The 57671-nt window shown below is 37.2% G+C and carries 30 protein-coding genes and 1 riboswitch (2 of these 31 cut by a window edge); of the genes, 10 read left to right on the forward strand and 20 right to left on the reverse strand.

What is annotated here, in order from left to right; genetic code table 11:
* On the forward strand, positions 1 to 3348 hold the 3' portion of the coding sequence (gene secA, locus J8281_RS00495) for a preprotein translocase subunit SecA (RefSeq protein WP_210195627.1). 9 nt of this gene lie to the left of the window's left edge; the window shows 3348 of its 3357 coding nt (coding positions 10-3357); its start codon lies off the left edge, out of view; it ends in the stop codon at positions 3346 to 3348.
* 78 nt (positions 3349 to 3426) lie between these two features.
* On the opposite strand, the gene J8281_RS00500 is transcribed toward secA, so the two are convergent.
* Positions 3427 to 4119, reverse strand: a complete 693-nt coding sequence (locus tag J8281_RS00500) for a peptidoglycan DD-metalloendopeptidase family protein (protein WP_210195628.1) — start codon at positions 4117 to 4119, stop codon at positions 3427 to 3429.
* Positions 4120 to 4649: 530 nt separating this feature from the next.
* Positions 4650 to 4900: riboswitch (cobalamin riboswitch) on the forward strand.
* 87 nt (positions 4901 to 4987) lie between these two features.
* Here J8281_RS00500 and J8281_RS00505 point away from each other — a divergent pair.
* Positions 4988 to 6865, forward strand: a complete 1878-nt coding sequence (locus tag J8281_RS00505; RefSeq protein ID WP_210195629.1) for a TonB-dependent siderophore receptor — start codon at positions 4988 to 4990, stop codon at positions 6863 to 6865.
* A 126-nt stretch (positions 6866 to 6991) separates the two neighbouring features.
* Here J8281_RS00505 and J8281_RS00510 read toward each other — a convergent pair whose 3' ends face one another.
* The 6 genes from J8281_RS00510 to J8281_RS00535 all read right to left on the reverse strand — a co-directional run bounded on the left by J8281_RS00510 (position 6992) and on the right by J8281_RS00535 (position 21053).
* Positions 6992 to 9769, reverse strand: a complete 2778-nt coding sequence (locus J8281_RS00510; RefSeq protein ID WP_210195630.1) for a family 78 glycoside hydrolase catalytic domain — start codon at positions 9767 to 9769, stop codon at positions 6992 to 6994.
* Between the two features lie 5 nt (positions 9770 to 9774).
* Complete coding sequence (locus tag J8281_RS00515) at positions 9775 to 13059, reverse strand: glycoside hydrolase family 2 TIM barrel-domain containing protein (protein ID WP_210195631.1); 3285 nt, start codon at positions 13057 to 13059, stop codon at positions 9775 to 9777.
* A 44-nt stretch (positions 13060 to 13103) separates the two neighbouring features.
* Positions 13104 to 14552 (reverse strand): sulfatase, encoded by a 1449-nt coding sequence (locus J8281_RS00520; protein WP_210195632.1) that lies wholly within the window; start codon positions 14550 to 14552, stop codon positions 13104 to 13106.
* A 227-nt stretch (positions 14553 to 14779) separates the two neighbouring features.
* The gene (locus J8281_RS00525) at positions 14780 to 16243 is read right to left on the reverse strand and encodes a RagB/SusD family nutrient uptake outer membrane protein (RefSeq protein ID WP_210195633.1); all 1464 of its coding nucleotides are present in this window, start codon (positions 16241 to 16243) and stop codon (positions 14780 to 14782) included.
* A gap of 21 nt (positions 16244 to 16264) precedes the next feature.
* Positions 16265 to 19513, reverse strand: coding sequence for a TonB-dependent receptor (locus tag J8281_RS00530; protein ID WP_210195634.1), 3249 nt, complete (start codon positions 19511 to 19513; stop codon positions 16265 to 16267).
* Between the two features lie 493 nt (positions 19514 to 20006).
* Entirely contained in the window at positions 20007 to 21053 is a 1047-nt protein-coding gene (locus tag J8281_RS00535) for a GntR family transcriptional regulator (protein ID WP_210195635.1), read from the reverse strand.
* Positions 21054 to 21271: 218 nt separating this feature from the next.
* On the opposite strand from J8281_RS00535, the gene J8281_RS00540 reads away from it, so the two are divergent.
* From J8281_RS00540 to J8281_RS00565, 6 genes are all read left to right on the forward strand, one after another.
* On the forward strand, positions 21272 to 23380 hold the full coding sequence (locus tag J8281_RS00540) for a bifunctional aldolase/short-chain dehydrogenase (protein ID WP_210195636.1): 2109 nt from the start codon (positions 21272 to 21274) through the stop codon (positions 23378 to 23380).
* Positions 23381 to 23394: 14 nt separating this feature from the next.
* The gene (locus J8281_RS00545) at positions 23395 to 24675 is read left to right on the forward strand and encodes a TIM barrel protein (protein WP_210195637.1); all 1281 of its coding nucleotides are present in this window, start codon (positions 23395 to 23397) and stop codon (positions 24673 to 24675) included.
* Positions 24676 to 24681: 6 nt separating this feature from the next.
* Positions 24682 to 26070, forward strand: a complete 1389-nt coding sequence (locus tag J8281_RS00550; RefSeq protein ID WP_210195638.1) for an FGGY-family carbohydrate kinase — start codon at positions 24682 to 24684, stop codon at positions 26068 to 26070.
* A gap of 12 nt (positions 26071 to 26082) precedes the next feature.
* Entirely contained in the window at positions 26083 to 27243 is a 1161-nt protein-coding gene (locus J8281_RS00555; protein ID WP_210195639.1) for an alpha-hydroxy acid oxidase, read from the forward strand.
* A 5-nt stretch (positions 27244 to 27248) separates the two neighbouring features.
* Positions 27249 to 28655 carry a cytosine permease gene (locus tag J8281_RS00560; RefSeq protein WP_210195640.1) on the forward strand — a complete coding sequence of 469 codons (1407 nt, stop codon included), beginning with the start codon at positions 27249 to 27251 and terminating at the stop codon, positions 28653 to 28655.
* A 76-nt stretch (positions 28656 to 28731) separates the two neighbouring features.
* Complete coding sequence (locus J8281_RS00565) at positions 28732 to 31941, forward strand: glycoside hydrolase family 2 TIM barrel-domain containing protein (RefSeq protein WP_210195641.1); 3210 nt, start codon at positions 28732 to 28734, stop codon at positions 31939 to 31941.
* 506 nt (positions 31942 to 32447) lie between these two features.
* Here the strand turns inward: J8281_RS00565 and J8281_RS00570 are convergent.
* The 3 genes from J8281_RS00570 to J8281_RS00580 all read right to left on the reverse strand — a co-directional run bounded on the left by J8281_RS00570 (position 32448) and on the right by J8281_RS00580 (position 35329).
* Complete coding sequence (locus J8281_RS00570; protein WP_210195642.1) at positions 32448 to 33464, reverse strand: hypothetical protein; 1017 nt, start codon at positions 33462 to 33464, stop codon at positions 32448 to 32450.
* 76 nt (positions 33465 to 33540) lie between these two features.
* Positions 33541 to 34875: a YHYH protein gene (locus J8281_RS00575; RefSeq protein ID WP_210195643.1), complete on the reverse strand. Its 1335-nt coding sequence runs from the start codon at positions 34873 to 34875 to the stop codon at positions 33541 to 33543.
* Between the two features lie 142 nt (positions 34876 to 35017).
* Positions 35018 to 35329 (reverse strand): EF-hand domain-containing protein, encoded by a 312-nt coding sequence (locus J8281_RS00580; protein ID WP_210195644.1) that lies wholly within the window; start codon positions 35327 to 35329, stop codon positions 35018 to 35020.
* A 188-nt stretch (positions 35330 to 35517) separates the two neighbouring features.
* Between J8281_RS00580 and J8281_RS00585 the strand changes: the two genes are divergently transcribed.
* Together J8281_RS00585 and J8281_RS00590 are read left to right on the forward strand one after the other, a co-directional pair.
* Positions 35518 to 36540 carry a sensor histidine kinase gene (locus J8281_RS00585; protein WP_210195645.1) on the forward strand — a complete coding sequence of 341 codons (1023 nt, stop codon included), beginning with the start codon at positions 35518 to 35520 and terminating at the stop codon, positions 36538 to 36540.
* A complete protein-coding gene (locus tag J8281_RS00590; RefSeq protein WP_210195646.1) occupies positions 36527 to 37204 on the forward strand; it encodes a LytTR family DNA-binding domain-containing protein in 678 nt (225 codons plus the stop codon). Before J8281_RS00585 ends, J8281_RS00590 begins: the two co-directional genes overlap by 14 nt.
* Positions 37205 to 37301: 97 nt before the next feature.
* Here J8281_RS00590 and J8281_RS00595 read toward each other — a convergent pair whose 3' ends face one another.
* The 10 genes from J8281_RS00595 to J8281_RS00640 form a co-directional block, all read right to left on the reverse strand.
* Entirely contained in the window at positions 37302 to 37811 is a 510-nt protein-coding gene (locus J8281_RS00595) for a hypothetical protein (protein ID WP_210195647.1), read from the reverse strand.
* Between the two features lie 203 nt (positions 37812 to 38014).
* Entirely contained in the window at positions 38015 to 40090 is a 2076-nt protein-coding gene (locus J8281_RS00600; RefSeq protein WP_210195648.1) for a glycoside hydrolase family 2 TIM barrel-domain containing protein, read from the reverse strand.
* 18 nt (positions 40091 to 40108) lie between these two features.
* Positions 40109 to 41467 (reverse strand): sugar MFS transporter, encoded by a 1359-nt coding sequence (locus tag J8281_RS00605; RefSeq protein ID WP_210195649.1) that lies wholly within the window; start codon positions 41465 to 41467, stop codon positions 40109 to 40111.
* The gene (locus J8281_RS00610; protein WP_210195650.1) at positions 41464 to 42951 is read right to left on the reverse strand and encodes a sulfatase; all 1488 of its coding nucleotides are present in this window, start codon (positions 42949 to 42951) and stop codon (positions 41464 to 41466) included. Before J8281_RS00610 ends, J8281_RS00605 begins: the two co-directional genes overlap by 4 nt.
* 2 nt (positions 42952 to 42953) lie before the next feature.
* Positions 42954 to 45200, reverse strand: coding sequence for a GH92 family glycosyl hydrolase (locus J8281_RS00615; RefSeq protein ID WP_210195651.1), 2247 nt, complete (start codon positions 45198 to 45200; stop codon positions 42954 to 42956).
* Positions 45200 to 48358 carry a glycoside hydrolase family 2 TIM barrel-domain containing protein gene (locus J8281_RS00620; RefSeq protein WP_210195652.1) on the reverse strand — a complete coding sequence of 1053 codons (3159 nt, stop codon included), beginning with the start codon at positions 48356 to 48358 and terminating at the stop codon, positions 45200 to 45202. The genes J8281_RS00615 and J8281_RS00620 overlap by 1 nt, the downstream gene beginning before the upstream one ends.
* The gene (locus J8281_RS00625) at positions 48355 to 49569 is read right to left on the reverse strand and encodes a glycoside hydrolase family 27 protein (RefSeq protein WP_210195653.1); all 1215 of its coding nucleotides are present in this window, start codon (positions 49567 to 49569) and stop codon (positions 48355 to 48357) included. The genes J8281_RS00620 and J8281_RS00625 overlap by 4 nt, the downstream gene beginning before the upstream one ends.
* A 160-nt stretch (positions 49570 to 49729) precedes the next feature.
* The gene (locus J8281_RS00630; protein WP_210195654.1) at positions 49730 to 53980 is read right to left on the reverse strand and encodes a DNRLRE domain-containing protein; all 4251 of its coding nucleotides are present in this window, start codon (positions 53978 to 53980) and stop codon (positions 49730 to 49732) included.
* A 120-nt stretch (positions 53981 to 54100) separates the two neighbouring features.
* Positions 54101 to 55768, reverse strand: coding sequence for a RagB/SusD family nutrient uptake outer membrane protein (locus J8281_RS00635; protein ID WP_210195655.1), 1668 nt, complete (start codon positions 55766 to 55768; stop codon positions 54101 to 54103).
* Between the two features lie 11 nt (positions 55769 to 55779).
* Positions 55780 to 57671 carry the 3' portion of a TonB-dependent receptor gene (locus J8281_RS00640; protein ID WP_210195656.1) on the reverse strand. The gene runs 1450 nt beyond the window's last position, so 1892 of the gene's 3342 nt are visible here — the last part of the coding sequence; the start codon falls outside the window, past its right edge; the stop codon is at positions 55780 to 55782.

Genomic DNA, 57671 nt, shown 5'->3' on the forward strand with positions numbered 1-57671 from the left:
TTAGATTCTGTATTAAAAGCATTTGTTGGAGATAAATCCAAAAAAGATATAAAAGAGATTCAACCCAAAGTTGAATTAATTAAAAAGGCAGGAAAAACAATCGAAAAGCTTTCTAATGATGAACTTCGTGCTAAAACTACAGAGTTTAAGAACGCTATAAAAGAAGCTCGCGCCGCTATTCAAAACGATATAGAAAAACTACAAGAAGAGGCAAATACTGTAGAGGATATCAATAAAAAAGAAGATATTTATGTAACGATAGACAAATTAAAAGAAGCGTCGTACGAAGCTACAGAAAAGGCATTACATGATATCCTTCCAGAAGCTTTTGCAGTAGTAAAAGAAACAGCGACCAGATTTGCTACTAATGAAACAGTAGAAGTAACCGCTTCTACATATGATCGTGAACTTTCTGGACAAAAAGAGTATATTACTCTGGATGGTGATAAAGCCGTTTGGGCTACGAGTTGGGATGCTGCAGGAAAAGAAGTAAAATGGGATATGATCCACTATGATGTTCAACTGATTGGTGGTGTAGCTATGCACGAGGGTAAAATAGCAGAAATGCAAACAGGTGAAGGTAAAACGCTGGTCGCAACGCTTCCTGTATATCTTAATGCCCTATCCGGAAACGGAGTGCACTTAGTAACTGTAAACGACTATTTGGCCAGACGTGATAGCGAATGGATGGCACCTCTATTTCAATTTCATGGTCTCACGGTAGATTGTATCGATAACCATCGCCCAAATTCTGCAGAACGCAGAGCTGCTTATAATGCAGATATTACGTATGGTACGAATAATGAATTTGGTTTTGATTATCTTCGGGATAACATGTCACACGCCCCAGAAGACCTGGTACAACGCCCACATAACTATGCTATTATTGATGAAGTAGATTCTGTGTTAATTGACGACGCTCGTACTCCTTTAATAATATCGGGGCCAATCCCTAAAGGAGATGTACACGAATTTGACGAATTAAAACCTAAAATTGCGGACATCGTTTCGGTACAACAAAAATACCTCACAACAGTTTTAGCAGAAGCTAAGAAGCTGATTAAAGAAGGAAACTCAAAAGAAGGTGGTTTCAAACTGTTACAGGTATATCGTGGGATTCCTAAAAACAAAGCATTGATCAAGTTTTTAAGTGAAGAAGGTGTCAAGCAATTACTTCAAAAAACCGAAAACTTCTACATGCAGGATAATAATCGCGAAATGCATAAAATTGATGCAGATTTATACTATGTAATAGAAGAAAAAAATAATCAAATAGACCTTACTGATAAAGGAGTTGAGTATCTTTCTGGAAAAGATGATCCTGATTTTTTCGTTTTGCCACAAATTGGTATGGAAATCGCCAAGATAGAAGAACAAGAATTATCAAAAGAGAAAGAAGCAGAGAAAAAAGAAGAGCTTTTTAGAGAGTATAGCGTAAAAAGCGAAAGAATTCATACGCTAAGGCAGTTGTTAAAAGCGTATTCTTTATTTGAAAAAGATGTAGAATACGTAGTGATGGACAATAAGGTGAAAATTGTCGACGAGCAGACAGGTCGTATTATGGATGGACGCCGATATAGCGATGGTCTACACCAAGCTATTGAAGCCAAAGAAAATGTAAAAATTGAAGATGCTACGCAAACTTTTGCTACGGTAACGCTTCAAAATTATTTCAGAATGTATGGTAAGCTATCCGGGATGACGGGTACTGCCGTTACAGAAGCCGGAGAATTATGGGAAATTTATAAACTAGATGTTGTAGAAATCCCTACAAATAGACCCATAGCAAGACACGATAGAGAAGATCTGGTATATAAAACCAAGCGCGAAAAATATAACGCCGTTATCGACGAAGTGACAGAGCTGTCAAAAGCCGGAAGACCCGTACTTATTGGTACCACATCGGTCGAGATTTCTGAACTATTGAGTCGAATGCTTACCATACGTAAAGTTCCTCATAATGTATTGAATGCAAAATTGCATAAAAAAGAAGCCGATATTGTTGCCGAGGCTGGTAAAACGGGCATGGTAACTATTGCAACCAATATGGCAGGTCGAGGTACCGATATTAAATTATCAGACGAAGTAAAGACTGCAGGTGGCTTAGCTATTGTAGGTACCGAACGTCATGATTCTCGACGTGTAGACAGACAGTTACGAGGTCGTGCCGGTCGTCAGGGTGATCCAGGGAGCTCTCAATTCTATGTATCTCTTGAAGATAATTTAATGCGTCTTTTCGGTTCTGAACGTATTGCCAAAATGATGGATCGTATGGGTCTGAAGGAAGGTGAGGTGATACAACACTCTATGATTTCAAAATCTATCGAGCGAGCCCAGAAAAAAGTAGAAGAGAACAATTTCGGAGTTCGTAAACGCCTTCTGGAATATGATGATGTAATGAATGCACAGCGAGAAGTAGTTTACAAACGCCGCTATCATGCATTGTTTGGTGAGCGTTTACGGGTAGACATCGCCAATATGATTTATGATACTGCTGAAGTAATCGTTGAAGGAAATAAAGGTGCTCAAGATTTTAAAAACTTCGAATTCGAATTAATACGCTATTTCTCTATGAGTAGCCCGGTTAATGCAGCAGAATTTGAAAAGATGGATGCACAAAAAGTTACTGCTGAAGTATACAAATCAGCTTATGAGCATTACCAGGATAAAATGAGACGTAATGCAGAAACGGCTTACCCGGTAATCAAACAGGTTTATGAAGACCCGTCTAGCAAATACGAACGCATCTTGGTTCCATTCACAGATGGTGTTAAAAGTATCAACGTGGCTACGAATCTGGAAAAAGCTTACGAGTCTGAAGGAAAACAACTCATTACAGACTTTGAAAAAAATATTACTCTTGCCATTATCGATGATGCCTGGAAAACTCATCTACGTAAAATGGATGAATTAAAACAAAGTGTACAGCTTGCCGTTCATGAACAAAAAGATCCTTTGTTAATTTACAAATTTGAAGCTTTTGAGCTATTCAAGGCAATGATAGAAGACGTTAATAAGGATGTTATTTCTTTCTTATTTAAAGGAGAATTACCAACAGGAAACACTCAGGACATTTCTGAAGCTCGACAAGTACGTAGAAGAGAGCAATTAGAAACCTCTAAAGAAGAAATCCCAAATATGGATGAACGAGCTGCTCAAAGTAGAGCTGCGGGACAAACACAGGGAAGACCTCAAGTAACTGAAACGATAGTGCGAGAACAACCTAAAATTGGTCGTAATGACAAGGTAACCATCAAACATGTAATGAGTGGAGAAAATAAAACTCTGAAATATAAACAAGCGCTCCCGCTAATAGAGAAAGGAGAATGGGTACTTGTGAATGAGTAGCTACTACCCAATGATTAGCTTTAGCAGGCTTAGACACTATCTAATCGTTCTCTTTTAACTACTAGAGGTAACGAATAATTATTTGATTTTTAATAATAAATTAGGATCAGGACAATTTTGCAGATAAAACTCTAAATCCCGTCGGCTTGAAACGCCGGGATAGTCTCCAATATGTCCTTGTAGATCCTTTATAATTTGAAAATGCAGATGGGGTGCATAATCTCCATTGATTGTAGCATCTCCCAATGTTCCTATACACTCACCTGCTGCTATTTTATGACCAACCTCAACAGAAACAAGAGAGGTTAAGCTGAGATGCCCGTATAATGAATAAAAAACGACATGGTTTATATTGTGTTTTATAATAATTGTAGGGCCATAATCTCCAAAATTGTTGTTGTTTTTAAAACTATGTATTGTACCCGCGAGTGGCGATAGTATTTCGGTGTTGGCATCGCACCAGATATCTAAGCCTAAATGTATATTTCTTTCGGTGTCTGGATTTGCTTGATTAAAATGAGTACTTCTTCTATATATATTTCTAGTCTCGTTGTATCCACCATAAGCAACTTTTGCATTATTTCTATGTACATATTCTGAAATGTACCGTTCAAAATCTTTAGACGATGAAACATCAATGGCATCAAGTGCTTTATTATGCTTTGATAAATCTATAGCAATGTAATCATTCTCGGAAAATTCTGTACTTATGACCGAAACAAAATCTTGTGACAAACTAGTAATAAACTCGGGGAAATTGGTAGTATCCATCAACAGTTGTAAAAATTTTTAGTTAGTTATTAGAAAAATACCAGTTCTAATGTTGAACTAGTATGCGCTCATTAAACAAAGTTACTATAATATCAAATTTTATAGCCATCTAAATTGTATCAAAACTTTAACTCGCTTTATGCATTAGAATTTCGTTATGAGGTTTGAAAATACCCCCGACAAAGCATTGCTTTGGGCGAGATGTAGCGTTAGAAGAGTGTTTACTAAGTTTCAGCATAGCAGTTTACCCTGAGCGTAGTCGAAGGCCTACGGTGAAACTTAAAAATACAACAAAATGTTTGGTTTTGCATCAGTTTAAAGTCGTAAAAGATTTTCTAATACATAAAGCGGCTTTAATCAATAGAATTCCCCAAGGCTCTCTATTCTTCTCTATGATTGTATACACTATTAAGTTGTAAAAATAGAGTTTTCTGATAATTTGTTGAATAATAAAATCTATGAAAATGGATCTCATTTCATTCTTTTGAAAGATAAATCATTTCTTCTGCTATTTATTGATTTAAAAATATATATTTGCGCCTGTATTTGGTGCTTCTATTTTACATCGTTAAAATAGAAGCTTAAAAGGGAATCTTGTGAAAATCAAGAACTGTCCCCGCAACTGTAAGCGTGTGCTGAATTTTTTCAGCATCTTGTTATACCAGTTCTACTTTGAAATGGTATTACCGCAAGTTGCTACTTCTTCAAACCACTGTCGTATGATGGGAAGGTTAAGTAGCAAATGCAAGTCAGGAGACCTGCCAAATTAAAACTAGTATTTGTAAGCTTCGGGTGAAGGCGTTGCAAAAATGTATTGACTTACTTCAATATAGAAGTAGTATGTATTAAAATTAAGATATTCAAAAGAATGAAAACGTATTTTTTTGCTGTTGCGGCACTATGCTTCGTTGTTGCAAAATCACAGGACTCACTTAAGGTAGTTCAAATGGGTGATGTAGTGATTACCGGAAACAAAATTGAAACCCCGGTAGAGAAATCGGGAAAGACAATTTTTAAACTCAAACAAGAAGAAATTGAAGCCAATCGAGGTAAAGACGTCACCGATTTACTTAATGAAATTCCTGGTATTCAAATAGACGGAAATTTTGCTACACCAGGTACAAATATTAGCTATAGAATACGAGGCGCTCAAAGCGAGCAAACGTTAATACTTATAGATGGTATTCCTTTTAACGATCCATCTGGTTTGACCCAGACATTCGACCTTCGTATGCTGGATTTGGATCAGGTAGCGTCTATTGAAGTGCTTAAAGGAGGGTTAAGTTCTTTGTACGGAACGGGAGCAGCAGCAGGTGTGATCAATATTACGCTCAAAGAAGCAGCCAAAGAGCCTTTTAAACTTATTACGAATATTGAAGTGGGTAGCTTCAACACGTTTACATCCAATATTAACATTTCTGGTGCAATTGATAAGTTTAAATATACCATTAGTAACTCCTATCGTACTTCAGATGGCTTTTCTGCGGCTTTGGATACTATTGGAAATCAAAATTTTGATGATGATGGTTTTAAGAGTTCAAATGTAATGGCTAGATTAGAGTATCAATTCAACGATCGGTTTTCGATAGGGCTATTAGCAGCACGTGACCATATTGATAGTGATTTTGATGCAGGCGCCTTTAGAGATGACGATTCTGAGTTAGAGCAAGAGTTACTTAAGTTTGCTTTATCACCTAAGTACGAATGGACTTCTGGTGGTATAAGAGGTAATTTTTCTTATCATACAAATGAACGAATTTTTAATTCCCCAAGTTTTAGCAACCCCGATGAACGGGATATAAGTGAGTTTAACGGGAATACACTGCAAGCAGACATTATTGTGGATCAAGCTATTACTAAAGATATAAAATTAGTAGGAGGGGTTAATTTTCAACGTCCAGAATGGGAGCCTGAAGATGCAGATGATGAAAGTTTTACAATGATCGATCCTTATGTATCTATCATTCATGACTATGAGAATTTTAATTTCCAACTGGGAGGCCGGTTAAATAACCACAGTTTGTACGGAACAAATTTTGTGTGGAATATAAACCCTAGTTACAACATAAAGTTTGGTAATCATGCTGTTAAGATTTTAGGTTCTTATGCAACGGCATTCTTATCACCATCTTTGAATCAATTGTATGCTGGGGATTTTGGATTTCTTGAGGCCAATGCGGGTAATCCAGATCTCGAGCCACAAGACTCAGAAACGGCTGAAGGTGGATTTGAATGGAGGTCTACTAAAAAATTCAAGTTGTCAGCGGTTTATTTTTATCGAAAAGATGAGAATCTTATAGATTTTATTTTTAATGATGACTTTACCATAGGGACATATACCAATGTTGAAGGGGAAACCAAAGTAGACGGAGTAGAGCTTACCTCTAGCTATAGTTTCTTACCACAACTTATATTGACAGGACATTATACGTATACCCGATCACTTGATGATGAAGTAATTTTGAGAAGAGTTCCCGAAAATAAATTTGGATTTACCCTATCAGCTATTCCCGTAAAAGATGTACTCATAAAAGTAACCCATTTGCATGTGGGAGAAGTTCCTGAAAATGAAGAGATCACTCTAGACGCCTACGACTTGTTTGATGGTGTTATATCCTACACATTTAAGAAAAAACTGTCGGTCTCTGGAAGTATTAATAACATTTTCGACACCGATTATGTAGATCGTTTTGGGTGGACAGCTGCTGAAAGAAATTACAACATCGGATTGAGATATGAATTTTAACTATATTTTAGTTTTAATACTTCTATGTGACAAATTATCATATGTAAAAAGGTTTGTTGCTGTTCACGATAACAAATCATCTAATTTTACCGTTTTTAATTATGTAAACCTTATACCCAATATGAGTTAATCATTCTTTTCTATTCTAATAGTATATACTCCCGGAGAAATTATCGCAGTTTGATCATTTTTGATTTCGAATTTGGTGTAAGTTCCTAACAGAGCATATCCCTTTGGAAGAATTAGTCTTGCTGAAGTATTAGGAGGGACTTCTAAATGATAAATTATGATGTCCCTTTCCTTTTTCCAGTTGCTCACTATCGTACCCTGAAGGCTTTCATAAGAACAACGAACCCATTCTAGCGCTGTATCCAAACCTGGTCTCAAAATGATGGTTTCATCTTTTGTTAGATCCACCTGAATTCCTCCCAAATATTGATATAACCAAAAACCGATATTGGTTGTAAAAGGGTGATGATTGGTTCCATAGCCTGCTGCGTTCAAATTTTCTCCCATAGTGCTTCTTTCATTTTTTACGAAATGCAACCATCCTGGGCTTTTTTCTTGGGTAACCATATCATATACGGTTCGTATATGTCCTTTTTCAGAAAGATATTTTAATAATGGATTTACACCTACAAATCCTACATTGGTATGATTCTCATTTGTACGTATAGCTTCTAATAAACGTTCGAGAACCAGTTCTCTTTTATTTTCAGGAACGATGCCCAATTGCAATGGAACCACTTGTGCCGTTTGACTCCCTTCACTGTACCATCCATTTTCTTTTAAAAAAGTACTATTGTATTTTTCTTTGATTTTTTCTGCTAGATTAGCATATCGCTTCTGATCTTTCTTATTTCCTAAAATTATAGCAAAATCAGCAACCAACCGGTGCAAATAATAATTTGCTGCAGTAGAAGTTTGCTCAATTGGTGTCAACCCAGGGCCCCAACCATTAGCCCACTGTTTTAGATCTAACCAATCGCCCAGCGACCAATATACTAAATGGTCTAAGGCTGTACTTTCTACAAAATCAGCATATGCTTTTACAGATGGGTAGGCTTTTTTAAGTATCGCGGTGTCACCTGTGGCTCTAAATAGCTCATCGGTCACAAATCCTATGGTACCCCCCCACCATGGATCATCATATTGAATGGTGGTATCTTTTTGTTTCTTCGTTTTTTCTAAAAATCCCCATCCATTAGTAGGAACAATAGGAGGAATATGTCCGTTTGGCTCCTGAGCATCTATCAAATCCTGAAGGTATTTTTTATAGGTATTGATCACATCAAAATTCATCAAGTAAGATTCCATAGTAATCATTCCTCCATCAAAAGCCCATCCCATTTTTTCTCTAGTGGCCTCTTCTCCCGGCATACTATGTATAGAATTAAGCAAAGTTCTTTGTACTGCTGCGTGAAGTTGATTTAATCTCTTATTAGAACATTCGAAAGTGCCTATACTTTGTACATCGGTATGTACAGATTTTGCTTCAATAGATTTGATAGATTCTTTTGAAACACCTTCAACCTGTACGTATCTGAAACCGTGATACGTAAAACGTGGCGAAAATTCATCAGGTTGTTTTCCACTTAATATCAGCTTTCCGTGTTGAAATCTTCCCCATGTATGACCAGCGCTATGCTTTTTGTTTAATGTACCATCATTATGTAAAGCTTCATTAAAATAGAGATGAACTAATGTACCTTCTTTTCCTTCAATAGTAACATCTGCATATCCTGTGATATTTTCACCAAAATCAAAAACAGTTACTTTTTCGTTTGGGCTCCAGACACTATCTGCTTTAAAACTCCGTGTTTCTCTAAGCGGGGGCATATATTGATACGATAATTTTCCTAAAGGCGCAGGCACTTGTTGAACAGGTTTCCATAAGGAATCATCGAAGCCATTTGACGTCCAACCCGCTATATCAATTCTGACATCAATAGTTTCTCCACCTCTAATACTATTATATACAATAGGTCCATACGACCACTTCCAACTTTCATCAGAGATAATAGTTTCAATATCTCCATTTTCGTATTCAACGATGAGCTGGCAAAGCAGTTTAGGAGGTGTTTTCCAATTGGCCTTTTCCATCTGGAACAAATCTCTTTCTGTATGATTGTAAAAACCGTTTCCTAGTATACTTGCAATGCTATTTATTTTTTCTGATTTTAAGTTTTTCGTGACATCATATGCAAGGTATTTTACTGTTTTTTGATAATCTGTAAATACAGGATCCAATACGTGATCACTTACTTTTTCCCCATTCAAGTATAACTCATAATATCCTAATCCCGAAATGTATACGGTGGCTTTTTTAATACTGCTTTTGATAGCAAATTCTTTACGCATGTACACTGCTAATGAATCTTCACTACTAAAAGTGCGCGAATTATCATATTGGCTAAAGGGCTCTCTATGATCACTTACTTTTGCATACTTATTAGAGACCCATTGCGCTTTCCAGTCTGCAGGAGTTAACATTCCCGTTTGCCAATACCCTACTTTACTCCACTGACTTTCAGCTCCTATTTCATCCCAAACTTTTACTTTCCAAAAATATGTAGTATTCGATTGTAGAGAATTTCCGGAATAGAGGATATTGAGATTTTGAGCACTTTCTATTTTTCCTGAATTCCAAAGATCAGCTTCGGCTACAGAAAGCAATTTTTGAGAAGAAGCCACCAGAATCTGATACGCAGATTGATACTTTCCAGATGTGCTTGAGGTTAATTTCCAACTCAATTTGGGGTTTTTACGATCAATACCGATAGGATCTTGAAGATATTCTACAGTCATGTCTTGTACAATACTACGGCTTTGTTCTTGCTCACAGCTTATGGTAAGCAATGATATGACTAGAACAAGCGCTAAATGATTGCTAATGATTTTCACGTGAATTAAGGATTAATGGGATGGATAATAAAGCTATAGGTTTGAGCTTCGGCATTAATTCTGAAGGGCTCATGGGGTCTGGCATCAATACTCCAGGTGTTATCGCCACCTACACCCATTTGTCGATGGTCTATATTAAGTGTAATTGTCTCGCCAAATTTTAAGTCTTCAATACGATTGGCCTGTTCGATCTGATCTTGTGCAAAAGGCCAGGCACTAAGGTTTAATGGTTGGTGAATTCCTTCAATACGAATTCCTTTTCCCTCAGCATTTGTTAGCGTAGCCCAAAATACGTCGGTTTTATTACTACTCTCCTGCGGCCGGACATAATAGGTGAAATCCTTTTTTACAGATTCAGTATACCTTCCAAAGAAAGCGCCGGTTTTCTTATCTGCATAATTTTCTAAAGGCCCCCGGCCAAACCATTGCAATTGATCAAATGCTTTAGGAATTTCAAGTTGCCAACCTATTCTGGGGATATCAGGAAGATTTGATGCAGGTTGAAACGAATAATCCAATCGCATCGTACCATCAGTAGAGAATGTGTATATTTGAGTAATTAAAGATGCCGTGTCTCCTAATCTATGTGTGGTGACTACCTGGACCTTATGCTTCTCTTTCTTAGGTAAAATACTAACTAATTGTTGATTTGCAGAAGCTTCTTTCCAGATTTTTTGACGTTTCATAATCCCATAAGCCAGATCATTATCTGTTGGTGCTCGCCAATAATTAGCTTTTGGAGCTTTTGCAATCATGTTTTCTCCATTAAGAGCATATTTAACCAGTGTTCCGGATTTTTTATCAAAAACGGCCTCAATAGTATTAATAGTGATGAGAATATGTGTATCTGTTTCTTCTAATGTTAGAGACATTTCTTTTCTTGGGGTATTTTTCTTCGGAATATATTTCCATAAAAATTGCTCTGCAGCTATTTCAAATCCCTTTTTTGCCCAAGGCTTATCCTCTTTTAATACAAAAGCGATCTTGATATGATACCTAAGCCCAGCTTCTGTCTTAACTTCAGGAAGTGACACTTGAAGAATTCCGTCTGCACCCGGAAGAATATCAGGAGATTCTGCTGTTCCGTTACGGATCGCTTTTCCATCTTTAGTAATTTCCCAGGTCACATCATACTCCTTTAGATTTGTACGAAAATGCCGGTTGTGTACTTTAAATTGCCCTTTCGTTATGCTATCTGCTTCTATGGTTACACGTTGCCAAACATATTTGGCTTGCCATGAGCCCGACTTTAGTTTTCCATCAGCAGTTATTAGTCCTTTTTGTATCGGGTTAAGGTCTGCTTGTTCTTGTCCAAAATCTACACCGTGTTTCCATAAAGGTTTTTCGTTTTGAGATTTCTTTTTTATCAATTGATCTCTCCAATCCCATACAAAACCTCCTACAAAGCGAGGATATTTTCTAATGGCTTTCCAGTATCCTTCCAGGTCTCCGGTAGAATTTCCTTGAGAATGTGCATACTCGCACCAGATCACGGGGCGTTTATCGTCAGCTTTTGTTACCAGGTCGATCATATCTTCAGTCAAACGATACATTCGACTAATAAAATCAGTATACATGCGGTCTTTCGGTTCAGGTTTTGGCCAATTGTATCCATAAATATTTTGCGCTCCTTCTGCATGAATCGGTCGTGTAGGATCAAACTCCTTTATCCAAGAAGACAAAGCTGCATGATTTGGACCAAATCCAGATTCGTTACCTAAAGACCAGCTCACAATACTCGAATAGTTTTTATTGCGTTCTACCATCCTTATACCCCGTTCTAAAAATGCTGTATGCCACTCTGGAAGATTACTGAATAAAGAGCCTTTACCATGACTTTCGATATTGGCCTCGTCCATCACATAAATTCCATATTCATCACAGAGTTCATACCAATAAGGGGGATTGGGATAATGAGAGGATCGCGATGCATTTATATTTAATTGTTTCATCAATTCAGCATCTCGACGCATTGCCTCTTTGGTTACCGCTTTTCCTGTGGTAGCATCCCAATCATGACGGTTAACACCATATAACAATATTGGCACACCATTTACTTTAAACTGCCCATTACTGATATCAATCTCGCGAAACCCTATTTTCGTACTTCGTGCCTCTACAAGTCTATTTTTACTATCTTTTAAAGAAAGTACCAGCGTATACAGATGAGGATATTCTGCGGACCACTTTTTTGGGTTTACAACCTTGGTTTGTAATAAATTTTCAAAAGGACGGTTACCTATCTCTGGATGATACTCGTTTAAAATCTGATCTACTGTAGTTTCCAGAGGTTTTTCTAAAACTTTTTTTCCTGCTGCGTCAAAAAGTTCAACTTCTACCTTCCAATCCTTAGTGTCTGTTTTTTCAAACAGTTTGATTTCAGGACGTATTTGTAATACAGCATCTTCATATTGATCATCTAGATCTGTGCGAACTGCGAAGTCATAAAGTTGTACTTTGGGTGCTGCTTCCAAGTATACCTCTCGCGTGATCCCGCTCATACGCCAGTGATCCTGGTCTTCAATATAACTACCATCACTCCATTGAGATACCTGAAACGCGATACTATTATCTTTGGGCTGTAAATAGGAAGTAATATCAAACTCGGCAGGAAGTCGATTATCTTCACTATAACCTACATACTTTCCATTTACCCATACAGATAAAGCAGAAGAAGCTGCCCCTATGTGTAACGTAATTTGCATATTTTTCCAGTTTCGAGGAATATCGATGCTTTTTCGATACAAACCTGTGGGGTTATAATCTTTGGGGATATGGGGTGGTTTCACACCTTTCTTTTCCCAGATCTGATGCGTGAGTCGATGCCATGGTTTTCCATAGCCTTCGAGTTCCCAATTAGCAGGAACTGAAATGGTATTCCATCGTGTATCAGAAAATGAATTTGCATAAAATTTATTGGGTACTTCAGAGGGATTTTCAACTAAATGAAATTTCCAAGAACCGTTTAACGATTTTTTCCTTTGAGATTGATCCCGGTCTCCTTCTAATGCCATTTGTTGATTAGGGTACGAGATCGAGGTAGCGCGGGCCGGAAGTTTATTCACCTGTGTGACCGTAGGATTTTGCCAATAGGGTATTTGTTGGGAATACACCGACTCAAAAGTTAGGATGAATCCAATAAACAATATCAGAATACTCCTCTTTCTATAATAATTTTTAAACAAATGGATGATCTTTAAGATTGTAGATTCCTGATTATTATGAAAGCTACATGCTACATCCCCCTGACCCCCTTCAAAGGGGGAATTTTTTAAACCATACCTATACATACGCTTACTTACTTAAAGTTTGTCAAAATGATTATTGTTTCACCCTAAAAGGCGGCTTTTTTAACCGCTGTATACTTTTCTTTTACCTTTTTTTCTAATGGTTTATACTCCGATTTATCTATTAAATTATTGGTTTCGTTCGGGTCCTTTGACAGGTCATATAACTCTTCAAAAATGATTTCATCGGTATTTTGATTCATAAAATACTTCATATACTTTTTATCCTTCCACACCAAACCCTCTGTACTCGGAATGTAGTAGTGTTCTGACGATTGCCACAAATGTTCATAGAAAAAAGCATCTCGCCATTCGATCTCTGGATTTTCTATCAGTTTAGTAAGATCTTTCCCCTGCATAGTGATAGGAGTGGTCACATGGGCCATAGATAAAATCGTAGGAGCAATATCAATATTCAATACTTTTTTATCAATTGTTTTACCAATAGTAGGATTTCTGGGATCATAAATAATCATGGGTACCCGTATAGAAGGATCACTACCATACCACTTACCGGCAAAACCATATTCACCTAAGTAAAAGCCATTATCGCTAGTATATATAATCACCGTATTTTGATCTTTTCCGGTTGCTTTTAGTTGTTCCACAAGCTTCCCCACGATCACATCTACTCCGTGGATGAGTTGGTAATATTTTTTAATGGATATTTGCTGCATTTCTGGGGTTGCAAAACGCGTTTGCCAACGTTTTCGGGCGACATTGTTAGTTGTGAAACTAGCAGGGAAATGATTAAGATACGCCTCTGCAGAGGTAGAAGGAATTAATAGAGTATCCCCCTTATACAAATTGTTATAGGCACTATCTGGTAAAAAATACCCGGGATCCCCTTCTACATGAGGAGCTTTAAAACTAATCGATAAACAGAAAGGTTTTTCAGTGTTTTTTTGTTGTTCTAAAAATTCAAAAGCTTGTTGCCCTATTTTTTGAGTCAGATGGATGGGGTCTCCGTTTTCATCTTTTTGATTAAAAGAACCCTGTCCGCCAAAACCTTTCCAGTAATCATACTCCGCGACTGGTAATTGATTGCCCACACCATATTTTCCTATAAATCCAGTAATATATCCCGCTTTTCGTAAAAGCAGCGGATAGGTGTTCTGTAATTGTGTTGAGGTAAAGTTTTTACTAAATCCCCATATCTGATGCCTGCGGGCATATTGCCCCGATAAAATACTCGCCCTGCTTACTGCACAGATAGACGTAGTGACGTATGCATTCTTAAAATACACGCCTTTTTTTGCTAAGGAGTCAATATGAGGAGTTTTGATATCAGGGTTTCCTGTATAACTTAAGGCATCCCAGCGTTGATCATCGGTAAGCAGAAAGATGATATTAGGGCGTTCTATCGAGTCGACATCCTTCGATCGTTCATTTTTCTCACCCTTACATTGGCAAAATGTAGTGATTAAGAGTAGCGCTATGGCAATTTTAGCACTTTTTTTTATGATAGTGTTATCTATTTTTACTTGAATATTCATGAAACTGCAACTATTATTTATGGTGAAAAAGATAAAATACCTTCTGGATGTTAAGGCGATAACATCCAAAGGCATTTTTTCTGTGTGATATTTTGTGCTTTACACAATCATAAATAAACTATTAAAATTGACTCACCCAAACGTCTTATCATTTGACTGACATTGACTACCTATCACATAAAATTGTGTAAAATATCAAAAAAAAATAATTAAAATTATCTTATAAGTTATTCCCATCCTGGAGTTTGCTGCATCCCAAACTCTATGACTTGGTTATCAGGAATTCCAATTATTGTTCTAATATTTTGATATGCATTTCCTGTTAGTGTTAAACCATCTGCAACCTGTTGTGCCCCGTGTGCTGTCATAACTTCGACTAACTTACCTGTTCGCAACAAATCAAAATAACGATGCCCTTCAAAAACCAGTTCTCTTCTTCGTTCATCTGCTATTGTCTGCTCGAGATTAGCTAGCTCTTGTGGACTTAATTGAGGACTTAATCCTGCTCGTTGTCGTATTGTCGCTAGGATAGTTAATGGGTCTCCCCCACCTACTTTCTCATAACATTCTGCAAGCATCAATAAGGCATCTGCGTAGCGATACATTTGCCAGTTTATGTCCTGTTGGTTCAAATTATCTTGCGTAACAAAAGGTTTTGCAAATTTACCAGCCCATGGGTACGCTACACCGGTATCATCTATATATATCCTGATATTATGAGCCCTGCGCTGATCATCATCACTGTATAGATCAATTAAATCTTGCGTAGGTTGGTATTGATTGCCATTAGGATTTGGGTTAATACCTTCTCCTAAAATTTCCTGCTCACTTACAGAGGGCACATAGGCACTAAAAAAGTCGGCACCTTGCAATAAAGAAGGACTGTACTGAATTTCAAAAATCCCTTCATTATGATTTCTGGTAAAAAATACATCTTCATAATTGGGGAGTAAAGAATACCCTAATCTGGTAATTTCTTCTAGTAATGGTCTGGCAGCTTCATATTGTGGTGGTGATTGTGCCATATGCATTTTTGCTTTTAGCATTAAAGCTGCACCTCTAGTAGCTCGACCAGGATCGTCTGTAGTGTTGGGTAGCAAATCAATTGCTTCTTGTATATGATCAAAAATAGCAGTATATATTTCTTCTTGTGTATCTCTTTCTAAAAATTCATCCGATAATATCTGATCAGGGGTTTCACCAGGACGTATAATAAATGGCACATCTCCAAAAATTCGAGTTAAGTGAAAATAAAATAACGTTCGTAAAAATAGTGTTTCGCCTTTTCTGGCATCTTTAGTATTCTCATCATTAAAAACCGCGTTATCCACACTAGCCAGTATAAAATTAGCTCTTGCAATTCCTTGATACAACCTGTTCCAATATTCTGAAATATTGGCATTAGTAGAATTCATTGAGAACTCATCGATTTCCCTATTCGCCAGTGCGCTATTATTTACGATTTCGATATTTGTATTATCAGATCGGCTTTCTCCAAACCGAAGCTGAAATCCTCCACCATTATATAACGCCCTATTTGAATTATACACGGCAGCCAATCCTTGATCAATTTCGTTTTCGTTTTGAAAAAAATCAACAGGTGTTCTAAATTGTACGGGTTCCTCGTCTAGAAAGTCGTTACAACCTACCAGGAACGTGCTTATTACTATGATTTTCAAAAATTTTCTCATAATATCTTATCTTTTCTAATTTTAAAAAGTAATATCAAGGCCTAAACTTACTGTTCTAGCTATAGGGAAAGCTCCATTATCTACATTTCTTACAGCAGCATTATCTGCGTTTCGGTTTACCGTAGGGTTACCATATTCATATTCAGTAAACAGAAAAGGGTTTTGAGCACTAATATAGACACGTGCATTTCTAAAACTATCGTTAAAAAAATTTCCCTCTAATCGATATCCTAAAGTAATATTTCTAATCCATAAATAATCTGCCGCCTGAACTGCTAGAGAATTAGGAGCCCTAAAAAATTGACGACTTCTTCCACTCGCAGTACCTGGTATTGTACTTGTAGTAGGATCATCTCCCGGTCGCCATCGGTTGAGAAGTAATGGATCAATGTTGAACTGCCCATCAGTTTGGTCCCATAAGTACTGGTTTTGTCCTAACAAGATATCTTGTCCTACAGCCCCATCACCCGTAATACTCAGGTCGATATTTTTATAATTAATTCTAGTTGAAAACCCGAATACGAAATCTGGATTAGGATCTCCTATGATCGTAAGATCGTTGGCTCTAAGTTCTCCATCGGCTTGATCAGGGATCCCATCACCATCTGTATCGATAGTAGGAATATCTTCAAATTTTAGAGAACCTTCAACAGCCCCTGGATATTTAGGTATATCAGGATTATCGATTTCTTCTTGAGTAAATAAACCGGTCACATTAAAACCTCTATATAGGCCAATGGGTTGCCCTTCTCTTATCTCGGTCATATTAATAACCTGACCATCTACTCTGGTTAAATCACTACCCCCTGGGAAAAAGAATCCTGATTCTTGTGGGATGTCAATCACCTCATTTCGATTAGATGTATAATTTAGATTTATAGACCAGCTAAAATCTGATTTTTCTATAATACGCGCAGAGAGTTCCAATTCATAACCTTTATTTTGAATTTCTCCTAAGTTTGCACCTACTCCCCCTAATCCACTTGTTCTAGGAAGATTTTGAGTAAACAAAAAATCAACAGATCTTGTATCATAATAGTCTGCACTTAATGTTATTCTATTTCGAAAAAGTCCCAAATCAATACCAAAGTTCGTTTCACGGGTTTCTTCCCATCCCAGATTTTGATTAGGTAGCCCTGTAACAGCTGCCCCTGGGGCCAAAGTATTACCATAAAGATAATTTACATCAAGATTGGGACTTTGAACACCTACTCTACCCCTAAATGTGTAATTTCCTGTATTGCTATTATTACCACTAATACCATAGCCACCTTCAATTTTTAAATCAGAAATTACATTTCGAATAGGTTTAAAAAACGCTTCATTAGATATTCGCCAGGCAGCTCCAAAAGCAGGGAAATTACCATATCGATTGCCTTCTCCAAATCTAGAAGTCCCGTCTCTACGCACAGTAGCTGTCAAATAATACCGCTCATCGAAACTATAATCTAAACGACCAATAAGAGAAGTTAAGGTAAAAACCTGATTATCTGTTCTAGCGTTAAATTGTGAAGGGTCTACGGTATTCCCAACGCTAGGTATACGAATTTCGGGGTCTGCTAAATTATTTGATTGTAAAAAAGTCTCTGTAGCTTCGCGTTTCTCTGCCGTAAAGCCCGCTAAAAGTTGTAAACTATGCCTTTGGTTATTCCCGAATCGCTTAGCATAATTTAAGGTGTTTTCTAACACCCAGTTAAAAGCTGTACTTTCAAGAACTGATGCCGAGGCTCTAGTAGTACCTAAAGGACTCGCCCGTACATTAGGCCCAGGTAATTTGGCAGGAACAAAAGAGGTGTTTCTTCTATCTATAGATTGTAAAGAACCAAAAATTTTGGCTTTTAAACCTGGTAGAAATTCCCACTCCAGAAATGTTCCTAGACGAACCAAATCGGCTCTGCGTTCTGCTTCTCTTTCGGTCATAAAGCTTACAGGGTTTGCGTTTCTGGATCTAAAAAGAGAAACTCCTGTTATAGACCCTGTTAATTCTCCATCGTCATCCCGTAAAGGAGCAGAAGGATCCATCCATTGTGCAAGGGGAATAGCGCTATAAAATCTACCATTTCCTGATATTGCGTTAACTCCGTTTCCTGTAGCAGTTGTTCGACTTGGCGCAAAATTGAGTCCTAATCTTAGCTTATCGGTAATATCGGTATCAAAATTAAAATTTAAAGAATATCGCTTAAAGCCAGTATTTATGACGGTACCTTCACGATCTTGATGCGCTATAGAAGTAGCATATCGACTACGTTGACTACCTCCTTTTACGCCAATGCTGTAGTTTCTTACCAGTGCATCTCTGGTTATCAAGTCAAACCAATTGTTACCTTCTCCCAAGCCTGCTGCTAATGCAGCATTGATCTCATCGCGTGCATCGAGCTGTAATCCTCCTAAAGGGGATCCTGCAGCCTCTTGATCTTCGAATACTTCTAGCGTATAGTTTGCAAGTTCTGTGGCATTTAACACATCTGGTTTTTCATAATCTGGTATAGACTGAATTCCCACATTGGTACTAAATGAAATTACCGGAGTCGTATTTTTCTTTCCTGTTTTTGTAGTGATCACTATTACCCCATTAGAGGCACGAGACCCATATAATGCTTTGGATGCCGCATCTTTGAGCACACTAATCGATTCTATATCATTTGGGTTGATAGAATTGAGAATATAATTATCCTGTTGATCTCCTGCATTGGTTCCTAATGGAAAACCATCTACAACAAAAAGAGGATTGTTATTTCCAAAAGTCGAAACTCCTCTAATATTAAGCTGAGGGCCTCCATCGGGTGCTCCATTTTCTCTAAATTGCAAACCTGACACCTGACCAAAAAGAGCTTGCTCAAATGTGGCTATTTGTTGATTTTCTATAGTTTCGGCTTCAACTGTAGAAACGGCACCTATGATCTCTGATTGCTTACGCGTACCATAGGCTACCACTACAATTTTCTCTAATCCCAGTACTTCTTCTGTTAAAGAAACATCGATAATTTTTCGCCCATTGACTACAATTTCTCTATTTTCATATCCTATATACGAAAAAACCAGGATGCTTTCTGAAGAAACCGTTATGGTATAGTTTCCGTCAAAATCTGTTAATGTTCCTTGGCTTGCTCCTTTTACGGTAATATTAACTCCGGGAATGGGGTCACCTTCTTGAGAAGTTACATTACCCGTAACCTTTATATCTTTTTGTGCCTGTAACGCCATGGTGCCTAAACATATACAGAGCAAAAACCAAAAAAATTTACTTGTGGATAGTTTTATTTTTTTCATATGTTATTAGTTAATTTAGAGGCTATTTTTTGATGCATATATCCTCTCGTGATTCCAATAAAAGAGATCCAAAAAAAGATCGCGTTTTGTTTTCAGTTTTTAATATTAACATTCCTTTAATTGATAACTATCCTGTACTATGCTGTATGCGTTTGCTTATTTTTAACATCTTCCTCAATCGATGTAGTACTTACTTTATGAAATTTAACACGGGGAAATCTTAGGTTTCTCAAATGACTTCTTATATTTTTTTAACATGTAGATTTATGGGTTATTATACATGCTTCGGATTTTAAGTAATGTGAATTATTGCAAAGGAAAGTACCACTTCAACAGTCTATTTTCTAAATTGATAATCTATAGTAAATAAACTTAGTGTAGAATAATGGGTTGTATAAATTATCCAGGTAAAGTCACTTATTTTCAATTGACTTTAGAACTATATTTAAAATACATAAATGAGTATACTTATTATTTGTAGGCAAGTAAATAGTCAAACCGATCCCCGATCAATAAATTTAAAATCATTCTTAATCTGTTTTATTTGGTTTTCAAGGATAAGTTGTGCCGTAGTTTCTCCCATCTTTTTAAAATCTGTTCCGATTACAGTAATCCCTAATAACTCTTTTAATGGGGTATCATTATAAGAGATAATACCAATTTCTTTACCTAATACCAAAGAACTGTCTCTTACTTGTTTTACTAAATCTACTAGATCGGTTTCTTTAATCGTAATATAAGTATCCCCCGCTCTTAGTTCCATACCTTCATAGATATCATCTAAAATTTCAAAATCAAATGAATGGGCAACACAAAACTTTCTGAAACCATGTTTGATTTCTCTAGGATATGGATAAACAGAGGTATCGGGATAAATCAATATGAGTTTTCCGTAATTTTTCAATTTCTCAAGTCCTTCTTCTAACGCTGCAATGATATCATTCTCAAAATCTTGATAAACTTGTATAACCTCATCCTTTGAAAAATCAATTTTGTTGTCTAAAAGAACAAGTTTATGATAAGGTAATTCTTTAATCGCTTCTAAAACTTTATCGGTATAACCTATATGTTTAAGTTGTTCGTTTTTAAAATGTGACATGATTACATAATAATCATAATGCCCCTTATACCGTTCCATTAATTTCAAAAATAAGGTTTCGTCGCAATGATAAATATGAAGATCGAGATGAGCATTAGTTCCTATAGCATTCAGAAATGAGTTATATATTGTCATTTTATATGAACTCAATTTATTAATTAAAAAAAGGATATTTAACTTATTAATAAGATCAGTTTTGGCTATATAATATCCTTTACCTTTTACTGATTCTATAATTTTACGCTCTTTTAAAAGTTTGTATGCCTTCTCTACGGTATCACGAGAAAGATAAAATTCTTCACTTATTTCATTGATTGATGGTATTTTTTGTCCTATTTCGAGATTGTCTCTTGAAATTTCATCTATAATCGAGTCAACAATCTGTTTGTACTTGGGTTTTCTCGAATTATGATCTATCTGAATATTAACTATAAGATCCATATATTATGTAGGGGTAAAGTTTTATAAGTTGTGTTGAAAAATAAATAAAAATCAAAGAATATTATTGATTATTTAACCATTTTTTACATAAATTATAAAAGAATTCGTAGTACACCTACAGCTATACAGCATACTACAGGATGGAGAATGCTACTACTAATTCTATTTTCATGCCATAATAGTTTAAAACTTAAAACCAACTAAATTCAATATACATTATGGGAATAACCAAAAACATGTACAAGCATGTAGACTATCTTTGGGATGATCAAAAAGCGGCTTCATTTCATAATGACGAAATAGCACTTTTTTTATATAGATCTAATATTCTTGGTGCCGATCTACGTATTACTAACTATGGTGGAGGAAATACCAGCTGTAAAACTATAGAAAAAGATCCTCTAACTCATGAAGATGTCGAGGTTATGTGGGTAAAAGGATCTGGTGGAGATATTGGTACATTAAAAAGATCGGGTATTGCTGGACTATATACACAACGACTTAGAGCTCTTAAAAAAGTGTACCGTGGTATCGAATATGAAGATGAAATGGTTTCTCTTTTTAATCATTGCCTGTATGACCTTGACAGTAAAACGCCATCTATTGATACCCCCTTGCATGGATTATTACCCTTTACACACATTGACCATCTTCATCCCGATGCTGTTATTGCTATTGCGGCCGCAAAAGATGGAGAAAAAATTACGAAAGAGATTTGGGGAGATACCATGGGTTGGATCCCATGGCAACGGCCCGGTTTTGATCTAGGATTGCAACTCGAAAAATGTATTGAAACTCAACCCGGAATTAGAGGTATTGTTTTAGAAAGTCATGGGTTATTTACCTGGGGAGCGACTTCTAAAGAATGCTATATCAATAGCCTCGAGGTTATTGAAATGGCTACATCGTATATAGAACAAAAAATAAAAGGAAATAACGGTTATGCTTTTGGAGGACAAAAAGTACGTAGTCTTACCCCTAGCAAGCGCAAAACACAGGCCTCGACTATAGCTCCGATACTAAGAGGTCTGTGTTCTACCAAACAGAGAATGATTGGTCATTTTACCGACGAAGATAGGGTACTAACCTATATTAACAGTAATGATTTGGATAAGTTAGCACCTATGGGCACTTCTTGTCCCGATCATTTTTTAAGAACCAAAATCAAACCTTTGGTTCTCGGTTTACTACCCAATGAAGATGTGTCGCAAACTGAAAATATTATAAAGAGGCTACAACCAGAATTTGAAAAATACAGACAAGACTATACCGAATATTATGAAAACTGCAAACATGAAGATAGTCCAGCCATGCGGGATCCAAACCCAGTAGTAATCATATATCCAGGGATAGGAATGTTTACTTTTGCTAAAAATAAACAAACCGCCAGAGTTGCCAGCGAATTTTATGTTAATGCTATCAATGTTATGAGGGGGGCTGAAGCTATTTCAGAATATATCGCGTTACCCAGACAAGAAGCATTTAATATCGAATATTGGCTATTAGAAGAGGCTAAATTACAACGAATGCCAGCCGAAAAACCTTTATCCAGAAAAATTGCTATGATTACGGGAGCCGCCGGAGGCATTGGCAAAGCTATTGCCGATAAGTTAGTAGCTGAAGGAGCCAATGCTATAATTACCGATTTACAACAGGAAATACTGGATAGTGCAGAAAAAACTTTTAATAAAGATGAGGTTGTAACATCAATTTGCGATGTTACGGATCAGGATTCTATTGCAGACGCATACCAAAAAGCTTGTATATCATTTGGTGGAGTTGATATTATTATTCATTCTGCAGGACTAGCTATTTCAAAGCCTTTAGAAGAAACCTCTATCTCAGACTGGGATGTATTGCAAAATGTACTGGTAAAAGGACAATTTCTAATGGTTCAAAAAGGCACAGAGGTTATGAAACAGCAGGGATTGGGAGGAAATATTATTAATATCGCTAGTAAAAACGGTTTGGTATCAGGTCCTAATAATGTTGGCTATGGTACCGCAAAAGCTGCACAACAACATATGACGAGATTATTGGCTGCAGAGCTTGGCCCACAAAAGATCAGAGTAAACACTATAAATCCTGATGGGGTAATTGTAGGCAGTAAAATCTGGGAAGGAAAATGGGCAGAAGGCAGAGCAAAAGCTTACGGAATTAAAGTAGAAGAACTCCCTGCTCATTATGCTAAACGAAATCTACTCAACGAAATTATTCTTCCTGAAGACATAGCAAATGCAGTTTTTGCACTATTAGCTATCTTAGACAAAAGTACTGGTAATACAATCAATGTAGATGGTGGTATGCCTAATGCATTTGTTCGATAATACTAATATCTATAATGAAAATTGACAGACAACAAATAATCGATCTTAATAAAGGCTTAGCATTCAACCATACCGTGCAATTTGACTTCTTAGCAAATCAACTTCACCACAAAAGTATTGATTATCAAAACATTATTAAAAAGCTAAAAGCCTTTCAGGTTGCCATACCTAGTTGGGCACTTGGGGCAGGAGGCACACGATTTGGAAGATTCTCTTTTGGAGGTGAACCCACTACGCTAGAACAGAAGTTAGACGACATAGGTATACTGCATATGTTGACGAATACCGCTGGGGCTGTTTCACTGCATATCCCATGGGATATTCCTAGGGATTATGCTGCTATACAGGAAAAAGCCGCATCGCATAATATTGTTTTTGATGCTGTAAATTCTAATACGTTTCAGGACCAACCCAATGCCAATGAAAATTATAAATTTGGTTCTTTATCTACTGTAAATAAAGATATTAGAGAACGGGCGATACAACACAATATCGAGGTCATTGATATAGGTAAAAAATTAGGTTCAAAAAGTATTACGATTTGGTTGGCAGATGGGGCTAATTTTCCTGGACAAAACAATTTTCAAAGAGTGCTAAAACATACGCAAGACAGCCTTCAAAAGATATATCAAGCACTGCCAAATGATTGGAAATTATTTATAGAATACAAACCCTATGAACCCAATTTTTATAGTACGGTGATTCAGGATTGGGGTACTTCGTTAATGCTTGCAGAAAGTTGCGGAAATAGAGCCTTCACTCTTGTCGATCTCGGGCATCATTTACCAAATACCAATATTGAACAGATTGTAGCGACGTTATTGTACAAAGGCAAACTAGGCGGTTTTCATTTCAATGACAGTAAATACGGGGATGATGACTTAACGGTAGGTTCTATAAAACCCTATGCCCTATTCTTAATTTTTAATGAATTGGTCTACGGAATGAAAAATAATCCTCAAAACCCGGATCTTGCCTGGATGATTGATGCCAGCCATAACACCAAAGATCCTTTGGAAGATTTGATACAATCGTTAGAAGCTATTCTAATTGCTTATGCACAAGCACTATTGGTAGATCAGGATAGACTTAAAGAAGCACAAGAGGCGCAAGACGTAGTTGCTTGTCAAGAGATGTTGCAAGATGCCTATCGAACTGATGTTCGATCCTTAATACGAGAGTCCAGATCACAAGCGAATGCCGCCATTGACCCTTTGGCCGCATATCGAGCATTGAACGTAAGGAAAACCCTTGTTAAAGAGCGTGGAGAAAAATCAACTGCAACAGGATTATAAAAGCTCATGAAAAAGGTGACCGCAATTTTTGATATCGGAAAAACAAATAAAAAATTCTTCCTCTTTGATTCAGAGTATAAGGTGGTACACAAAGAATATGTCCAATTTGAAGAAATTAAAGATGAAGATGGTTTTCCTACTGAAAATTTGCCTGAACTTCAGCAATGGTTAAAAATGGTTTTTAACCGAATCCTTTCTGCAAAAAAGTATAATGTCAAAGCGATCAATTTCTCTACTTACGGAGCTAGTCTCGTACATCTAGACAAAAAAGGTAATATTTTAACGCATTTGTATAACTATTTAAAACCGCTTCCGGAAGAAATCAAAACATCATTCTATCAAGATCACGGGAATGCACAAACTATTGCCATCGAAACTGCATCTCCCCAAGCAGGTATGCTCAATTCGGGAATACAATTGTATTGGCTTAAACATACACGCCCCGGTCTGTTTTCGAATATCAAATACACGTTGCATTTTCCTCAATATATATCCTTTTTATTTACAGGTATTCCAGTAAGCGAATTTACAAGTATTGGATGTCATACAAGTCTTTGGAATTATAAGAAGCAAATGTACCATGATTGGGTTATTGATCAAGAAATAGATACAAAATTTCCTTTTATAGTGCCTACGCAAACCAGTTTCAATATAACGTACGCTAATAAAAAAATTAAAATTGGGATCGGTATTCATGATAGTTCTTCAGCATTAACACCTTATTTGTTGGGTGAAAAAAAAACCTTCGTACTAATATCTACCGGTACCTGGAGTATTACACTCAACCCTTTTAGCGACGAACCGCTCACAAAAGAAGATATTAATAATAATTGTCTCAATTATCTTCGAATAGATGGAAAAGCTGTACGAGCTACACGATTTTTTATGGGAAATGAATACAAAACCCAGATAGAAAAACTTTGCACGTATTTTAAAAAAGACTCGCTGCATCACAAGCGTATAAAATTTGATATCGGTCTATATTTGAAGTTAAAAGAATTGGATCTACAATGTTTTAGGTTCGAAGAAATGAATATTGATACGAGTACGGCTATTTCAACAATAGATTTATCAGTATTCTCATCTTTTGAGGAGGCATTTCATCAATTAATGATAGAGCTGGTACAAATTCAAGTAAAGACAACTCGCCTGGCTATTGGTAAAAGTAATATTAAGAAAATATATATTGATGGTGGTTTTATTGAAAATGAAGTTTTTGTAAAATTAATTGCGCTAAACTTCAAAGAATACAAAGTACGAACTACAAAATCTCCTCTGGGTTCTGCTCTTGGTGCTGCAATAATAATTTCTGATAAAAAATTGGATTCCAGGTTCTTGAAAGATCATTATCAAATAAAAAAATTAAAACCCCCTGTATTACAAACACTAGAATAGATTTTTAATACCATGAAGTGGCCATACAACACAAAATACCCGTCTGTTGACAATTTAAGAACGAAAGCAAAAAAGCGAATACCAAAATTTGCTTTTGAATACCTTGATGGTGGTTGTAATGAGGATGTAAATCTACATAGAAATCGGTCTGATATTCAGAAGGTAGAGCTAAGACCGCATTATCTTAGCACACATACAGGTTCAGATATGAAAACTGACCTTTTCGGCATTATATATGATGCTCCTTTTGGTATTGCTCCTGTTGGTTTACAAGGGTTAATGTGGCCAAATTCACCCGAAATCCTTGCACAAGCTGCTTTTGAACACAATATTCCGTTTATCCTGAGCACTGTTTCTACCAGTAGTATCGAACGTATTAGTGAAATTACAGAAGGTAAAGCCTGGTTTCAGCTGTATCATCCTACCGAAGATAAACTTAGAGATGATATCATTAATCGCGCAGCGGCGGCGAGTTGCCCTGTATTGGTATTATTATGTGACGTTCCGACCTTTGGATTTCGCCCCAGAGACATACGTAATGGTCTGGCAATGCCTCCAAAAATGTCCTTACGAAATATGTTGCAAATTCTTAGTAAACCAAATTGGGCATTGCAAACAGTATTGCACGGACAACCAAATTTTGAAACTTTAAAGCCTTATATGCCAAAGAATTTGGACTTGAGTGCCCTGGGACAGTTTATGAATCAAACCTTTAGTGGTCGTCTCAATAAAGAAAAAATTGCTCCGATACGAGATATGTGGAAAGGTAAAATAGTGCTAAAAGGAGTTGCTAGTGAAGCCGATACCGAAAAAGCTATCAAGCTTGGATTAGACGGTATTATTGTTTCAAATCATGGTGGCAGACAGCTGGATGCTGGCCAATCTACTATCAAGCCTTTATGCAGTATTGCTGAAAAGTATGGAGATAAAATTACCGTGATGATGGATAGTGGTCTTCGTTCAGGACCGGATATTGCTCGAGCCACGGCGTGTGGGGCAAAGTTTACGTTTATGGGTCGATCATTTATGTATGGTGCCGCAGCCTTAGGAAAAGCGGGAGGAGATCATACCATATCACTTATCAAAACTCAGTTACAACAAGTTATGGAACAACTATGTTGTGAAAAAACTTCAGATTTTCCTAATCATTTGATTAACGCCAACATAATGTAAGTTGTATGAGTCAATTCAATATAGAAGAAGAAATCGAAGAAATCGCCAGAGGAGAATTTGAAAGAGAACCTGTACCGCAGCGTAGCTGGAAAGGTTGGAAAAGTTTTCTTGGAATGTATGCCGGTGAACATGCCGCAGGGACCGAGTTTATGATAGGCCCTCTATTTCTTACGGCAGGAGTAAGTGCTTTTGACTTAATTGTAGGACTACTCATTGGTAATTTACTAGCAGTGCTAAGTTGGAGGTTTCTTACCGCAGAAATAGCCGTAAAAAATAGGCTTACCCTATATTATCATCTTGAAAAAATATGCGGAAAAAAACTTGTAACTACATATAATCTTGCCAACGGAGTATTGTTTTGCTTTTTGGCTGGTGCCATGATTACGGTTTCTGCAACTGCTGTTGGAGTCCCATTTGATATGGAAATGCCAAAACTTACGGATACGATGCCTAATGGTGCAACCTGGGTGATAATAGTAATTAGTATTGGTACAATCATATCATTAATAGCGGCCAAAGGTTATGATACAGTGTCCCAAGCTGCCAACTGGATGTCACCTATAATTGTGTTGGCATTTCTGGCTTGCGGAATTGTTGCCTTAAAACAATTGGGTGTAAAAAGCTTTGGTGATTTCTGGGACATTTGGGGAGAAGGTTCAAACCCCTTTCCTGGTCAGGAAAAATTTACTTTTTGGCACGTAGTACTATGGTCTTGGTTTTGTAATGCCGCTATGCATATTGGCATGTCTGATCTTACAGTATTTCGATTTGCTAAGTCATCTGCATCAGGCTGGACGACTGCAGCAGGGATGTACGTAGGGCACTATATGGCTTGGATTGCTGCGGCCTTATTATATGCAGTATACCTCAAAACTCCCGAAGCTCAAGCTTTATTAAGTAATGGCGAAGCTCCACCAGTGGCACCAGGTCCACTTGCCAATAATGCAATAGGTATATTTGGCATCATAGCCGTTATTCTTGCAGGATGGACTACGGCAAATCCTACCATTTATAGAGCTGGATTAGCTTTTCAGGCAATTATACCCAAAGTTTCCACTTTCTGGGTTACGATTATTACCGGTTCTATAGCTACTATTGCAGGTATTTTTCCGGCTTTTGCTATGAAATTACTTGGTTTTGTAGCTTTGTATGGTTTTATTCTTGCCCCAATAGGTGCTATTATCGTTTTTGAACATTTTTATGGAAAAAAAGCCGGAATTATTCCTTTTTATGCTGAAATCAAGAAAATTAACTTTAATCTATCAGTTTTGTTAGCATGGGGACTCAGTTTTGGTATCTTTTATTTTGTTTCAGAACAGTATGATGTCTTTTTATCCTTTGTGACACTACCAGCATGGATAAGTTCTGGGGTTTTGTATCTAATCTTTAGTAGATTTCTGCAAAAGTCCTAATACATAGTTACAGGTAAGCACAGGATAAGAAACCGCTGAACTAAAAATATTTTTAAGGTACTAAAATATTTGAACAATGTTCTGTAAATATACTATGCTTATTTCCCTACTCTTTTTGAGCTGTGAGAGTCGAAGTTTTCAGCAAAATAATTATAACTATTATGAAGATCCACTGGTAACAGGTATTAACCGATTGCCTATGCGGGCAACTTCAATTTCCTATGCATCCGAAAAAGATGCTATTGTTGCTGATCGTAAAGCTTCTAGTCAATATTTATCACTAAATGGTGACTGGAAATTCTCTTGGGCACCGATTCCAGAAAAAGCTCCGAAAGCTTTCTACGATACAAATTATGATGATACCAATTGGGATACAATTCCTGTACCCTCTAATTGGGAATTACATGGATATGGAATCGCAATTTATACAAATATTAGATATCCATTTTCACCTGTAAATCCACCATTTGTTCCAAAAGATGATAATCCCACAGGGAGCTACAGAACTACTTTTAAGATACCCAACGATTGGAAAGATATGCAAATCACGCTACAGCTTGGAGGAGTAAGCTCTGCTTTTTATATATGGATTAATGGTCAAAAAGTGGGCTATGGCCAGGATAGTATGTTACCTTCAGAATTTGATATATCGCCTTATCTGCAAGAGGGTGAAAATTTATTAGCAGTTCAAGTATATCGCTGGAGTGATGGTGTGTATCTCGAAGATCAGGATCATTGGCGTCTTAGCGGGATTTTTAGAGACGTTTTTATTACAGCTTCTCCTAAAATACAGTTGTATGATTTCTTTGTAAAAACAGATCTAGATAAAAACTATCGTGATGCACAACTACAAATTCGTGCAAAAATAAAACGATATAGCAACGAGAATATTGATAATTGGCAACTTGAAGCTCAGTTATTTGATGCACTAGGGAATAAAGTTCTTGAAAAACCTATATCTATATATATTAAAGACATTATTCACGAATACTACAACCAAAGAGGTAAACCAAAGTTTGCTATGCTCGAAGCTACTATTCAAAATCCTGAAAAATGGAGTGCAGAGCAACCTAATTTATATACCCTGGTTTTTTATATAAAAGATGACAAGGGTAAAGTGAAAGAATATCGAAGTACGAAAATTGGATTCAGAGAGATTGAAATAAAAGATGGCGAGCTTTTTATTAATGGTGTTTCTACCTTAATGTATGGTGTAAATCGACACGATCATGACCCAATTACAGGAAAAGTGGTTACCGAAGAATTGATGTTGAAAGATATCAAAACCATGAAACAATTTAATATCAATGCCGTGCGAACTTCGCATTATCCTAATGATTCGAGGTGGTACGAATTATGTGATGAATACGGAATTTATGTAATGAACGAGGCCAATCTCGAAACTCATCAACTTGGTGGTTATCTTAGCAATCGATCAGAATGGGCCGGTGCCCATTTAGAGAGAGCGACAAGAATGGTAGAGCGTGACAAAAACCATCCATCCATTATTTTTTGGTCTTTGGGAAATGAATCAGGTTCTGGGCCAAATCACCAAGCTATGTCCGGATGGATAAAGAATTATGATGATACAAGGTATGTGCATTACGAAGGAGCGCAAACGTTAAATTACGATGGCAAGAAATTTTTAAATGATCCCGATTATGTAGATATGATGAGCAGGATGTATATGCCTATTGAACCTATGGTAGAAATGGCAAATCTGAAAAATGACCCCAGGGCAGTCATCTGGTGTGAATATGCACATTCTATGGGTAATTCTACTGGAAACCTATTCAAGTTTTGGGATGCCATACGCGCTAACAAACGAATGATTGGCGGTTACATCTGGGATTGGGTAGACCAGGGACTATTACAAAAAAAAGATGACGGCACAACATATTATGCATACGGAGGAGATATGGGTGATACCAAAATTAATGACAAAAACTTCTGTCTTAACGGTATCGTAAATCCGGATCGAACCCCCCAACCCGCACTTTGGGAAGTAAAAAAAGTGTTTCAACCTATAGATTTTAACGAGGTTGATTTGACTAATGGTAAAGTAAAAATCATCAATCATCATCAATTTACCAATCTCGATATTTTTGAAGCTGTCTGGATACTTCAGGAAGATGGTATGACCATTCAGCAAGGAACTCTGGATGCTATTTATAGTATTCCTGAGGCATCAAAAATAATAACCATTCCTTTTGAAAAACCCGACCCAAAGCCTGGATCTGAATATTTCTTGAAAATAAGTTTTAGATTAAAAAAAGATACCCAATGGGCTTTAAAAGGACATGAAATTGCCTGGGAGCAATTCAAACTTCCGTTTCAAAAAATGTTACCTAGTTATTCGCCAAAATCTTCTCCATCAATTACCTTAAGTGAAGAGGGAACCAATGTGATCTTTTCTTCAAATGATTTTTCTGTAATTTTTAATAAACAAACCGGAGAATTGGTTGCTCATACTTTTAAAAACATACCTCTTATTACCGGAAACTTGACTCCTCAGTTCTGGAGGCCTGCTACCGATAACGATCGTGGCGGCGGAAGCATACAAAGATCTGGTATTTGGAAAAAAGCCGGAGAAAATAAAACGTTAACATCATTTAAATTTAATAAAAAAGAAAGTGGAGCATTTGAAGTAAAGACAAGTTATTTGGTAGCAAATGATAACGCCAGCATAAATCTCGACTACACTATTTTTGGAGATGGAATGATTCTGGTAAATAACCGATTCTACATTCAAGATAACAGCAATCTGCCCTACCTACCAAAATACGGAATGCAAATGCAAGTTTCTAAATCCTTGAATTCTTTGCAATGGTTAGGACGAGGACCTCATGAAAATTACACTGACCGAAAATTGGGAGCTGCTGTTGGGCTATATCAACAAACTGTAATTGAAGACTATCACCATTATATTAGACCACAAGAAAGCAGTAATAAAACAGATGTAAGATGGTGTTTGATTTCTAACAAAAATGGTACAGGGCTTTATATTAGTGGAGTTAGTTCGAATCTAAGTGTAAGTGCTTGGCCATATACTACTGAAGATATTAATAATGCTTCGCATACTTACGACCTTAAAACAAGAGATTTTATAACGCTCAATATTGATCACATACAAATGGGTGTAGGAGGCGACGATAGCTGGTCCAAAAATGCACTGCCGCACAAAGAGTTTAGAGTTCCTACTCAAAATTATGAATATAGCTATATCCTAAAGCCTGTAGATAGTATTGATGTATCAAGACGTTTCAAACTACCCGACAATAACTAAATTAGTTTACCTTGATTATACCAAGTTCATCAATTTAAAACATCGTTAAACCTGTTTTCAATTAAAAGTATGATAACCTACCTCTTCTTACAAATATAACTTTCAATTTTAGAATCCTTCTTCTTCTTCTTCGTCTATTTTTCGACGATCGTTTTTTCTTTCTTTTGATTGATACGGTATATAAAGGAAAGTGTTATTTTTCGCTCTCTTCATTGTAGTTCTGCTTCTGAAGTAAAAAAATCGGTTTCAGTAGATAGCAATCTTTTGATTTCTATGGTTTCATTTTACCCAAACATCAGATATAAGTTAAAAAATGATAGTATCAATAGGAAAACACCCTTTACATTTATAGTTTTCAAAACAATAATTACGTTTATTTCTTTAAAAGTTGAGCCTCAAACTTAGAAGAATATGATGTTAACAAAAGCTAATTTCAGTGAATGAAATTGGCTTTTCACCAGGTAGTATTCTCAATTCAGCTAAATTGTGATCAAGGATATTTTACTTTATTGTATTGTATAACTAACAATTACCTCGTTATCCAAAATAATATTGGTTGACCATATGAATTCTGCATCATTTTCTGGATCATCAAATATATCGGTAAAGTAGGTGTAAGAAGGTTTATTATGTACCACAATTGTTTCATTGGTATACGTAGTAGCGTCAGGCCAATCAGAGGTATCAAAACCTTCTTCCATCCAAGTATCAGGCAACTGCCAATGCAATGCAAAAAATGAAGTCCCATCGTTTTCGCTCGCTGTGTCACAATTTGATGAAATTCTTGTGGTTCCACTCTCTGAAACACAATTTAAATCTTTTATAGGTGACGTATAAAATGTTTGAGCTTTCCATTCACTACCTGTTGTAGCTATTGTGTTTCCTATATTATTCTTAAATACCGCAACCACACCCCCATCGCCTGCATAAAAATCGCTACCTTGATTATATTCTGAACCTAACCCTAAATTCTCTTCCCAATCTACTAACTTCATTGAAACCGTAAAGGGACGTGACACTCTAAACTTTACTATATGTGAGTTAAATTCGGTAAATGGAATAGCATCTTTACCTACAGGAACTCTATTTACGTAAAGTTCAAAATAATTATCTGCAAATATATATCCTGTAATAACTTCGCCGTCAGAATCTACCTCTACAATAGCATCATCGTCAAAAGCTGCCAGTGCTTCAGCGGCTGTTGTAAATTGAATTCCATCAGGATTGAACAAATCTGGCGCTAGCGGAAAAGAGCTATTAGTATAATTCACTTCTGCAGGTACGATCCAAACGGAGTTATCTGTTGCTGTGATAGTCCCAACTCCTGCTACACGTTGACCAGGAGGATATAGATTTTCTGTTACAGTAGTTGCCCGCCCTTGCGTTATAGAAGCAGTTCCAGAATATTCATCTATAGTAGTATTATCATCGTCTGAAGCTGTAGTATTATCACTACCACAACTCAAACATAGTAGGGTCACAAACCAAAAAATTATTAAATACATATATCTAAGTGTTTTCATTTCTATCTATTTTATACGTTTATTGAATTTTTTGAGATTGTACATACAATACATTTTACAGTACATAATTACCTAGTTACCGTTGGTAAGTCTCAATAGTTATATTGCCTTCGCTATCTACGTATTCATATGTGTACAATCCATTTTCGTCCCAACTATAATTTGTGTAGTAGGTATCGATTCCTATTTGGTATTCTAAAGAATAAGCATTGGTACCTGTTGAACTAAAGTTAGTAATTTCTGCCCCTGCTAGTGGCATTAATGCAGGCCTTACCTCTTGTGTCAGAGCTTGGGGTAAAATTTGATCTTCTGGAGCAGTACTGTTTGGATCGAGCGTAACTTGACCACGCATTCCTGCAATAAAATAAGGGAATGTATTTGTAGTATGATATTGGTATGAACCATCTTCGTTAAATTTACCTAAGTACTCATCTAATTCATCAGTTGTTTCTCCGTAGATCGGAAAACCATCCAGCGCATAGGCCAATGGCTGGTCTGAACCTATAATAGCTTCTAAATGAGTTGGGGGAATATGATAGTGGTAGTCATCTGCTCGACCGCAGTGGCCTCCCCAATTGTCTAATTCTCCAATCACGAATGCATCTTCTCCACGATTATTCAGAGGGTTAAAAACCGGAATCCCATTAACAGCTATAGCAATGGCACCTCGCATAAAATGCTCTGAAGACAACAGTGGTGTTTCTGCTAACACCGGCTGTAATGGAAATGCCCAACTGTTATCTTTGGTATAATTTTGATCTATAGGGACTTGTTGTTGCCAATTGGTGATCCCAGTCATCATTCCATGCTCTGGGATCCCGTTGGATTCGACATATAAATAGCTATCATCGGCAGTAGTAGTAACTCCAGAAAAATGACCAAAATATACTTCTAGTTGTGACACGTCATTTGCCGGGACTTGTGATGGTTCATCATCAGAACTATTCGAGGAATCATCACAAGCCAGCACTATCAAAATCGATAAAGTAAATATACCATTACCCAGTAATTGCTTTCTTTTTTTGAAAATAAAAAAGCAAATAATAGCCATTACAAGTACTATTATTAGAACTTTCTTTTTAGTCATTTCAAAAGGTTGCCAGGATTGTGCTTCGGGATCATTAGGATGGTGTGAGGCAAGATGATTAACTGCGTCGATATACGCTACTTTTTTTTGTATATGTTTCTGGTCAACATAAGAGAATGAAGCTATATCATAAGCTATAATTTGTCCTGATTTAGTCTCCAGAAACACTTTATCTTCTTTTGATATTAAGAAGGCAGCTTCAATAGTTTCATTGTTGATCCTCCATTGTTTAAGATTTTCATGTCCGTGCCCTCCTTTGTGAGCAAGAAGGCTAGAATTATAGAATAGAAAAAATACTAAAAGTGAAAATGAGAATGTTTTCATCTGTTTTTATTTTTGTTTTTTGTTTTTTAGTTGTCAGACCTGCCTGCCTAGCGGCTGGTAGGCGGGTGAAATTGCCATATAATCATATCAGTGGGTGTCATCCTAATAGTTATGGCTTATTTCATAGTAATAAAATTTATATTTATTGTCTCCTTCCCCGAGATGTTCGTCGGTTAGGCTTTGGTGCGTTTTCAACTTCTTCTACAGAAAGGAAACCATCACTATCTGTATCAATTTCGGCGAAGTTATTTTCTAAAGGTTCCTTAACTTCTGTTTCAGAGAGTCTACCGTCTTCATTGGCATCCATAGTTTCAAAAATCTGTTCTATACTTGGTGGCCTTTGATTTCTTTGATTTTTCGAATGCTGTGTTGCAGGGTCGTTTTGAGATTTACAAGATGTGATGACAGATGATAGCGTCATCATGACCAATAATTTCATAATATATCGTTTCATAATTACTGTTTTTAGTTATTCATATGACTATGAATTTCGTGAAAAGTGAAGAAAAAATATCTCATATTAAGCGAGTTACTAGAAGTTCTAAGTGAAAGAGAACCGTGTTTAAGCAAGTCAAATTTTAGCCAGTCGTTTTAGACCTATTTTGAACCAACCTCCTATTTATTTTTTCTTTTATTTGTGTTATGAAGAAAACAAAAAGAGCACTGATACAGATTATTTTATGGCTTTCTATATGGATCGTGATCATTTTGATTCAAGGAGGTACCTATTTCTTTATCATAGATAATATTGCTGCTTTTGGTATCCAAGTTTTACTAATTATTGCCTCGATATGGTATCTGGTACCAAAACTTCTTTTGCAAAAAAAATATGTGCTGTTCGCTATAGTATCACTGGGTATACTCTTAATAAGCACCTACATGAGTACGCATCTGGTTACAAGTGCTCCACTTCCGCCAAGAAGAATTACCCCTCAACTTATGGATAACCCCATACCTTCGCAACTATTTATTCATTTACTTATGATTAGTATTGCATTTGTGATAGCTACGTTATTGGAAATTTTTGGGTATGCCCAGAAAAAGGAAGAAGAAATGATTCGTAGTAAGAATGAAAATCTTCAGACAGAACTCAAATTACTTAAATCGCAAATCAATCCTCATTTTCTGTTTAATGCACTAAATAATATTTATGCGCTTTCAGTAATCAATTCTAATAAAACACAAAAAAGTATTATTCAATTATCTGATATGTTACGATATGTATTGTATGAATGTCAAAAACAATGGGTACCTTTAGAAGATGAAATTCTTTATATCAACAACTACATACAACTATTTTCTTTAAAAAGCAGCAAAAATTACCCTATAACGACTGATTTCAATATAGTAAAACAAGAAATTAGAGTAGCACCAATGTTGTTTATTCCTTTTGTAGAAAATGCATTAAAACATAGCAATATAGAAACAATCTCAGATGCTTTCATTCAGATCTCTTTGTATGCTGATATGAAACAAATTGAATTTAATATAGTCAATAGCATTCCTGAAAATACTTTTAATAAGGATAAGGTAGGTGGGATTGGAGTTGAAAACGTAATTAAAAGGTTATCTATACTCTATCCAAATTTACACAAATTAACAATTAATAAAACTGATCAAACCTATACAGCGCAATTAAATTTGAGAACCGATGAACACGATTAAATGTCTTATAGTTGATGATGAAGAACTCGCCAGAACACTCTTGAAAACTTATATTTCCAGACTAGATTTTTTAGAATTGGTTGGTGCTGCTGAAAATGTAACGGAAGCCATAAACATACTTCATGACTCAAAGATTGATCTCATTTTTTTAGATATTCAAATGCCTGATGTAAAAGGCACTGATTTTGCAAAAATGATCTCTTCGACATCCAAGATCATTTTCACAACAGCATATTCAGAATACGCACTGGATGGATTCGAACTGAATGCTTTAGATTACCTTCTCAAACCCATTGCTTTTGAACGGTTTTTGGTTGCTGTTAACAAAGCACAACACAGTATCGAAGTTCAAAATCCTGATTTCGATATTACTGTAAAATCAGGGTATGACCTCTATAAATTAAAAGTAGCCGATATTCTATATATCGAAGGTAGCAGTGAATATGTAACTTTTTATACCGCTGATAAAAAAATTATGAGTTATCAAACCCTCAAGTCTCTTGAAGAACTACTACCTCGACATAGTTTTATGCGCGTTCATCGTTCGTATATCGTTAATAAAAAAAGGGTAACTGCTTTAAAAGGGAAAGATTTGATTGTTGCTACTACTAAAATTCCTGTTAGCGCTACGTATTTTGAAATCGTAAAACAACAACTATTTTGACTCATATAAAATGTGATGTATAGACAATATCCAAATAAAAAAACCACAATCCTTTATAACAAAAGAGATTGTGGTTTCATTTTTTATACGCTGTAAACTATGCTTGATCTGCACCAGTTTCAGTACTCTTTTCCTGATCTTCTTTGATCATTTTTTCATCCTCGCTTTTAATTCGATCGTGTTCGGCCGCTATTTGTTGGTGTTCTTGCGCCATTTTTTCATGCTCGTTTTTGATAGATTCGTGCTCTGTTGTCATTTCTTCTAAAGTTATTTCTCCAGAAGCATGTTTCGATTCTAATTGTGCATGTTTTTCTATTAATTCCTTATGAGCCTCAATAAGCTCTTGGTGTTTAGCTAATAATGCCACATGATTTTGTTCTGTAACTAGATGAATAGAATCATTTTCGATGGCTTTATGAGCATTAACCATATCTTGATGATCATCTTTCATGGCTTTATGTTCTGCCTCCATTTTACTGTGAGACTCTTCCATCTCAGCATGTTCTGCTACCATCGCCTTGTGCTCTGGTGACTCTGCAGGATTTTGTTTACATGAGGTAAAGAAAATAACCACCGAGATTAATGTTAATTTACAAAGTGTTTTCATGATTTGTGATTTAGTATTTATAAATTCAAATATATAAAACTCTTTTTTTATTAAATTATTCTTTGAAATGCTGTATAATTATATAAAGATGCTACCATCTATACAAGTTTCAATACAATAGAAAACGAAAAATCAGCACAAACCCTTACTTACACATTACTTTTGATGAGCTAAGCTGTACATAATTAACTTTAATACTCTCCCTAGAGGTCCAAATAATAAAAATGAGTCTCGTCTATAAGAATTTCAGTGTTTTTTGAGGAAATTTCACGAACCTTTATGACATTACTTCCTTGTTTTAATGCAATTTTTGGCCATAAACAGATCCCCATTTCTGGTTTTTGGGATCCTAAAGAGATATCGTTTACTAGTAATTCTATTTCTTTCAGATTGGTATATACTTTTATCCTCGTAGTAGGTTTTTGTCGTTCTTTCCATCTTTTTTCAGCAATATGAAGAACAGGTATCGAACTCCAATTTGCTTTATAAAAGTAAAAGGCATCTTTTTTAGTTTTTCGATCAAATGTTACTAATCCTTTGTCATTCATACCTTGATGATCTCCTTCATTGCGCATAGAAGAGGCAAAATCGAACATATTCCAAATCATTTTTCCCCAGATAAAAGGTCTTTTTTTGAGCGCTTTCCAGTTCTCTTCGTGAAAATAGGCCTGCCAGGATTCTGGATGCCATTTTCCTCCGGGTTCTGGAGGTGTTAATTTTTGTTGATGATGATAAATACTTGCCCCAGCCCCATACTCACTAACTCCCAAGGCCCTTTTAGGAAATTTTTTATGCATCTCATCAGCCCAGACGCCCATTTCAGATGGTTCTTCGCCATACCAACCATAATATTTGTTCCACGCAATTACATCGGTCACATTATTCAACGCGCTACTATCTATATTAGACGCGGCTACTGTTAATCGGGTGGCGTCTTCTTCTTTTGCAAGTTTTTGTAATTTTTTTATGTACGGTAGCGGATTTGCATCTTCATCTTTTAATTCATTAAATAACCCCCAAAAGAAAACTGAGGGATGATTGTAATTCTGCCGAATCAATTCTTTGAGTTGTTGCTCACCGTTATCATGCAGCGCTTTACTATTATAATACCCTTTTTTCAAGAATCCCCCCAAACCAACTAGCGGAATTTCGGCCCAAACCACCAATCCGTTTTTATCGGCATATTCAAAAATAGGCTCGGCATGTTGATAATGGGATAAACGCAGCATGTTAGATCCCATTTCCATAATCAAATCCATGTCCTGTTGGTGATCGGCGAGCGTTAAGGCGTTTCCTTTTCCGGCTTTGTCCTGATGCCTGTTAACCCCATAAAGATCCAGATATTCCCCATTCAAAAAGAACCCTTTTTCCGGATCGATTTTGAAGAATCGCAGGCCCAAAGGTTCAGTAACCTGGTCTATTAAGACTCCATTTTGAATAATTGATGTTTCAACGGTATAGAGATATGGATCTTTTCGACCCTTCCACAAATGCGGATCATCTAGAACCAATTCCTTAACAACAGAAGTAGTCTGAGCCGAAGGTATAGTTGGTGTTGCCTCCTTTGTTACAACTACCTTTCCGTCCTGATCCAGAATACGAGTTGTTACTTTTACTTTACTCTTTTTTGCCGTAGGGTTTGAAATTTTGGTTTCGAGCTCAACAACAGCTTTGTCTTTTGACACTTGTTTGGGAGTAATATACACTCCTGATGAAGCATAGTCTAACGGAGTTATACAGACTTTATTCGTGATCAACAATGAAACTGGTCGATAAATACCCCCATATTTCATAAAATCACCTCCTAGTGGTAAGGCATCTATTCGATAAGCATTACTTACTTTGACCAAAATTGTATTTTCTTCGCCAAAAGCAACATAATCGGTAATTTCAAAATTAAATTTGGCATAGCCACCTATATGTTCTCCTACATAATGTCCATTAATAAAGACCCAAGCTGTTGTTGCTACACCTTCAAACTCTAAAAAAAGACGTTTTGATGTATATGATTCACTTATTTGTAGCTTTCTTGTATAGCTTCCGTCGCCTCGATAATAATCCTTCTTTCCACTATCGGCATCATCTGCATTCCAGGTATGGGGTAAAGTAACCGGTTGTGCATTAGACTTTCGTTTGTTATAGCCATACATAAATTCCCATCCGGTATTTAAAGGAATTTCAACTCGTACAGCATCGCCGGCTGACTGTGAAGAGCTACTCAAACTTAACAGTAAGAGAAATACTATTGCTATAAGCTTTTTGTTATATACGATTAGCATGTTCTGGAAATTTAATTGTCAAAATTTTTTCTTAGTACTACCTACCCAGCCATAAAACAAGATATACACATAACACAATAACGGAATGATAAATGAAATTTGTACTCCAAAAACATCTGCAATCCCCCCTTGAAAAACCGGAATTAATGCACCTCCCAAAATTGCCATCACCAGTAAAGAAGATCCCTGACTTGTATACTTACCTAATCCTGAAATGGCTAGTGTAAAAATATTCGGCCACATGATCGAATTAAAAAGTCCGACCCCAATAAGAAGCCACATTGCTAAACGGCCTGATGAAAACATGGTACCCATAATTAAAAATATACATAGTAAGGCGAAAATTCCTAATGTTCTTCCTGCGTAAGACTTGCCTAATATAAACGCTATAAAGTTTAGTACCATGAGACCTAAATAAGGAAGGGTAGTTTGAAAAGTAAAGCCCGAAATACTGAAAATAAGTACATACGATAAGGCAGAAAGCAACATCATGGTGAGGTACTTTTTAGTCGGGTTCATAGCACTCATCGATAAAGCACCCGAAAAACGACCAATCATAGCTCCCCCCCAATAAAAAGCAAGGTACTTGGTGGCTAATGCTTCATCTGCGCCTATAATTTCTTCTAAACCAATAAAGTTGATCAAAAAACTACCGATAGCTACCTCTCCTCCTACATAAACAAAAATAGCCAAAATGCCATACGTCAAATTTGAATGTTGTAAAGCTCCTGCCTTTCTTTCGACAAGGTCGTTATTGGTAAATTGAGGTAATTTAATCTTAGAAATCAATAAAGCTACCAAAATGAAGAGTATACCAAAAATTAAATACGGAGTTTTGATAGCCGCTGCACCCGAAGTATTATCAAAGAAAAACTCAAAAATTAAATAGCCACCTAATACTGGGGCGATCGTAGTTCCCAAAGAGTTGAAGGCCTGAACGAGATTAAGTCTAGACGATGCCGATGCCTCGTCACCCAGAATGGATACATAAGGATTAGCCGATATTTGCAATAAGGTAAAACCCAGTCCCAACACAAAAAGTGCTGATAAAAAGAATGTGTACGAAACAAATTGTGCTGCAGGATAAAATAAAAAACAGCCTATGGCAGCAATACCTAATCCTATCACCATACCACTTTTGTACCCGATTTTATTAATAGGATCCCCAAATTTTATAGAATAGAGGAAATATAACAGCGAACCTATAAAATAAGCACCAAAAAATGCAAACTGAACGAGCATGGCTTGCCAATATTCTAAATCAAAAACAGCTTTTAGATACGGAATTAAAATATCATTCATGCATGTTAAAAACCCCCACATAAAAAACAACAGTGTTAACGTGATTAGTGGTGTCGTATGTTTTGTTTTGCTCATAAACTGGTTTTTAAAGTCTTAACTAAAGGATCTTCTATAGCTTTCATTTGTTGTAATAAACGATCTTCTAATTCTTTGATGATTTTTTTATGACCAGGTACATTGTATATATTTGTTGTTTCTAAAGGATCATCTTTCAAATTAAATAACTCGTGGCGATCAGTATTTAAATAATCCATCACCAATTTCCATTCTGAAGTTCGCAACATACGCATGTGGGTCATGGATTGATGGTGCGTAGAATACTCACCGTATACAGTATCATTCCAAACAGGCATTTCTTTTTCTTGAAGTAACGGAAGCAAATTACGCCCACGAATGGTTATAGAATCATGTATTAGATTATTGGTCATTTGTAATAAGGTAGGATACCAATCCAGGATGGTTGCTGTGTTGGATATTTTTATATTTTTCTTCACTACACCGGGCCATTTAACGATAGCAGGTACTTTTAAGGAATTGTCATACATATTAGGGCGCTGACCTTTCGGAATATTCTCAGTGGCTACCGGGTTCTCTTTCAATATCCAATGCCCGTTACCTTTGTGCCAGATGCCATTATGCCCTATATTATAACCGTGGTCTGAAGTAAAGATTACTATGGTATGCTGCTCAATCTTCGTATCTGCTAGTGTTTTCAAGATTCGATTAAGATTGCGATCCAGGCCTGCAATGGCACCGTAATACTCTCGTGTTCGTCGTATGACCTCCAGGCTATCCAACTTAGGATATTCGGGTTGTGGTAATTTGATTGCCAATTCTTTGTATTTTGCCCAATCTTCTTCACAAAGAGGTAACCACGGGGCATGAGGTGCACGATAATTCAGCGATAAAAAAAACGGTTTTTTCCGGTCTTTTCTAGTTAAATATTTAATGGCTTCATCAGTAAGGATATCTGTCGTCAAACCCGAAAATATACTGTCTTTCCCTTTAATTTCTAAGGTTGGGTTTGCTACCTTGTTCCCTCCGGCCAAAAAACCTGTGAACATATCAAACCCCTGATTTGTAGGATGATACTCTGCATTTTTACCCAAATGCCACTTACCGATTAAAGCAGTTTCATAACCTGATTGTTGAATAATTTCAGCCCAGGTAGTGTACTTTGACGGTAGCCCCAAATCGGGTTCTGTTCCTTTTAGAGTAGCGTCCCAATAGTGATTAATCCAATCGGTGATTCCGACTTCAGATCCATATCTACTGGTCATTAAACTGGCTCTTGCCGGACTACATACCGGTGTGGGAACAAAAAAATTAGAAAACCGTGCCCCTTCAGAAGCGAGCCGATCCAGAGTAGGTGTTTTCAACTGTGTGTTTCCGGAATGACCAGTTCCCCAATAGGCCAGATCATCGGTTAAAATGAAGATAATATTAGGCCGACGTAGTGTTTCTTCGGAATTTTTTGATTCTGAATATGTACAACTTGAAAATAGGTTTACCACCAAGAATAAAACGACAATATTGAAAGAAAAAAAATAAAACCTCATTGCTAATTCGTTTTGATATTAGACATTGAAGGTGGCATTTTGCTATTTCCCCAGGTACTGGGGGTACTTCCCATCGTAAAGATAATTTTTGCTCCGTTGCTGATATCCTGATGTCGAAACCATGCTTGATCCCACGACTTACCATTAATGGTCATTGCATTCACATATATGTTGTTTTTTGATGCATTTTGGACTTCGATAGTAATAACCTTACCTTCACCTATGTCAATAGTTGCCGATTTTACTAAAGGGCTGCTGACCAGATACACATCCTGACCCGCCACGGGATAAAATCCTAATGCATGAAAAATATACCAACTCGACATCGCACCAGAATCATCATTACCAGGCAGACCATCTCGGGTAATTTTGAAATTGCCTGTAGTAATGGCATTAATTCGTTTGGCTGATTGTGCATATTCCCCCACATAGGTATACCATATTGGGGTTAAAAAATCAGGTTCGTTACCAACATCATAAAGACCCTCAGCAAAAAAAGTATCCAGACGCTTTATAAAACGATCTTTCCCTCCTATTTTTTGAATTAGTGCTTTTACATCATGAGGAACATAGAAAGAATAATTCCATGAACGGCCTTCATAAAACTTAACGGGCCAATAGCCATATTCCATAAAATCATAATTTGGCAACCAATCCCCATTCGATAATCTGGGATAGATGAAACCAGTTGTGTTTCTGTCTTTATAATCGTCTCGCCACAAATTCTTCCAATTGTTGGATTTTTTAAAGTATTGTTGCGCAATTTTATCTTTGCCTAATCCTTTGGCCAGCGTTGCAATGGCATAATCGCAATTGGCATATTCTACCGTTCGAGAACAAGAGCGTTCAAAATCTGTTGAAACATATCCTACTGTATTGTAATCATGTAGTCCCCCTCGTCCTTCTTGTTGTTCATTGCCTCCCGGCGGAATCTCGGCATTTTTCAACATAGCTTCGAGAGCGGTCTGATAATCGATATCTTCAATGTTTTTTAAGTAAGCTTCAGCAAACAAAATATCACAATTGCTTCCCCCCTGGGTTCTTCCGTTGGCATTTCCACTTCGCGCATCGGGCATATAGCCTTCATACGTATAGATATCCAGCAACGATTGTAACATTTCTACGTGTTTTTTCTTATTGATAAGAAGTAAAAGTGGGTTTGTTGTTCGAAATGTATCCCAAATGGCATAGTAATCATCGTAATAGGGTTGGTCAGATTTCCAAAGCGGGTTTTCACCCGTTCGGTCAACAGGCATTAACATAGAGTGATACAAACCTGTATAGAATATGGTTTTAAGTTCATCACTTCCTTCAATACCAATTGTAGTAAGCTCTTTATTCCAAAGGCTTGTAGCAGCTTCTCTTGTCATTTTGAAATCCCAATGCATGATTTCTTTTTCAATATTAGCTTTCGCCTTTTTAGCACTCACAAAAGAGATCCCGACTTTTACTTGCAGTTGCTTATTTTTTAGATTCTCATACGATAAATAGGCTCCGGTTTTATGACCACTATCAACTTCAACAGTACTACCCGGTTTTTTTGTATTCTCTTTCCATGTTCCGAAAGATGATGCCGGTTGATCGGTTTTGGCATAAAAGTATAAGGTATATGCTTCACCGTAGTTCCATCCTCCACGTATTCGCGTATATCCTTCAACCTCAGTTGGAGAAAGGATGGCGATCTCTGATCCTACTAACTGTTGTGCTTCACCAAAAGGACCGTGCCCATATTCTGATCCGGTCTTTAAAAAATGACCTGCGTCTATAACAATATGCGCTTTATCATCTTTAAAGGTGTATTGATGAAACCCTGAACGATGCGTTGCTGTTACTGCTGCACTAACTCTATTTTTTATGAGATCTACCGAAAAATATCCGGGTGAATTTTGTTCGTTTTCCCAATCGGAAGTATAATTGTCTAAGTCTAGTTCCCCAGAAACCGGCATAATCGAGGTAGTTCCATATTTGGCCCCGCCACCGGTTCCACTTACATGCGTATGACTGAAACCTTCAATATTGCTATCTGATCGATACCCAGAATTTGAATGCCCTACCATATCTGGCCCCAGTTTGACCATTCCAAAGGGTAAGCAGGCCCCTACAAAGACGTGCCCTCCACCTTCAGAACCGATAAAAGGATCAACATGAACGGTTTTATTCTGAGCATATGTAGAAAATACAGCTCCTAAAGTGACTAGAAAACACACTAGGCCATTTATTCTTATTGTAATGAAACATAAATTTGTCATTATTTGTTTTGAGGTTTTAATGGTTTGATACTGAATGTAAATGAAGTAGGTTTCGGAGTGACCCAATATTTGGGTAAGGCAGCAGGGCCGCAACTACTGTTCCCAAGCCCTAGTTGAGAATGATCCAGATAAATTACATTTACCTCGCGTGGCACCAACTCATGCGGATGATTAGCCTTCACCAAATCTTCGGGTTTGTAAGGAATCGCTGTAAAGGCTATTTTATCTTCAGCTTTAATTTCGATTCCGCCTCGGGTTCCTGTTAAACGAGCCCAACGCACATCTTCTTTATTTCCTGTTTCCTGAGGCTTGAGATAAGGTATGAATTGTTGAGATACCGTACTGGAATACACGCCCATATGCGCACTATATTTTCTATCGGCATAATTTTCATGAGGGCCCCGACCGTACCATTGTAACTTTTCTAACGATTTGGCAGTAGTCATAATCACGCCAATTCTAGGTAATACTTCTAATCGTGTGTCTGTTAGTACCTGATTATGAATCCTAACTTCACCATTCGTATAAACGTCATATCTGGTTTTGTGAGTTACTTTTATACTATCGGCTACATAATCGATGCTAGAAGTTACCCGTAGGTTATGTTCTTGTTTTTCGAACGAAAAATCCCGTAACTTTTGTTGCAAACTATCCAACCCTCGAAGGCTCCATTGATCAACCTGATCCCAGGTCTGAAAAAAATTACGATCATTATCGGTAGGAGCGCGATACAAATTTAGTTTGGGTCCGTGATGTTTGTCTTTTTTGATAACCTCCAGATTTCCATACGTCATCGAAGTTAGTAATCCCGAAGTTTTATCAAACGTTAGAGCTATGTTCTCATTTTTGATCTGTAGTTGAGTGCTAGTATCAATTATATCGAAATTTGCTTTGGACAGGATATTCGAGAACTGAGCTTTACCCGTATTCACTATAAATTGCGCTCTTGCAACATTGTGCCCCTTTTGCGCCCAAGGTGTATTTTCTTTATGTTTAAAATATACATCGAAATGATAATCATTTGCTTTATCTATATTGAATCTTGGTATGTTCACCGCAGTAGTTTTACCCGGAGCTAAATCAATAGGTTCTAAAGAGCCTTCTGTTATTACAACTCCATTTTCGAGCACCTTGTAAGAGACATCAAATTCATTCAGGTTTGTAAAATGGTAGTTATTCGTAATCTGTATCGTTCCGTTTTTAATAGTACTTCCTTCAAAATCGATATATTGATATACTTTTTGTACTTCGTAGGATTTAGGAAAAAACGCCCGATCGGGTCCTACGATACCATTTAGGCAAAAATTCTTATCATTAGGTTGATCACCAAAATCACCACCATAAGCGTAAAAAGTCGTGCCGGCTTTTGTGGTTTTTTTAAGCCCCTGATCGGCCCAATCCCAAATAAATCCTCCCTGTAATTTTGGATAGTGCGCAATGGTATCCCAGTACTCTTTTAAATTTCCTATTGCATTTCCCATAGCATGTGCATATTCGCACATTACATAGGGGCGTGTATCTTTTCCTTTCGCATAGTCCACCAAATCCTGTATACTTGGATACATAGGACTTACAATATCGGTTACTGGATTATCTTCTTTCCATTTATCGAGGTATTGTACCAGTCTTGTGGTATCTACGTTGCGGGCATACGATGCCATTTCTGCATAATTTGGACCATAGCCTGCTTCATTACCCAACGACCAGCTAAAAATACTAGGGTGATTTTTATCGCGCTCTACCATATTCGCCATACGTTCTACGCAGGCTTGTTTCCATTCTGGCAGATTGTGTGCAAAAGTAAAAAAATGTCCTGCCGACTCGAGATTCGCTTCGTCTACGACATACAATCCGTATTCATCACACAATTTATAGAACTCAGGATGATTCGGATAGTGACTTGTTCTAACGGCATTGATGTTGAGTTGTTTCATTAACAATACGTCTCGTTTCATAGATGCATGCGACACCGTTCTACCGTGTTCGGGATCAAAATCATGTCGATTTACACCTTTGAATACTACCGGCTGGCCATTAATGAGTATTGCTCCATTTTTACTTTCTACCTCTCGAAAACCAAACCTTGCAGGAATTACTTCCAGAACAGTATCTAAACTATCTTTTAATGTAAGTACAAGTTGATATAAATGAGGCTTTTCTGCTGACCATTTTTTTGGGTGCAGTACCTTGGTCTTCATGTTAAAAATAGCTTCGGGGCCGTCGGGTTGATACCAATCAAATCGTCTATCCTGAAGGGCGCTACGCAACGTTACCGTGTCTCCTACGGATTGGCCGTTGGTATCATATAATTGTGCTTCTACCTGGTACCCGTGAGTTTTGGAACCCGAATAATTACGAACATTCGCTTTTACGTGTAATGTCGCGTGGGTATACTCCTTATCGAGATCTGTTTGTATAAAAAAATCACGAATATGCACGTTGGGTGTCGAAAAAAGATAGACATCTCGAAAAATACCACTAAGCCTCCAAAAATCCTGATCTTCCAAGTAGCTACCATCTGACCATTGAAATACTTCTACCGCCAGATCATTTTCACCATCTTGCAAATAGGGTGTGATATTAAATTCGGCTGCGGTCATACTATCTTCGCTGTAACCAACCTTTTGACCGTTTACCCAAATGTAGAAAGCGCTTTGTACGCCTTCAAAATGAATAAAAGTTTGCCTGTCTTTCCAGCTTTGGTCATAAGTGAAAGTGGTTTTATATGAGCCTACCGGATTAAAATCTTCGGGAACTTGTGGAGGTTGAAGGGTGTCTTTTTGTAGAAATCGAAAAGGAAATCCGTTATTAAAATACATCGGGATCCCGTAGCCTTTTAATTGCCAATTGCTTGGCACCTCGATATCATCCCAATGCGTTGTAGCATATGCTACCTTAAAAAAATCCATAGGTCGATCTGCAGGCTTTTCTGAGTAGTGAAACTTCCAGATACCATTCAATGATTTTTGATAGGGTTTTTCATCCTGCAACGCATCATCGACCGAAGCATAAATTTGCATAGTCGCATGCGGAGCTTCTTTATGTATCTGAGTAATCTGCGGATTCTTCCACTCGGTTCTCGTTTCTATCTGCTCTTGCCTTCCGCAGGAAAAAATAATAAGTACGACTCCTAAAAACACTAAATTTCTTACCCTCATTTCTTGACGCTCATTTTTATTAATAATACATCATGACCAGGAATAGTTGCCTTCAAGGGTGTTTTTGAGGTGCCGAGATGTTGTTTTTTCCAGACATCATAAATATGGTATGTGGCGTCGAAAGTGTATTTTTTCCACCCCTTATCAGGATCAAAAACTTTACCCCACTGGTTGAAATCAAAATTGAGAGTTTTCTCCTTTTCGTTTCTATTCAAAAAACAAACCGCATATTCTTCATTCTGAAGGGGTTTAAACCAGATTTCCAAATCCCCATAATCGAGCCATTTAATTGCCTGTATACCCAAGAGATCCTGATCAATCGCAATGACTTCTTTATCGATTAATATTTTTTTAATTTCTGGTGACATATCGATAATATCATTACCGGCAATTAAGGGAGCCGATAACATGCACCATAAGCTAAAATGAGCCCTAGACTCTGCAATTGTCAAACCTGGGTTACCTACTTCCAGCATATCAGGATCATTCCAGGCATTTGGACCTGCATATTTTCTTAACACTGCCTGCTGATCTAATATTTGCATTACGCCCTGGCTGCTTGTATTAAGATCGCAATTAAAACAATCTTTGATATCATGCCCTGTACGCCACATATGGCCAACTTCTGGAGCCCAAAGCCAGGGATCATTTTCTCCCCATTCACAAATACTAAATAGTATAGGGCGACCCGCTTTATACAACGCATCTCGCATTAGGGTATACGATGCTTTAGCATCTTGAGTGCTATGATGGCACCAATCATATTTCAAAAAATCAACGCCCCAAGAGGCATACGTGCGTGCGTCCTGAAATTCGTAACCTCTACTGCCCGGCAGACCTTTACACGTTTTGGTTCCCGCATCAGAATACAACCCAAATTTTAGACCTTTACTGTGGATATAATCAGCAAGTGCTTTCATCCCAGAGGGAAATTTATCAGGGTCCGGAATAATATTTCCATTTTTGTCCCGACCTACCTGCCAGCAATCATCGATCACGATATATTCGTAACCTACAGCCTTCATACCATTGCTACTCATGGCATCGGCGACCTTTTTAATCAGCTCCTCATTAAAATCACATTTAAAATAATTCCAGCTATTCCATCCCATAGGCGGTGTGGGAGCGAGATTTTCAAATTTTTGAGCTTGTACTGCCAGGGAAACCAATAACAGGTTAAAGATCCAAAGGCCATAAATTGCTATTTTCATTACTAAGGTGTTCTTATATTGTAAATTTTTAGAAAAAAGCCATAGCCCCATGCTAAAAACTATGGCTTCAGTAACTAAGTGAAACTTACTATTTAGTCCAACTATACAGTCCTAAATAGTCGCGTTCACTGCTGCTAAAATTGGCTAACTCCAACTGTACTTACCTTTTTAAAACAAGTCGTGTTATGGCATCTTGACCATACGTAAATCGAACAAAATATACGCCCGATGTCACTTTATTACTATCAGGGATATTCTCCCACAAAATTTCGTAGCGCCCCTGTAATTGTTGGGATTTTTGATATTGTGCTACAGTTCTTCGTCTTAAATCAATAATTTGGATGGATACATCTGAGGTTTGATCAATTGCATAACTAATTTTTGAATTGCTGGTTATTGGATTAGGAAAAATTTTCAGGAAGGGTTTAAAAATTGTAGCATCATCTTCTTTTTCAGAAAAGTAAAGTCCGAATGAATTTAGAAACTTTCTATTTCCCTCTGGCCAAAAAAAAGTAATTTCACCACTAATTGTTAACTCCTGAGCATCAGACGCCACCGGGATTTTTAATCCAGCACTCTCCTTTTCTGCATATACTATAGAAAACTGAGTACCATTTACTGTCAAATTGGTAATGTACGATTCGTTGCCTTCTTTAAATGATTTTGTAACAGCTACAACTTCGCTATATGTTTTTTCTTTATGATTTTGCCAGCGTAGCTGTTCATCGCCTATTTTAAAATCCACCCATCCTGTTTGCTTTTGATAGGTAATACTAAAATTTTCGCGCTGTCCTGGTTCCCATTGATACCCTTTGGCGGCTTTTAAGCCGATTTTTCTGTCTTTTTGATCAAATATGGCAGCCTCCCAAATCCTACCTTCAACTTTATTATCACCTACTCTTCCTGCCACGAAGAAATCTATGTTTGCATTGCGTAAGCAATCTAAAGCTTCACAATTTTCTGGAGGCACTATAAAATCAACGGTATCCAATAATAGTATTGGCGCATTTTGCAAACCACTTTCTTTAGAAAATAAGTTAAAATTTCCTGTACCATCTGAAACTACAGATACTGATATTTTTTTATCAGTAGTTAGTTCTCTGCGAACCACCTCGGTAATATCAAATGTTAACCAATCATTTACTGCAACCGGATCATCTTTAGGTTGTATGGCAATAACATCGCCCGCTGTGGGTTCAGTATTCCAGGTTAAGGTTTCTTCATCCCAAGTATCGTCTTCAATAAAAAGTAACGAGATATTGTTAGGGCCGTTTCCCCCATCATTTCTGCTAACCCGCAATCGCAATTCTGCAGTTGTGAAATCACTTGTCACTTCACTTAGATCAAATTTCAAAAAGCAACGTCTTGTAAACCCGGCTCCGCCAGCTCTTTTAATTTGAAGTTCTTCACTAGTACCATAATTTCGATCTGCATTGGCTCCCCCTCTTATATAGGTGTCATCTGTGGGTTGAAGAGAAGTCCCGTCTGCTGCAATAAAGAGATTCAATTCTTTTGACGATGTTTTTCCTTCAGAATCTGTAGCAGTTGCCTTGAGTTTAAAAGGTCCAGATTCTTTTCTTCTCACTTTAATAAGGTAGGGTGCTTTTGTATCGGTACCGGTTAGAGAATCATTCACAAAAAAGTCTACCTTTTCGATTGTGGCACCATCTGTCGATACCGCCTTTACCTTTGCAACGATAGATTGATTTGGACTAAACTCGGCACCATCCTCAGGAAATTCAAATGATACTACAGGAGATTCTTTTACGAGTAACCTGGGTTCATTGCCTTCACCTGATTCTTTAGAAAAATACTGTACCAGAGCGGTTGATGTTGTCCAAATGGCTAATGATAAAATACCATCTCCGGCTTGCTCTTCCCGAACTTTTTCAGTAATATCGAAGTTGGTCCATTGTCCTTCTTCTGAAACTGAACTACTTGCAATTTCTAAAGGAAACTCCGGTTGATTATTCCATGTAATCGTATTTTCGGCCCAGTCGTCATCTGGTACAAAATATACATTGTGAAGTGCACTACCGCTTCGGGCTACACGCAATCTCAAAATAGCCTCTTGCACGGCAGTAAGCTGACTTACATCAAATTGAAGAAAAATTCTTCGTTTTAGATTATTTCCTCCTGATGTTTTAACTAAAAGCGCAGGACTATCTCCAAAATTATCGTCATCTGTTTGTCCGCCTTTTACGTATACATCTTTTGAGGCGATCAAATTAACACCATTTTCGGGATGTTGCACCGTAATATCTTGTGTAGTCAAACGAACAGCGCCATTCGTATCTTTTGCAATGGCCAACAATCTGGTCGTACCTGCGGGTACGTTAGTCCAATCTACAGCATACGGTGGTGTCGTAAACTCTCCTAGTCTTACGGGACCCGCATAAAGTACCACTTCTTTTATACCGTTAGGATCTGAAGCCGATGCCGATATCTGAATGGTATCTCCTTCTGTAAAAGAAGTTTCATCGGTAGGAATCGTTAAGCTTACAGATGGCATATCATTTTCAGATGGATTTTCCTTAGCAACGAACATATACGTTTCACCTATGTCCAGATCTTCGATATTTACCGTAGTTAGACCAGCAATATCAATTGTTCTATCGGGACTTGGAGCGCCTGTAGAACCTATCAAAGGATCCCAGGAGTTATATCTATACACTTCTAAAATATTTGCAACATCTGGTAAGTCATTAATTACAAATGAATTACCTGCCAGATTACTCCACCCTTCACGATTGTGAAAAACCCACATGGTATTACCATTTGCGGCAGTAAGGATATCAACGCCGGTATCTTCATCAGCCTCGACCATTCTAAAACCTTTGGTAATAATGGCCATTAATTGATGAGCAACACCCTTGGGGTTACCAAGAAACGGAAAAGAAGATACTGCCATGCCTAAATTACGATTAGAACTTACTGGTAGGTAGGTACGAAATGCTAAGGCAAAGTCTGATACTATGTTTTCATCATTACCTCGAACGGTAAGCAGATCCCAGGTTGCCGTTACAAAATCCTTGGCATTATCATCATCATTTTCTGCTCCTCTGGCATTATATTCTGTACTCCAAACCTTAAAATCTGCAGTAATCCCGTGATCTGATTTAACTTGATCGATTAATCCCTGATGCGAAGCAACTTTATTAACCAAGGTAAATTCGGCTTGCCGTCGATCATAGTATCTATGAATATCCAAAGCATCCAAAGTACCATTATTAAACATAGTTGCAATACCTGTCATATACGGATTAAAGTTGCGAAATAAAGGTACCTCTTGCAAACCGCCCGGAGCAACTTCTAAAGTAGCGCTTACCGAGTGTACCCCATTGGCAAAGCCTCGGGTAGCTGCGATATAATCTGTTACGGGAAAATGTAAATTCGAAGGAACATCATCAACAGTTAAACCATACAAGGGTTCGTTGATAGCTGAATATTGTGTGATCCCCCAATTCGTAATGCCATTTTGCACCAGAAAACTACTATTAGGCCTAAACCTTTCAGCAAATGCAGCACCTATATCAAACCATTTCTGTTCATTTCCTAATGCCCCATTATCCGGATTATGTTCGATAAGCAACATGGGTTGGATCCCTTCTTGATATAGTAATAACACTATTTCATCAATAGATTCGGGTTTAACGTTAGCACCTTCGAGATATAGATTGGGTTCAATTCCGATCCTGGTATACCTCAAACCGGCTGCCTGGATAGCTTCTGAAGCATTAAATGCATTGGTGTCGCCACGCCCTCCATTAAAATCACATGTGCCCATGATACTGGCGATTTCGGGTTGATTGTTTATCGTTGAAGGATTTTCTAGTGTAATATCTAAGGAAGGACCAGTGCCTATACCCTCAGACGAGTGAAATTTCATATTACCGACACCATCAGATGAGATGAGTAAAGATAACACTCCATCTGTCGCAATTTCTTGAAGAACAGCAGTAGTGATGTCAAAATTAAGTGTAATTTCTGATACATCATTAACTCCGGTTATGGTTGTAATATTGGCTTCAGAAGTAGGTGCCGTATTCCAGGTGATCGTGTTTTCTTGCCAGGTATCATCGTTTACAAATGCGACTGTATAATTATCTGGAGCACCATTGTTAACTGATTCTACCGTAAGTTTTAATGTAGCTGAACGTACCGTTGAATTTAAAGAGGATAGGTCAAATTTGAGAAATGATTTTCGGGTAGAAGTTTCACCGGCTGCTTTTTTGACCCATAGTAAAGGATCAGAACCATAATTGATATCAGCATTTGCGCCTCCTCTTATAAAAGCATCTTCTCTGGGAAATATCACCGTTTGTGACAGAAGTGGCTCAAAACTTAGGACTGCAAACAGCACACTCAAGTATAGTATTGATGAGTTAAATGTACGATTAAGAATATTCATAATTAAGATTTCGTTACGTGAAGAGGTTTTAAAAGTCAATTTTTGGACGATTAATTAAACTGGATATCTTAGGTTAGTTTCGAGCATATTTTGGATATCCTCGAAACTAGCCTGTACTATTTATTGATAACCGTTATTTTGTCTCATCGGGTTGGTTAAATTTGCATCGATTACTGATTGAGGAATGGGGAATAATCTATCTCTTTCAGTAATGTTAGGTCCCGCCTGAAGATTATATAGACGTGTTCTTTCAATAAGCTTATTGTTTCTAACTAAACAGTATCTCCTTTGTTCTTCGCAAAGAAACTCTCTGGATCGTTCATCGAGTAGAAAGTCTAGGTTAACTTCGGCTGCTGTAATCTCGCTGGCATTTGCTCTTCGTCGTACTACGTTTATAGCTTCGGCTGCGCCAGAGGTATTTCCTTGTGCCAACTGCGCTTCGGCCAATAACAAATAAGTGTCTGCTAAACGTAAATACGGTTGATCGCCGTATTGTTCATTAAGATTAAGATTTGCAGGATCGGCCCATTCCCATTTTCTACAATGAGGATAAGTATTTCGATTAGAAGGATTAACATTATCTTCGGGAACAGCTACAGTTTCTATAGTATCACCAAACGAGAAACCATCTGGAGGACTATCTCCTTCACTTTCAGTATAGGTATAACCTTTGGTTATGGCAAATTCAGAATTACGCTCATCTTCGGGACCATAAATACTTAACGCCCAATTGGTCATCCCCAATCTTCCTATTCCTCTGCCTCCTCTATCAACAGAAACAGCAATACCATTAATATTTCTATAGAATCCTACGAAAAACCGGCGCATTATATTTCTACCTTGATCGGGATTGTCAATTCCATTTTCATGAACGATTGCCCAAAGCACCTCGGTATTTCCTTGAGAACGCAACACATTCCCATCATAAAACTGATCCATAAACGGTACGCCCGGTTGAGCGGCACGTACTCCATATCTTGAAGTGATTAAAGCATAAGGCCCTGAGATTACCGCCTGCGCTTTACGTTCGGCAAGATCAGGTTTTCCCATACGTATGTACAGTTCTGCCAAGTAATGTTGTGCGACCGCTTTTGACACGGTACCCGGATTTCTAGACTCTGTTGGCAACCAAGTTTCTGCGAATAACAAATCAGACTCCATCACTGCAAAAACCTCATCAAGAGGCGATCTCTGCCAATCTGTTATAATGTTATCGCCCGTTGATTCTTTTAAACTTATAGGAACGTCTCCCCAAAGATAGGTAAGATGCCTGTATGCCCAAGCTCGTACAGTCTTGGCTTCGGCGATAGCTTCATTTTTTTCTTCTAAAGACCATTCTATTTCAGGATTTTCTGATCTATCGACAATGGTATTAGCGGCATTGATTGTTCTATACAACCACCCAAATATACGAGTGGTATAACCGGCCGCAGAATTATTTGCACCGCCAAACTGAGAGGTGATCACTCCTGACGATCTTCCTGGATTTAAGGCAAAAACATTATCTGTTCCGTTAACCATGATAGAAAATCTTAAATCTCCTCCGCCACTTTCGTTTTGACCGTTACTACCCATACGCTCTTTTCGTACTTCGTGATATAAACCGTTTAGTGCAGATTGAACACCCGCCTTATCTACAAAAACATCTTCGGCTACTACAATATTCGCAGGATCTTCTTCCAGAAAATCTTCAGAACAGGATACTATGCTTAAAGTTCCAAAAAGTAATAGGATCATTTTATTCCATATTACCTTTTGTATCGTTATTGATTTATTATGTTTTTTCATGCGTTTAAATTTTAAAGACTTACATTAATACCAAAAATGAAAGTTCTGTTAACCGGAATAGAAAATTGCCTAAATCCCTGACTTATATCGTTATTTTCTGCTTGAGTTGCATCAACTCTTCCTTGAAATTCGGGATCAGTTCCAGTCCAATCGGTGATGGTGAATAAGTTTCTAACCGTACCGTATAACTTAAAATTAGACAGTCCTAAAGTTTCGAGTACAGGCGAGGGAAAATCATAGGATAGTGTAACATCCCTCATTCGTATAAAACTGGCATCTTCTACGAATCGTACTTCTTCAGGATTAGGATCTGTACTTGTGGGGCCTGCCTCACTATTTCTGGGATATGTATTGATTGGATTTTCTGGTGTCCAGAATTCTCTTTGGACTCCATTTCGTCTTCCTCCTTGCAAGAAAACCTCTGCATCTAATAAACTATTTGGGCGTTCTACCCCTTGTTCTGTATAGATAAAGAAGTTTAATCCCCAATTTTTATATTTTATTGTACTCCCCAACCCAGCAATAAAATCAGGTTGCAAATTTCCGAAAATCTCTCGATCATCATCTCGACTTATTTCGCCATCCTGGTTCACATCTCTAATTCGAACATCACCGGGAACGGCATTATATACTGCAGCTTCTGCGGCTTCGTCTTCCTGCCAAATTCCGTCAAATACAAGACCATAATTTACGTCGATTGGCTGACCAATAAACCATTGATTACGAATGTCGTCATTTCCATCCCCATATAATTTTAAAATTTTATTTCGGTTGAACGAGAAATTAAAATCTACAGACCAGCTAAAATTCGTTTTCTCAATAACATCACCGGAAATTATAAGTTCAAGACCTTTATTTTCTGTTTCTCCAATGTTTTGAACTATTGAAGGTATGCCTTGCACTGCAGATATGCCTCTATTGAGCAACAGGTCTTCGGTTGTCGATTGATAATACTCAACACTTCCTCGAATTCTATTATTCAAAAAGCCGAAATCTAATCCTGCGTTGAATGAGGTAGTTGTCTCCCACCCAAGATCTGCATTGCCTAATGAAACAGGAATAAAACCAGCGGCAAATTGCGAACTGTTATTACCGCTCAAGTAATTTTGTGGTCCTAGTCTGGCTAATGTTCTAAAAGGTCGTATAGCTTGATTCCCTATTTGACCATAAGATAACCGCAGTTTTAGATTGTTTACTAGTTTAGAATCATACAAGAAATTTTCTCTAGAGATATTCCATGCCAAACCTACCGAAGGAAATATGGCATATTTATTATTGGTACCAAAACCTGAAAAACCATCTCTCCTGGCGGTTAGAGTTAGTAAATATTTACTATCGTACCCGTAATTAATACGACCCATCTGTGATATAATAGTATTTTTTCTGTAGACATTAGACGGTATAATAATGTTGGCGAGCTCTGCTTGATAGAAATTTAAAAGATCGTTGGGAAATCCTCTGGCGTCTAATTGAAATCTTTGATAATCTTCTATTTGGCTACTATAAAGCGCAGTAACATCGATACTGTGAGCACCAAAGTTCTTTTTGTAGCTTAAAATATTTTCTAGCAAGAAATTTCTGGTTCTATCTTGACGATTGGTAGAAGATCCCTCTGCCAGTAATCCTGTTCTTGTGTTACGACCGCGGTATGTATTTCGATCTCTATTCGAATATTCTGAACCCGTATTCAGTTTATACGATAAGCCCGGAATAAATGGGATGTCGATATTCATGTAGACATTAGAAAATATAGAATATTCTTCGTCTTCGTTTTCAAACAATGTTCTTTCAAGAGGGTTTCCAAAAAATTCATCCTCGGGCCATGGAAATACTGTTGGCGTTACTCCATCTTCTTCATACGGATTGGTAAGAGGATTTAGAAAAAAAGCACCTGCCAGATCTA

The sequence above is a fragment of the Aquimarina sp. U1-2 genome (assembly GCF_017897595.1).
Classification (GTDB): Bacteria; Bacteroidota; Bacteroidia; order Flavobacteriales; family Flavobacteriaceae; genus Aquimarina.

Bases quoted from the DNA above. Each gene is read 5' to 3' on its own strand.
- J8281_RS00500 (WP_210195628.1), bottom strand. From the start codon at position 4,119: ATGGATACTACCAATTTCCCCGAGTTTATTACTAGTTTGTCACAAGAT.
- J8281_RS00505 (WP_210195629.1), top strand. From the start codon at position 4,988: ATGAAAACGTATTTTTTTGCTGTTGCGGCACTATGCTTCGTTGTTGCA.
- J8281_RS00515 (WP_210195631.1), bottom strand. From the start codon at position 13,059: ATGTATAGGTATGGTTTAAAAAATTCCCCCTTTGAAGGGGGTCAGGGG.
- J8281_RS00520 (WP_210195632.1), bottom strand. From the start codon at position 14,552: ATGAATATTCAAGTAAAAATAGATAACACTATCATAAAAAAAAGTGCT.
- J8281_RS00525 (WP_210195633.1), bottom strand. From the start codon at position 16,243: ATGAGAAAATTTTTGAAAATCATAGTAATAAGCACGTTCCTGGTAGGT.
- J8281_RS00530 (WP_210195634.1), bottom strand. From the start codon at position 19,513: ATGAAAAAAATAAAACTATCCACAAGTAAATTTTTTTGGTTTTTGCTC.
- J8281_RS00535 (WP_210195635.1), bottom strand. From the start codon at position 21,053: ATGGATCTTATAGTTAATATTCAGATAGATCATAATTCGAGAAAACCC.
- J8281_RS00540 (WP_210195636.1), top strand. From the start codon at position 21,272: ATGGGAATAACCAAAAACATGTACAAGCATGTAGACTATCTTTGGGAT.
- J8281_RS00545 (WP_210195637.1), top strand. From the start codon at position 23,395: ATGAAAATTGACAGACAACAAATAATCGATCTTAATAAAGGCTTAGCA.
- J8281_RS00550 (WP_210195638.1), top strand. From the start codon at position 24,682: ATGAAAAAGGTGACCGCAATTTTTGATATCGGAAAAACAAATAAAAAA.
- J8281_RS00555 (WP_210195639.1), top strand. From the start codon at position 26,083: ATGAAGTGGCCATACAACACAAAATACCCGTCTGTTGACAATTTAAGA.
- J8281_RS00560 (WP_210195640.1), top strand. From the start codon at position 27,249: ATGAGTCAATTCAATATAGAAGAAGAAATCGAAGAAATCGCCAGAGGA.
- J8281_RS00565 (WP_210195641.1), top strand. From the start codon at position 28,732: ATGTTCTGTAAATATACTATGCTTATTTCCCTACTCTTTTTGAGCTGT.
- J8281_RS00570 (WP_210195642.1), bottom strand. From the start codon at position 33,464: ATGAAAACACTTAGATATATGTATTTAATAATTTTTTGGTTTGTGACC.
- J8281_RS00575 (WP_210195643.1), bottom strand. From the start codon at position 34,875: ATGAAAACATTCTCATTTTCACTTTTAGTATTTTTTCTATTCTATAAT.
- J8281_RS00580 (WP_210195644.1), bottom strand. From the start codon at position 35,329: ATGAAACGATATATTATGAAATTATTGGTCATGATGACGCTATCATCT.
- J8281_RS00585 (WP_210195645.1), top strand. From the start codon at position 35,518: ATGAAGAAAACAAAAAGAGCACTGATACAGATTATTTTATGGCTTTCT.
- J8281_RS00590 (WP_210195646.1), top strand. From the start codon at position 36,527: ATGAACACGATTAAATGTCTTATAGTTGATGATGAAGAACTCGCCAGA.
- J8281_RS00595 (WP_210195647.1), bottom strand. From the start codon at position 37,811: ATGAAAACACTTTGTAAATTAACATTAATCTCGGTGGTTATTTTCTTT.
- J8281_RS00600 (WP_210195648.1), bottom strand. From the start codon at position 40,090: ATGCTAATCGTATATAACAAAAAGCTTATAGCAATAGTATTTCTCTTA.
- J8281_RS00605 (WP_210195649.1), bottom strand. From the start codon at position 41,467: ATGAGCAAAACAAAACATACGACACCACTAATCACGTTAACACTGTTG.
- J8281_RS00610 (WP_210195650.1), bottom strand. From the start codon at position 42,951: ATGAGGTTTTATTTTTTTTCTTTCAATATTGTCGTTTTATTCTTGGTG.
- J8281_RS00615 (WP_210195651.1), bottom strand. From the start codon at position 45,200: ATGACAAATTTATGTTTCATTACAATAAGAATAAATGGCCTAGTGTGT.
- J8281_RS00620 (WP_210195652.1), bottom strand. From the start codon at position 48,358: ATGAGGGTAAGAAATTTAGTGTTTTTAGGAGTCGTACTTATTATTTTT.
- J8281_RS00625 (WP_210195653.1), bottom strand. From the start codon at position 49,569: ATGAAAATAGCAATTTATGGCCTTTGGATCTTTAACCTGTTATTGGTT.
- J8281_RS00630 (WP_210195654.1), bottom strand. From the start codon at position 53,980: ATGAATATTCTTAATCGTACATTTAACTCATCAATACTATACTTGAGT.
- J8281_RS00635 (WP_210195655.1), bottom strand. From the start codon at position 55,768: ATGAAAAAACATAATAAATCAATAACGATACAAAAGGTAATATGGAAT.